This window comes from Brevibacillus sp. (assembly GCF_003521185.1).
GTDB lineage: Bacteria > Bacillota > Bacilli > Brevibacillales > Brevibacillaceae > Brevibacillus > Brevibacillus parabrevis.
The window spans coordinates 112,762-168,570 of sequence record NZ_DOTK01000034.1; the positions used below are offsets into that span (position 1 = coordinate 112,762).

Sequence of the window (55,809 nt, forward strand, 5' to 3'; positions counted from 1 at the left end):
GTTGCGCACGCCCAGATTGAAAATGAAATCGTTGGTAGTGGGCCGCGAGACAAACACGAACATCGTGGTGGCTTTTTTGGAAGGAATCGCAGACCCGCAAGTCGTGGATGAAGTTTCCCGGCGAATCAGCAATATCGACATAGATGCGGTTTTGGAGAGTGGCTATATCGAGGAGCTGATCCAGGACAACGTGTACTCGCCTTTTCCGCAGCTGATGTACTCGGAGCGGCCGGATACGGTAGCGGCTTCGCTGCTGGAGGGACGGGTCGCGATTTTTGTGGACGGCACGCCGATGGTCTTGCTCGCCCCGGCTACGTTCTGGATGATGCTGCAAGCGAGCGAGGATTACTTCGAGCGCTTCCAGATGACGACGCTGCTTCGCTGGCTGCGCTATTTGTTTATGGTGATTGCGCTCGTGACTCCTGCCTTGTACGTGGCGATTACGACCTACCACCAGCAAATGCTGCCGACCACGCTCTTGCTTAGCGTAGCCGCTGCGCGCGAAGCGATTCCTTTTCCGGCGATTGTCGAGGCGCTCATCATGGAGATCGCTTTCGAAGCATTGCGCGAAGCGGGGATTCGCCTCCCGAAAACGGTCGGGCAGGCCGTGAGTATTTTGGGCGCGCTGGTAGTTGGGCAAGCTGCCGTACAGGCGGGGATTGTTTCGGCGCCGATGGTGATTGTCGTTTCGCTTACGGGGATCGCGTCTTTTACGATTCCGCATTTCAATGTAGCGATTTCGCTGCGCATGCTTCGGTTTCCGCTGATGATCGCAGCCTCGATTCTCGGCATCTACGGGATTTTGGTGGGTGTCTTGCTGATTTTGGGTCATATGGCCAACCTGCGTTCGTTTGGAGTGCCTTATTTGTCTCCGCTTGCGCCTATGTCGATTGGAGACATGAAAGACGTCCTGGTACGAGTGCCCTGGTCATTCATGGAAAAACGCCCCAGCTTTCTAGGAATCCAAAATGCGCGAAAGATGAACGCGGGTTTTTCCAATAAAGTCCAGCAAAGAGGAGGGCAGGCAGGGACTACGAGCGGCGGGAAATCTGACGGGGAGGGAAAAGCGTGAGACGTCTTACTCCGATAGTCGTGTTGCTTTTATGCCTCTTGCCTGTGGCAGGCTGCTGGGATCGGCGTGAAGTCAACGACATGGCACTCGTGATTGCGATGGCTATGGACAAGGAGCCAAACGGGCAATACCGCTTGTCCGTCCAGGTGCCGCTTGTCAGCAGTCTCGGCTCGACGTCGGGGGGAGGCGGCGGGACGAGCGGTGACAAGTCTTACTATGTTGATTCCGCTGTGGGCAAGACGATCCGGGAAGCGAACAATATTATTCAGTCGCGGATGTCGCGTCAACTGTACTACTCCCACCATCGCATGATTGTCATCGGAGAACAGCTCGCCAAGGAGGGAATGAGCGACGTATTGGATATCGTAGCGCGATTTCCCGAGAATCGTTTAACGGCCTATTTGGTCATGACCAAAGGAAAAGGGATTGAGCTGTTGAACGCCCAGCCGCAGTTTGAGCGCTTTTCGGGAGAGGCGATGCGTGAACTGGTCAAGATGGAGGCGATTGCCGTATCGCTCAAGGATGTAGCCCAGATGCTGACGACACCGGGGGTCGATGCCTTTCTGCCCATCATTGATGCTGTTGATTCTCATCCGAAGGGCAAGTCAAAAGAAGTGGAGTTTATGGGGATTGGCTTGTTTCGCGGGGACAAGCTTGTTTATATGGCAAAATCTCAGGCGATCAAAGGTCTTCGCTGGTTCCAGCGAACGTTCACCCCTTTTTCGGTGGTCGTTTCCCTGAATGACAAAGAGCGGCTGACGGTCTACTTTTCCAAAGGGAAAGCGGACTTGAAGCCTGTCATTAAAAAAGGGCGCATTCATTACGATATTACGGTTTTTGCGACGAGTGTCGTGGTTGAAAACATGACGAGTCTTGATCTGGATCAGAAAAAAAATATTGCCTTAATCGAGAACAAGCTCAAAAAAGAAGTCGAGGTCAGCGTCAAGGACACGCTGAATTTGATGCAAAAGTATCGGACGGACACGATCGGACTCGGGATCATTTTAGCCAGACAGTTCCCGAAAGAATGGCGGGATACGTATCGAAAAAACTGGAATGATCACCTGCCGGACATAACGTTCCAAATTCACAGCAAAGTCGTCGTGCAAGACGTTGGGCAAACGACCAAAAACATAACGAAGGAAGAAGGCGGACGTGAATAGACTATTCCTGCTTTTGTTTGGGCTGATGCTAGTTTTTTCCTTTTGGGATTTTATACTGAAGCGCAAGCATATGGAGAGAAAACAGCAAATCGTCATCTACTCCATCTACGCGCTTTCCGTCATCGGGATATACGCTGTGCAATATCAGCACGACAAAATGCTCTCGACCGGATTTTTTCTGAACATCTTCACGCCTCAGGTGAAAACATGGATCGAACATATGTTGTAGAGGAGGGAGAGTATGATACATAAGCAAGTCGTCAATCACCGGCAAATTGCCTGGTTGGTCGGCAGTTTGTTGATGACAGGGATGATGATCAGCTTTTTGCGGACAGTCGTGCAGGTCGCCAAAATGGATGCATGGTTCTCGCAAATTCTCCCAGCCTGCTACGCTTTGTTGGTAGCGTATGTCTTGTCGGAGCTGGTGCGCGCCTACCCCGGCAAAAATTTGTTTGAGATAGTGTTCATCATCTGCGGCAAATGGATCGGTGGTTTCATCAATCTGTTGATCCTCTTTTACATTTGGATCATTCTCGCTCTCGATATAAAAGGCGCCGCGGACTTTTTGCACGTCTCCCTGCTGCCGCAGACGCCTTTGGAAATCATTCTGCTCGTGTTCGTTTTGCTGTTGATGTATTACGGCAAGACGAGTCTGGAGGTGGCAGCGCGGGTAAACGAGATTTACTTTCCCGCCTACTTTATCATGTGCCTGATGCTGTACTTTCTTTTAATGAACGAGTACAGCATCGAGCGGCTGGAACCGATCCTCAGTACGACTTTCGAACGGATTGCAGTGAGCAATCTGCTCCCGCTCGGCGTCTATGGGGATATATTGCTATTCGGGGCGTTCTTGCACGCCAGCAGCGAGCCAAGGCTTCTGTTTGCGGCGATGAAGCACGGGATCATGATTGTGTGCTTCACGACGACGATCATGATCTTGATTTTGCTTGGAGTGATGGGATACGTCATCGCGAGCAGGCTTAATTTTCCGATCTATATTCTCGTCCAGCAAATTCATCTGACCGATTTTCTTGACCGGGTGGAAATGATTTTGTTCAGCCTGTGGTTCCCGGCGTTCAGCATTAAAGTAATCGTCGCGTATTTGGCTTTTCTCGTAGGGGTTGGATCGTTTGGCGGACAGCTGCATTACAATACGTACAATGCGCCGTGCGGCTGTTTTCTGGTTGTGTCAACCTTGCTTGCTTTTCCGAAGGTCGCTGATATCGACCAGTTTATCAGCTACAGCTTTCCTTTTATCGTCATCTTGTTTCAGGTGCCGCTGCTTCTGTTTTTGTTTATCGTCGCCCGCAGGAAAAAGCGGGAGGAAGGCCAGACCTTGATCCCCAGAGGAACGAAGCTGCATCGGTTTTACCGCATGATGGTGTGGGGAGGAGCGATCAGCTTCGCAGGCTGTATTTTGACGATCTTGCTTGGAGACATGCTCAGCGACAAATCTCCCGCAGCCGGAATTGCCACCGCGATCGCCTACATTATTTTCATGGTCATTGCGCTCCTTGCCAGTTACGGAGAAATGCAGGCCCTTAATCACGGGAAACAAAGGCTGGGCCGTCCCAAACAACAAGGAAACTTTCGGCAGTAGCAGGCGGGGAGTCGGCGATCAATTGATTTGCTTCCACGTACAGTCAGCCAAACTGCCATCGACAAACGCCTGAATACTCGGCTGGCGCATCGTCAATCCGGAGGTCCATTCCATGAACTGGACTTTGGCGATCAGCTCCGGTTTCAGCCAGAGAGTGTCTTTTTTTCGTTCCGGTTGATTGGCAAAAGGCATGCTGTCTAGGCGCAGCGGTTTGATTCGTTCGGTCAGGTCGCGCCAATCGCGCTGGGTCAGCTTCCCGGTGCCTGCATGACCGATGTACACAAGTCTTCCGGCGTCGTCAAACAAGCCAAGCAGGACGGCATTCACGACGCCATCGCGCAGCGTGACACCGCCGATTGCGGCATACAGATCGTGAAAAATCTTGAGTTTTTGCCAACGCGCATCTTTTCCGCTCGGGAGGTAGGTGCTCGTCAAGTCTTTGCAGACGATTCCTTCCATGTGATGCTGCTTCATCACATCGTACAAGCTGTGCGGGTCACTGACATTTTGTACGATCTGCACATTTGGCTCGGGAAGCATGATCTGCGCTAGAATCTCTTGTCTCTCGCCGAGCGGTTTGTCGGTTACCCAGTTGCCATTCCAATACAGGACGTCAAACACCATGTAGGTGACGGGAGTTTGCTCGATGGCGAGCTGGATGCTCAGTTCCTTGCGCAGGCTGTCTCTTTTCATGATTTCGTGGAAAGACGGTTTTTGGCTGTCAAAAGCGATCATCTCTCCGTCGAGAATGACAGATGAGGCGGAACAGTAGCGTTCGAGCCGGGCAAATTCGGGGTATTGCCTCGTGCGATCATTCTTTTTGCGATTGATGAGCTGTGTCTTGTTGCCGTCGTGGTAGGTGAGCATTCTGACCCCGTCCCACTTCACCTGGGCAATCCAGTTGCTTCCGGCTGGTATCGTTTCGGTTTGGATCGGTTCAAAAGGGGTGATCGGTTCAAGTGGCATAGGGCCTCCGTAATTGCTTTGCTTGAAGTTCCGCTGGAGCGGTCGCTCGTATTCGTACAGTCCCACGATTGTTTGCGGTCTATGCAAAGAGTCTTGAACAGCAGTTGTGATCGAATTTTACGAAACTTCTTAGTTGATTAAGTATTGAATATAAGGTATACTAGAGAAAATTTCATATGAATCGACATTCATATGAAGAGAGCATGAACAAGTATGGATGGGCTATATCCGCCGGATGGCTTGAAACCTCCTAATCGTGGTACGTCCACCACAGTGCGTAAGGGGAGAGTCGTTCTTTGGATATAGCCCTTTTTTTCATTGATCTAGAAATAGACTGTAGTTTATAATTACTATGGTAATGATTTTGAGGAACAGCCTGGACTTGCTTGCTGGAAGCTGGCGAGCCGCATGTTTACGGAAAGAAGGAATTGACTTGCCATTTCTTCGGTTTAAAGGTTTTGAAAAAGCAAAGCTGCAATCGGTTGCGCCCCTTATTATAGAAGAGTTTGCCCGCATCGCTGAAGTGAGCGAGGAAAAAGTCAAGCTGGAGCTTCTGCTGGTCGAGCAGTTGACGAACAGCCCGTTGTCTCTGGAAATCATGATGTTCCCGCGAGAACAGAACAAGCACGATGAGATTGCCAGCACGATGAATCGCATCTTGCAGAAGCAAGGCTTCGAGAACGTCCACCTCTTTTTTATCCTGCTGTCGCCTGAGCTGTACTATAAGGAAGGGTTGCCGCTACAGGTCAAGGCTTCCCGCTGAATCCGGCAGGCAAAAAAGGTCGAAATCCCATGACGAGGGATTCCGACCTTTTTTATGTCATACGCGCTCTAATAATAGAGGCTTTCTGTTTGCAAGCATTTGGAGCAGGTGCGCGCCAGCGATGTTTCGACGAACTCGTGCGCGCATTCTTTTTGCAAATGGAACAGCTGGCGTCTCAGACTTTCCAAATCCACCTCCAGGCGAGCGATTTCAGCGCGCAAACGCAAGGCTTCATTCAATGTCTTGCCACCTCCAGGCGTTTATTGGTACAACTGGCTTCCTTGCTCGCGGAACTCGCGGGCTTTTTCCTGCATGCCTGCCGCGATGGCCGCAGGCTCGTTTTGTTCCTGCTCCTGCGCTTGCTGACGGATGTCGTGCGAGATTTTCATGCTGCAAAATTTCGGGCCGCACATCGAGCAAAAGTGCGCAGACTTGGCTGCTTCCGCAGGCAGTGTCTCATCGTGATATTCGCGGGCGCGCTCAGGATCGAGAGACAGGTTGAATTGATCGTTCCAGCGAAATTCGAAGCGGGCTTTGGACAGCGCGTCGTCACGCTGTTTGGCTCGCGGATGTCCTTTGGCCAGGTCGGCTGCATGAGCGGCGATTTTATAGGCGATCAGGCCGTTGCGCACATCTTCCTTGTTCGGCAGTCCCAGGTGCTCTTTGGGTGTCACGTAGCAGAGCATCGCTGTCCCGAACCAGCCAATCATCGCTGCGCCAATCGCAGAGGTAATGTGGTCGTAACCGGGAGCGATATCAGTGGTCAATGGCCCGAGCGTGTAAAAAGGAGCTTCGTGGCACATCTCCAGTTGTTTGTCCATGTTCTCGCGAATCAGGTGCATCGGAACGTGACCAGGCCCTTCAATCATCACCTGCACGTCGTGCTTCCAGGCGATTTTCGTCAGCTCCCCGAGTGTTTCCAGCTCGGCAAACTGCGCTTCGTCATTGGCATCCGCAATCGAGCCGGGGCGCAGACCGTCTCCAAGCGAGACGCTGATGTCGTACGCTTTGAGAATGTGGCAAATTTCTTCAAAGTGGGTGTACAAAAAGTTTTCTTCATGGTGGGCGAGACACCAAGCCGCCAAAATGGAGCCGCCACGCGAGACGATCCCGGTAACGCGTTTTGCCGTCAAAGGAATGTAGCGCAGCAGAACGCCAGCGTGGATGGTGAAGTAATCGACTCCTTGTTCCGCCTGTTCGATCAATGTATCCCGATACACTTCCCAAGTCAGGTCTTCCGCTTTGCCATTGACTTTTTCCAGCGCCTGGTAAATCGGCACGGTACCGATTGGCACGGGGCTGTTGCGGATGATCCATTCACGGGTCGTATGAATGTGCTTTCCGGTCGACAAATCCATGATCGTATCGGCGCCCCAGCGCACGGACCAAATCATTTTCTCCACTTCCTCTTCCATCGAGGAGCTTACGGCCGACGTGCCGATATTGGCGTTGACTTTGACGTGAAAATTCCGCCCGATAATCATCGGCTCCGCTTCCGGATGATTGATGTTGGCCGGAATAATCGCGCGCCCGGCAGCTACTTCGGCTCTGACAAATTCGGGGGTCACTCCTTCGCGAATCGCGATGTATTCCATCTCTGGCGTAATGATCTGCTGGCGGGCGTAGTGAAGCTGGGTGACATTTTTTCCTGGCAAAGCGCGTTTGGGCCGATAGCCTTCGCGCGGAAAAGCTGGCATCGTCACCGCTTTTTCGCTGCTTCTGATTCCGTCGTCAACAAGTTGTGGCTCCCGGCCGACATAGCTTTCCGTATCGCCGCGTTCCTCGATCCACGCTTTGCGCACTAGCGGCAAGCCTTTTTCGATGTCCGCGACATATCCGTCAGCGGTGTATTCGCCGCTCGTGTCGTAGACGCGCAAAGGCGGATTGGGGGTAGGGCCGAACAACCCTTCGCTTGCTTGAAGGGTGATTTCGCGCATCGGCACGCGGATGTCAGGGCGACTGCCGACCTCGTATACTTTGCGGCTTCCGGGAAAAGATGAAATGGATGACATGAAAAAACCTCCTTGGCGTGGTTGCACGAAGCGCGAACCTTGTAGGGAGGCGAAAGAGGCCCGTCGCGAAAAAAACGCCGCATGGGAGCATGCGACGCCAGACGCGAGAGTAGAGAAGCAACGGGTATTTTGCAAAAAGATACACGTCACTTGTCGTGTCATATGGACATTCCTCCGCTGGCATTACCCAGTTCAGGTTCAACGGTCGATGGCACAGTACCATCCTCTCAGCCTGGTGATTTCCAAGCTCCCGTGCTTGTTTGTGGTTGTGATTGCAAGATTAGGATACCGGAGAACGCCAATCGTTGGCAAGAAAAAGTTTCCAACAAAAATTGCCACAGGGCAACACATTTTCCCCCCCTCTATACTCATGAATCGGACTAAAACTGTTTCTGTAGACCCACACGAATCGCGTCTGTTACGATGTAATTCGATCAAAAAGAAACTGCTTTATGACGCTTCGTTCTTGTCTTTTGAGCGAACGGAGTGATTGAGATTTTTGAGGTGATGGAGTGTGGATGTATATTCGGATCTGAAGCAAGGGGAACGGGGCGCGTGGGTCAGTATTATTGCCTATATCTTTTGCTCGGCGTTAAAAATAGGAGTTGCTGTGCTGACGGGATCGGAAGCGTTGATGGCAGATGGCTTGAACAACTCGACAGACGTGGTGGCATCGATTGCGGTCCTGATCGGCCTGCGCATTGCCCGCAAGCCGCCTGACCACGATCACCCGTACGGCCATTTTCGCGCGGAGACGATTTCGGCCTTGGTCGCGTCATTCATCATGCTGTTTGTCGGCTTGCAAGTCGTGACGGAAGCGGTTCCTTCGCTGTTTGATCAAAAAACGACGGCACCGGATTTGCTCGCAGGCTGGACGGCATTGGCGACAGCAGCGATCATGCTGGGCGTGTACCGCTACAACCGTCAGCTCGCTTTGCGAACAAACAGTCAGGCGTTGCTGGCTGCGGCCGCAGACAATCGCTCGGACGCCTTCGTCAGCATCGGGACGTTTGTGGGCGTTGCGGGGGCGCAGTTCCAGCTTTACTGGCTTGACCCGCTGGCTGCGTTGGTAGTCGGAGTCATCATCCTGAAAACAGCGTGGGATATTTTCCGGGAAGCGACCCATCGCTTGACTGACGGCTTTGACGTAGAAGAGTTGGGGGAACTGAAAGAGACGATCTCGTCCATCGCCGGAGTAAAAGATATTAGCGATATTAAAGCGCGTTACCACGGCAGCAGCGTGCTGGTTGACGTCGTGATCCATGTGGAGCCGCACCTTAATGTGGTAGAAAGCCACACCATCACCGAACACATCGAAGAACGCATGAGACGTGTGCACAAAATCAATACCGTTCATATTCATATCGAGCCAGAGCAGCAACTGGTCGAAAAATAAGCAAAAAACCTGTCCGTATCGGGCAGGTTTTTTTGCATGGCGTTACACGGGAGTCGCTTTTTTGCGACGCAGCTTTTTGGTTGTGGTCATCGCCTCGCTTTGCGCTGGCATTTGCTTGGGAGCTGCTGCGGTCGGCTCTGCGGGAGTTGCGCGCTTGCGGCTAGGCTTCGGTTTCGCCGCTGCTGGCGTAGGCTCAGGCTCGATTTTTACCGGATTAGGCGAAGTGCCTGCGGTAGAAGCGAGACTTTCCTTCAACGCTTGCATCAGGTCGATGACATTCGTCCGGGCGACGGTCGGTGCCGTGGCAATCTCCTGGCCTTCCAGCTTTTTCTCGATCATTTTTTGCAGCTCGCTGCGGTATTCGTCCGTATATTTGGCTGGATCGAAAGGAACGGTCATATTGCCGATCAGCTCGGTTGCCATTTTCAGCTCGTTTTCCGCCAAAGCGATGGTCGCCTCTGGCAAGGCAGGCACTTGATTGACTGGCCGTACTTCGTCAGGATAAAAAATCGTTTCCAGCATCATGCAATGCTCATACAGCCGAATGACGGCGAGACTTTGCCGATTGCGCATCGTCACCTGGGCAATCGCGATTTTTCCGGTTTGGCCCATCGCGGCGCGAAGCAGGGCGTACGCTTTTTCCCCTGTGTCCTGAGGAGACAGAAAGTAGCTTTTGTCAAAGTAAACCGGATCGATCTCCGACAAGTCCACAAAATCGAGAATCTCAATAGCTCGGCGGGTTTCGGGGGTGATCGCCTCCAGGTCCTCGTCGTTGATCATGACGAAGTGGCCTTTTTCATACTCGTAGCCGCGAACGATCTCGCTGGCGTCCACTTCCCGCTGGCAGTGCGGGCACATTTTCGTGTATTTGATGGGGGTGTTGCATTCCTTGTGCAGCTGGCGGAAGCGAATATCCCGTTCTTCTGTCGCCGTAAACATGCGAACCGGGATGTTGACCAGGCCGAAGCTGATTGATCCTTTCCAGACGGTGTGCATACGATTCCTCCCGATTCGGTAGTGGCATAAGGCTGGGGCTGGATGCTGCTACGAGGTAAGTGATGAGATGGGTGCGGCCGTTTTGCTTATTGTTTGTAGGCAGCCAGACGAAGCCGCGAGGGAAATGCAGGCGGGAAACATTGACACAGACGAGCTTGCTTTCCATTCCATGAAAAAACCAGCCGATTGCATGGGACGGCTGGTTGCGTTCTTTTTGCCCGATTTTACTGCCCGTGTTTGACGATGTCGGACTGGTCCGCCCGCGATTGCATTTCGCGTGCCGCTTCGCTGCCAGTGCCTGTACGATCCGCGATGGACTGGGCTTTGGCTGCTTTCAGCTTTTGCTCGGACGGTTGTTTTGCTGCCATGTCAATTCCCCCTTTTGGAACATGTGCAAGTAGTATGCGCATGCCGGGAACAAAAAAATACCCCCTCGTCAAATGACGATGGGGCAGCTGTTCAACTCCTCCCGCGAAGGGAGCGATGGCACGGAATGCTCCTATCAGACACGCCGCGCGCCTAAGTGAACTGCCTTTCAATTATGGGAGAGGAGAAACCGGAGGAAGAGCTTATGGGGAAACGTAAGTCTTCTCCGCGGTTGTCAGCGACACCGTTGCGTCGCTATCCATCATGTTTTCCAAACTTTGCGTCTCGTATACCTGAAGCCGGCATAAATTTTCCAGTTGCCAATTTTACGGGGGTAGGCAGTTGTGATAGTATGATATCAGCCTGAAGGCAGAACGGCCTTGGTACAGGCGGCATTTATCTTCTACAAACTTCTTTGAACAGGTGAACAATTATGCGCGTCATCGCAGGAGAACACAGAGGTAGAAAACTCGCGGCCGTCCCTGGAATCGGAACGCGTCCGACGACCGACAAGGTGAAAGAATCGATTTTCAACATGATCGGCCCGTACTTTGATGGGGGCTGGGCATTGGATTTGTATGCCGGCACAGGCAGCTTGGGCATTGAGGCGTTAAGCAGGGGAGCGGACAAAGCTGTCTTCGTCGAGCGCGATGCCAAAGCGTTTTCTGTCGTCAAGCAAAATGTCAGCGCCTGCCGCCTTGATGCATACGCAGAAATGTACCGTATGGATGCGGATCGAGCCATCCGGCAATTGGCAAAGCGGGAGCAGCCGTTTGATCTCGTTTTTTTGGACCCGCCGTATGCGAAGCAAAACATCGTGGAAGAAATCACTCAGCTACAACAGCTTGGTCTGCTCGCAGCAGGTGCCTGGATCGTCGCCGAACACGACAGCAAGGACTCGTTTCCCGCTGCCATCGGCGATTGCGTCAAAGATCGCGAGGCTACGTACGGCGAGACAGCGGTCACTTTGTACTATTACGAGCCGCAGCAAGAAGCGTAGGAACGCCTCGCTTTTTGCGGTCGCATTCCATTTCATGAAAAACGTCGAGACGTTTTTCACAGAAAAAAGGGGGAGGCAACATGGCGATTGCCGTTTGCTCGGGAAGCTTTGATCCGGTTACATATGGACACCTCGACATTATCAGTCGGGGGGCAAAAGTGTTTGACAAAGTCATCGTGGCAGTTCTGATCAACTCCAAAAAAAATTCCCTGTTCAGCGTAGAGGAGCGCGTCGAGATGCTTCGTCAGGCGACAGCGGACATGAGCAATGTGGAGATCGACTCTTTTGACGGCTTGCTGATCGATTACATGAACAAGCGCGGAGCCAAAGTGATCATTCGCGGTCTTCGCGCTGTGTCCGACTTCGAGTACGAAATGCAGGTTGCTTCCATCAACAAAAAGCTCGACGATCAGATCGAGACCTTTTTCATGATGACCAACAATCAGTATTCGTATCTCAGCTCCAGCATCGTAAAAGAAGTGGCAAGGTACAAGGCGAGTGTCGCCGATCTGGTGCCGCCAGCGATTGAAGAAGCGCTCAAGCGCAAATTGGCCAGCGAGTAACCGAGTTTACCTCGGCTTGCTGCTGCGAAAGTAACGGGTGAGCAAGCTGATGCCGAAAAGCAGAACAGCCACCCCTGCCGCGAGCGTGCCAGAAAAAGCGATCGTCTCCCACCAGCTTGTGACGGGGATTCCGGAAGTGGTCGGCACGAAGACGGGAACGCTTTTTTCCAAAAACCAGTTGCTCGCTTTGACCAGCGGCTGCCAGAAAACAAAGGTCAAAATGGCCGCCAATAAAGCGTGGAGAGCACGCGCAATCAAATAAGGCGCTACCCGGATGTCTGTTTCGCTGAGAATGCTGGCGACTTGCGCATGGACGCTCAGTCCGCCCCAGGACAGTATGGCGCTGGCGATCGCAGCTTTCCAGACCATGGATACGGCATCGGGAACGACACTGGCTGCCTGCGCGCCCAACGTGACTTCAAACAGCCCGGCGACGATGGCTTTGGAAAAGGCGGGAGGAAAGCCAAAGGGACCGAGGAAAATAGCGAGAAACGTACTGATCAATTGGGTCAGGTGAATCGCTTGAAACAACTGAATCAACACAGAGAACACGATGATAAAGCCACCGATCATGAGCAAGGTGTTGAGCGCTGACTGCACGGCATCCCCCATGAGTTTGCCAAACGGCCGACCGTCGCGGATTCGCGCCCGGTGCATGGCTTGCAGCGCGCGGAGCGGGAGGGGCAAATTCGTTTTTTCCAAAGGCTTGGTTATGGCAGCAAACGGCGCGTGGAAACGGTAAATCAGCCCCATGATGACTGCCGACAAATAGTGGGTCAAGGCGAGGACGACTCCCATTTGCTCGCTGTGGAAAAAGCCGATTGCCACCGCGCCCATGACAAACAGCGGATCTCCCGTCGTCGTAAAAGATACGAGCCGTTCCCCTTCCGCTTTGGAGATATTGCCCTGCTGGCGCAAGCGGGTGGTCAGCTTGGCTGCCACCGGATATCCCGATGAAAAGCCCATGGCCAGCACAAATCCGCCTGTTCCCGGAACATTGAACAAAGGGCGCATCAACGGTTCCAACAGCACGCCAACAAAGTGAACGACTCCGAGTCCCATCAATATTTCCGAGAGGACGATAAACGGGAGCGTGGAGGGGAATACGACCTCCCACCAGATTTTGAGTCCACGGACGGCGGCTTCAAAAGAAATTTGCGAGTAAATGACAAGGGTCAAGACGAGCGCGACTGTCGAGAGGGCAAGCAACAAGGTGAAAAACGGTGAGTGGCGTGACATGGAATCCTCCTGTGTCGACGAAAAGATCATAGTACATGTCTACGTGACAGGCTGATGATCTATGCGTGAGGCTTGTATCTTTCAAGTGTGAAAGGAACAGGGAATGGTCACATAGGCTGTTTACAGGGGGTGTTTGCATGACGGCGAAGCGAAAGCCAACCGTGGGGGTAGCGCTAGGCTCAGGCGGGGCCCGCGGTTTTGCGCATATTGGTGTCTTGAAAGCATTGGAGGCGCAAGGAATCGAGATCGACATGCTTGCGGGCAGCAGTATGGGGAGTTTGATTGCGGCGGTGTATGCAAACGGAATCGAGCCGCACATGATGGCGAAGCTCGCGCTCAATCTGAAGCGCAAGCACTGGCTTGATCTGACCGTACCGAGCATGGGGTTTGTCGCGGGAGAGAAAATCAAGCAGTTGATCAAGCTGCTCACTCACGGGAAGCGGATGGAAGAACTGGGCAAGCCTTTGGCGATTGTAGCGACAGACATCGAATCCGGCGAACGGGTTGTATTCCGCGATGGACCGATTGATCAGGCAGTCAGGGCGAGCATTTCCATTCCAGGCATATTTGTCCCGGAAAAGGTTGGCGGGCGTCTGCTGGTCGATGGCGGTGTCATTGACCGCGTGCCTGTGACGGTGCTGAAAGACATGGGAGCGGATATCGTCATTGCAGTCGATGTGGCCCAGGTCGATACGCCAATGAAGGTGAACAGCATCTTCGACGTCATTGCCCAGACGATTGATGTGATGGAACGGGAAATTCTCCGCCACAGGATCATTGCTGCGGATATCGTAATCCGCCCGGATGTTGGACATTATAGCAGTATTGCCTACTCTGGCGTGGAGGAAATCATCGAACTCGGGGAACGCGAGGGTGCAGCACAAGCAGAGCGCATCCAGCAACTGATTGCGAACTGGGAGGAAAACGGATGAACGAGGACCAACTTTATAGACAAACGCGCAGATCGCGAGGAGCCAGAGGCTTTAGCTGGGTTTTGGCCTTGATTGTGCTTGTGGCTGGACTGTCTTTTTTTATCCCGACCAATTACTATGTGACAAGGCCAGGCTCGGCTATCGCGCTAGGCCCGATGATCGACGTAGAAGGCGGCAAAAAGGACGAAACAGGCGCGTTCATGCTTACGACTGTGCGCATGGGCGAGGCGAATCTCGCTTGGTACGTCTACGCGAACATGTCGCCTGATGCCGAGCTGATGCCGAAAGAGCTGGTGGTCAGCAAAGGGGAGGACAACGAAGACTTCGTCCGCCGCGAGCAAGCCGTGATGGACAATTCGCAAAAGATTGCCGAAGCGGTCGCTTTTCGCCTGGCTGGCTACGATGTCAAGATCGAAAAAGAAGGCGTCTGGGTCATGGGCACAATCGAAGGACTTCCCGCCAAAAAAGTGCTGAAAATCGGCGACGTCATCACCGCCGTCGATGGAGTGCGCACCGCCGAAGCCAAAGATTTGCTGCAAGCTCTCGCCAGCAAAAAGGCAGGCGATCAGGTCGAGATTACATATACAAGAGATGGACAAGAAGGGAAAACGATGGTAACCTTGGAACCACTGCCAGAGTCGAAGTCCGCCGGCATCGGGGTGCGTCCGGACAACAAGCAAGAGATCGTGATTCCGAAAAAAGTAACGATCGCGTCGCAAGGGATCGGTGGACCATCTGCCGGGCTGATGATGACGCTGGAGATTTTGGATCAGCTCGATGTGGCGAAGGATTTGACAAAAGGCTATAAAATCGCCGGTACAGGCACGATTTCACTGGATGGGACAGTCGGCCGGATCGGCGGGATCAACCACAAGGTCATCGCGGCTGACAAAGCAGGGGCGGAAATTTTCTTTGCACCCGAGGATACGCCTGATGCAACCTCCAATTATCAGGAAGCGCTGGCTACCGCAAAACGGATTGGAACTTCCATGCAGATCGTTCCCATCAAGACAGTAAAGGATGCGATTGCGTATCTGGATGGACAAAAACCGAAATCTTCCTGAGCAAACAAGCTGTCAAGGAAAAATGGTTGACAAAGCTTTTTGCACGGGCTATAATCATCCTTGTTGTGCATGAGGTGAAGTGCTATGAACATTAAGTTAGCAGAGTTGGAACACCGAAAAGGAGAGGCACTGCCGTTTCAGTTGACGCTCGATGCAGCAGAACTGAAAGGTCGCCATAACGAGATTCGCGGGATCACTCCTGTGAATGCCGAGGGCGAAGCTGTACAGCTCGGTAACCTCTACTATGTAAAAGGCAGCATGAAGGCCGATGTCGATTTCGTCTGCGCCCGATGCTTGAATCCTTTTACCCATCACGCGGCAATAGACTTCTCCGAGACCTTTGCTTTGGCAGATGATCCTATCATAAGCGAGGACGAAGACAGCGACATCCTTCCACTGGAAGGAGACGAGATCGAGCTTACTGCGCTGTTGCAAGAGGACTTTTTGCTCGCGATGCCAACCTTCCCGCTGTGCGAGGAAGATTGCAAAGGATTGTGCCCGAGTTGTGGCGTAAACCGCAACGAAGTGGCATGCAGCTGCAAGAATGAGCGGATTGACCCGCGCTTGGCCGGGTTGGCTGACTTTTTCAAGGACAGCAAGTAGTATTCTCTTGTTTTCAAGGTGAGGCGCCGATCTTCGGATGCAGCGTCTCATTTTTGAAGGACGGCATAAGCTTTTGGCCTATACTGTCCACCCAATAGAGCATCTTAGCATTTGTCAGTTGAAGGAGGTGTAAGGAAGATGGCAGTACCTCAACGGAGAACTTCCAAAACCCGTAAAAGAATGCGTCGTACGCACTTCAAATTAGAGATTCCAGGCATGATCAAATGCGATAATTGCAGCGAATACAAGCTTGCGCATCGTGTTTGCCCAAGCTGCGGTCACTACAAAGGTGTGAAAGTAGCAAAGTAAGCTTTGCTGCGTAAAAAGTGAGGTGAGCAATCACCTTGCTTTTTTTGTGCCTTCATTTTGCTTATTAATGCTTATGAATACTTAAATAATATTGCTTAAAATGCGTAAATGACTTACAATGAGGAAGAAAGGCAAGGATGGAGTGAAACCGTGATGTACCAGGAAGAGCGATTGACCGCGATCCTGCAATATTTGCAGCAGCACCACCGAATCAGTGTACAGGAAGTCGTGGAGCAATTCGGCGTCTCCCGTGATACGGCCCGGCGAGATATCGTCAAGCTGGAGGAGCAGGGAGAAATCTTGCGGACTCGCGGTGGAGCGATTTTGCCTAGCTTGAGCAAAAAAAGCTTTTCTCATCAGGAGCGCATGCAGCTCGATTTGACAGGGAAGCGGCGGATTGCGCAGGCTGCCGCGCGTTTGATCAAACACGGCGACTATTTGCTGCTTGACGCATCCACGACGGTTCAACTGACGGTAGAATCGTTGCAGACAAAAGACCATGTCATCATTACAAACTCCTTGGCTACAGCAGCCAGTGTTTCGCGCAAGGAAGGCGTGCTTGTGAAAATGCTCGGCGGGGATGTGAACCCGCAAGATCAGTGTGTGCACGGCACCCGAACCGTAGAAAATCTGGCGAATTACCACGTCGACAAGTTGCTGGTCGGAGCTTGCGGGCTGACGACGGGCGGGCTTGTTTCCCCGGATGAAGATCACGGCTATGTGATCAGGGAGATGATGAAGCGGGCGGATCAGGTGATTATTCTTGCTGACCACTCCAAATTCGGAAAAAGCATGTTGTACCGGGTAGCCAGTCTGGATCAGATCGACTTGATTGTGACGGACTGCGCACCAGGGCGGGAAATGGCCGAAGCCCTCGACAAGAGCGAGGTAGACGTATTGGTAGCCGCTGAAAACGGCAAAGACGCATGAAATAGCGGGTAGATTTCATCTGGCTGGCGTGAAGGGAGACCCCGCGTGACAGCAGATGGATTTATCAGAGAAGGTTCTTCTTTTTGAAGAGCCTTCTCTTTTTTTGCTTGCAATCATATAGGAGCCCTGCTATCCTGTTATTCCTGACTTTTCCACGAGGAGGTTCTTATGGTTTACTGGCGGATTATCCGCAAAAGCTATCGACGCAATCTTCAGTATCGTCTCTCTCATCTGATCAACAATGTGGCGAGCTCGATTTTTGGGCTTGTTTTTATTGCCATTTGGATGGGAGTCCTGCGAGGCAAAGCCGTTCACGGCCCGTACGACGCGGAAACGATGGCCTGCTACATCGCGATTTGCCAAAGCGTGCTTTGGGTGACGACGTTCATGTCGCCCGGGCTGAATGTGCAGGTCGGGGTGCGCAGCGGAGCGGTCAGCCTCGACATGATCAAGCCTGTCCATTACTTGTGGTACACCTTGAGCCAGGAGTTTGGCCGCCTGCTCTACAACGCCTGTTACCGCAGTCTGCCGATCGGCCTTTTGCTTGGGCTTGCGGTAGGCTTTTCTTTCCCCTCCGATCCGCTTGCGTACCTCTTGTTTTTGCTCTCGCTTCTGCTGGCTGCCTACGTAGGCATGCTCCTTTTTTATTTGGTCGGCATTTCTTCTTTCTGGACGACCGAGGTGCGCTGGCTGCACCTCATTTTGCTCTCGCTAGTTTTCGGCTTTGGCGGGCAGATGATCCCTGTCGATCTGATGCCGGGGGTACTCGGGCAGCTGGCTCCGTTTTTGCCTTTTGCCGCCATGATTTACTATCCGGTCATGAACTGGCTGGAGCTTGCTCCGGCCTACAGCATCGGGGTTCAGCTGCTGTGGGCTGTCATTTTGACAGCAGTCGCTCTCGCTGTGACGAAGCAAGCAAGAAGAAAGCTGGAAATACAAGGGGGGTAGCGACGTGCTCATGCTTTATCGAAAGCTGATCGCAGCCAGTCTCCGCTCGCAAATGCAGTACAAAATGAATTTCATTACGAGCGCGGCTACGACCGGCATGATTATGGTTCTCGATTTTGTGATTCTTTCCGCCATTTTGCACCGCTTCAACGATGTGGCTGGCTGGAATATTTACGAGGTCGGCATGCTTTACGGCATTTCTTCGGCATCTGTCTCCTTGTATCGGCTGTTTGCTCCGGAAGTGAACGATTTTGAGAAGTATGTCGTGCACGGAGAATTTGACCAGATGCTGATTCGCCCGGTATCGCCGCTCTTGCTTTTGCTTACGCGCAATCTCGACCTTTCGCGGATTGGCGGCATCGTGCAAGGCGTGGCAGTGCTGGTGCTCTCGCTTGCGGGACTTGCCCGGGAAGGGGCAGATTTGCTCTGGTTGATCGTCTTTTCCCCGATCGCGATTCTTTCGGGCGGGGTCATTTATTTTTCCATGGCGTTGTCTTCGGCGGCTCTCTCTTTTTGGACGCATCAAATGAGAGACATCCTGACTTTTACGATCTACGCGCCGGCGAATGCCTCCAACTATCCGATTTCGCTCTATCCAGGCTGGCTGAAATGGCTGTTTTTTACCGCCTTGCCGATCGCGTACATGAATTACTTGCCGATGCTGGCCTTGCTCGGAAAAGGGGGAGGCTGGTACTACCCGCTGCTGGCGCCTGTTGCGGCGGCGACCGCATTGTTTTTGGCACTCACCTTTTGGAAGGTAGGTATACGACATTATCACTCTACGGGAAGCTGAGGAGGTTTTTCATCATGATAGAAGCTGTACATATCGGCAAGTCGTTCTATTTGTCTCCGGAGAAAAAAGGCCGCTTCGCCTCGGTGCGCACCTTGTTTTCCCGGGAGCAGCGTGAGGTCAAGGCTGTAGACGACATCTCCTTTTCCGTCGGGGAAGGGGAGTTCGTCGGCTACATCGGCCCGAACGGAGCGGGGAAATCGACCACGATCAAGATGCTGTCCGGCATTTTGCACCCCAGTCGGGGAGAAATCCGCATCGGCGGCTACAGTCCGCAAAAAGACCGGATACAGGTCGCTTCGCGCATCGGCGTCGTCTTCGGGCAGCGAACGCAGTTGTGGTGGGACTTGCCCGTCAAAGATTCGTTCGAGATTTTGCAGGCGATGTACAAAATCGATTCGCGCACGTATCGGCACTCGATGGAGCTTTACCAGGAGCTTCTGGATATGCGCGAATTTCTGGATACACCTGTGCGCAAACTGTCGCTCGGACAGCGGATGAGAGCGGATTTGGCAGCAGCGCTTTTGCACGATCCGCCTGTGCTGTTTTTGGATGAGCCGACAATCGGGCTGGATGTGGTCGCCAAGACGCGCATCCGCGCCTTTTTAAAAGAAGTGAACGAGACGCAGAAAAAGACGATCCTGCTGACGACGCATGACATGGACGATATCGAGCAATTGTGCAAGCGGATTATCGTCATCAATCACGGCAAAAAGATGATGGACACGACATTGGATGACATGCGCCGCCAAATCGGTTTGCCCAGTCTGATTCAGGTTGAATATCGCCAGCCGCCAAACCTGGGTGCCGAGTTGGCAGGGATTGAACGGCTGGAGTTGTCCGGCAATGTTTTGTCCGTTCATTTTGACAAAGGAAAAATTTCTTCGCCGCGCATCCTGGCAGAAGTGGCTGGCTGGGGTGAGCCTTTGGACATCCAGATGAAAGAACCCGGGATTGAGGAGATCATTCGGCTAATGTACCGCTAGGGAGAGCTACCCATTTTCAAGAACTTTACTTGTAATTGCCAACGTTCTCCCTTATACTGTTTTGGTACCTGGTATTAAAAACAGCTCGCAATCATACATATCCGAAACAAGAATCTTGCTAGGGGGTGTTTCGCATCGCCCGCTTGCCAAAAAAAGACCGCCAGACCCGCTTGGTGCAGTCGCTGGCGGATAATCCATTTGCGACGGACGAAGATCTGGCTGAGTTATTTCATGTCAGCATTCAAACAATACGACTAGATCGATTGGAGCTTGGGATTCCGGAGCTTCGGGAGCGGATCAAATCGGTTGCGGAGAAAAGCCTTGATCCCGTGAAGTCGTTGGGGATTGAGGAAGTAATCGGGGAGATCATCGACTTGCAGCTCGATTCCCAAGCTATTTCCGTATTGGAAATAAAAGAAGAGCACGTTTTTTCCAAAACACAAATTGCCCGGGGCCATTATATTTTTGCCCAGGCTAACTCTTTGGCAGTAGCAGTCATTAATGCCGATGTGGCGCTGACAGCTACAGCCCGGATTCGCTTTGTGCGCCCCGTGCGCATTGGCGAAAAGCTGGTCGCGAAGGCAGTAGTACGCAGCCGAGACGGCGACGAGTGCAAAGTGCGCGTGGAGACGAAAGTTCAAGGTGAATTGGTCTTTACAGCGACATTCCGGGTTGTGGAAATGACTGTCGCACAAAATCGGCATGAATGAGAGGTAAGGAGGAGACACGGTTGCGAATTGCAGTTGATGCGATGGGCGGCGACAACGCACCAAAAAGTACAGTATTAGGAGCACTTGCTGCCATCAAGGAAAACCCGGCCATTACGGTTGTACTGGTGGGAGATGAACAAGCCATTCGGAACCACTTGCCGCAAGACGCGCCGGCAAACATCGAGATTGTTCCTACGACAGAAGTGATTTTGCCAGATGATGAGCCGGTTCGAGCTGTACGTCGCAAGAAAAATTCCTCGCTGGTTGTTGCAGTTGAGATGGCACGTGAAAAGATCGTGGATGCAGCGATTTCGGCGGGAAACACGGGCGCGCTCATGACGGCAGGTCTGCTGTACGCAGGCCGCATGGAAGGCATCGAGCGCCCGGCGCTGGCCGCTTATATCCCGAATAAAAAAGGCCGCGTAACACTCACACTTGATGTGGGGGCCAATATGGATGCGAAGCCGCATCACCTGCTGCAATACGCGGTGATGGGCAGCCTGTACGTAGAAAAAGTGCTTGGATTTGAAAATCCAAAAGTAGGACTGCTCAACGTAGGGACAGAAGAAGGCAAAGGGAATGAGCTGACCAAAGCGGTGTTCCCGCTGCTGTCCCAGGCAGACCTGAATTTCGTCGGCAATGTGGAAGCGCGCGACGTCATGGAAGGGGCATGTGACGTGCTGGTTTGTGACGGCTTCGTCGGCAACGTGCTGCTGAAAGCGGTAGAGGGCGCTGCTTCCACAATCTTTTCGCAGTTGAAGCAGGAGTTTACTTCGAGTCTGATTAATAAAGTAGGAGCGGCCATCTTAAAGCCGGGACTCATGCGCTTCAAGAAGAAAATGGACTACGCGGAATACGGGGGAGCGCCGTTATTGGGCTTGAAAAGCCCTGTGATCAAGGCTCATGGCTCCTCTGACGAGAGAGCGATGAAAAACGCGATTGCCAGCGCAGCTCGCTTTGTGCGGCAAGATGTCAATGAAGTCATTGCGCAGGCACTACAGAAAAATATAACGGGAGAAAGCGAGTGAGGCAGATGGATAAAAAGCGTTCAGTAGGCATTTTGGCTACAGGTTCTTACACCCCTGACAGGGTGCTTAGCAACTTCGATCTGGAAAAAATGGTGGAAACATCTGATGAGTGGATTGTTTCCCGTACTGGAATCCGGGAACGCCGGATCTGCTCGACTGAGCAAGCATCTTCTGATCTCGCTTACGAAGCTGCGAAAAAAGCGTTGGCAAAAGCCAACATCAGCGCAGAGCAACTGGACATGATTATCGTCGCTACGGTGACGCCGGACACGATGTTCCCATCCACTGCCTGCATTTTGCAGGAAAAGCTGGGAGCAAAGCGTGCGGCTGCGGTAGATTTGTCTGCTGCCTGCACCGGCTTTTTGTACGGCATTACGACAGCGACCCAGTTCATCGCCAATGGGTTTTACAAGCACATTTTGGTAGTAGGGGTTGAAACGCTGTCCAAAATTACGAACTATAAAGACCGCAATACTTGCGTGCTGTTTGGCGACGGCGCGGGTGCTGCTGTCATCGGCGAAGTGAAAGAAGGCTTCGGCTTCCAGTCGTTTGAATTGGGTGCAGACGGATCGGGCGGACCTTTGCTGTGTCTGCCAGCGGGCGGCTCGCGCATCCCTGCTTCCAGCGAATCGGTGGAAAACGATCTGCACTATTTGGCCATGGCGGGCGGAGAGGTGTTCAAATTCGCTGTGCGCGTGATGAACTCTGCCACAGAAGCGGTTCTTGCCAAAGCGGGCGTAGACCGCGAAAATATCGATCTGCTCGTGCCGCACCAGGCGAACAAGCGAATTATCGATTCGGCTGTGCAACGCTTCGGCTTGTCCGAAGAAAAGGTGGCGATCAACCTCGACCGTTACGGCAACATGTCTTCTGCATCGATTCCGGTTGCACTCGATGAAGCGGTCGAAGCTGGACGCATCAAAGAAGGCGACAATGTGATTCTCGTAGGCTTTGGCGGCGGATTGACTTGGGGAGCGACACTCTTGAAATGGTCGACCACGCCAGCAGAAGGGAGCGGACAGTAGTGGGGAAAGTAGCATTTGTTTTTCCGGGGCAGGGCTCGCAATTCGTAGGAATGGGCCAAGCGCTCAGTGAACAGTCGGAGGCAGCCCGCCACATTTTTCAGCAGGCAGATGAAGCGCTCGGCTTTTCGCTGTCCGGCTTGTGCTTCAACGGCCCGGAAGAAGAACTGAAGCTGACGGCTAACACGCAGCCGGCGATTTTGACGGCGAGCGTCGCGGTATTGGCAGCTTTGAAAGAAAAACTTCCCGAATACACGCCTGCTTTCGTGGCTGGACACAGTCTGGGCGAATATTCGGCACTGGTTGCAGCAGGAGCGCTGTCTTTTGCTGACGCGGTAAAAACGGTCCGTGCACGCGGTCAATTCATGGAAGAAGCGGTTCCGGCAGGGCAGGGCGCGATGGCAGCTGTCCTGAACATGGAGCGCTCCGCTTTGCAAGCGATTTGCGAAGACGTGACTGCTTCCGGACACCCGGTACAACCGGCGAACATGAACTGTCCGGGCCAAATTGTCATCTCCGGTTCCGCCGAAGGTGTCAAACTGGCTGGCGAGCAGGCGAAGGCAGCGGGGGCGAAGCGTGTTCTGCCGCTGAACGTAAGCGGACCGTTCCACTCCAGCCTCATGCAGCCTGCTGCGGATAAATTGCAGGCCGTGCTTGCAGGCGTATCTGTCCGGGAAGCAACCGTTCCGGTCGTGGCAAACGTAACGGCGCGACCTGTTACCGAAGCGGCGGCGATTGTGGAACAACTGGTTTCGCAAGTATCGGCTCCAGTTCTGTGGGAGGATTCCGTACAGTGGATGGTGGAAGCGGGCGTGACCACTTTTGTGGAGATCGGGCCAGGAAAAGTGCTTGCTGGACTGATCAAAAAAATCGCTCCGGCAGACACGACGATTATTTCTGTACAGGATATGGAGTCCTTGACTGAGCTTTTGAACGGAGGGGTATTATGCTAACAGGAAAAACAGCACTCGTCACAGGCGCTTCCCGCGGAATCGGCCGCGCGATCGCACTCAAGCTGGCCGCAGCAGGAGCGAATGTGGTCGTTAACTACGCAGGAAGCGAAGCGGCAGCCAGTGAAACAGTCGCGATGATCAAGGAGCTCGGCCGCGACGCCATCATGGTTCGCGCCAATGTGTCCTCGACAGAAGAAGTGGGCGACATGTTCAAAGCGGCGCTCGACCACTTCGGGACCATCGACATTCTCGTCAACAACGCAGGGATTACCCGCGACAACTTGTTGATGCGCATGAAAGAAGAAGAGTGGGATGACGTCATCGCCACGAATCTCAAAGGCGTGTTCAACTGCCTGAAAGCAGCTACTCGTCCGATGATGAAGCAGCGTTCGGGAAAAATCATCAACATCACGTCCGTTGTAGGTGTACTCGGCAATGCGGGACAAGCAAACTACGTAGCGGCCAAAGCAGGCGTCATCGGTCTGACCAAGACTGCTGCACGCGAGCTGGCGAGCCGTGGCATCACCGTGAACGCGGTAGCGCCAGGTTTCATCGCTACAGAAATGACAGACGTCCTGCCGGAAGACATCAAAGCGGGCCTGATCAGCCAGATTCCGCTCGCCCGTCTCGGTCAAACCGAAGACATCGCGTCTGTTGTTTTGTTCCTTGCTTCTGATGCAGCCAACTACATGACAGGCCAAACCTTGCATGTAGACGGCGGCATGTATATGTAAACTGGTTTTTTGAAAGCTCATCCACTATAATACGGGAGAGGGGGTGAAGCAAGATGGCAGATACATTGGAACGCGTGAAGAAAATCATCGTCGATCGTCTGGGTGTAGATGAGTCCAAGATTACTTTGGAAGCTTCTTTCAAAGAAGACCTGGGCGCTGACTCCCTGGATGTAGTGGAACTCGTAATGGAACTCGAAGACGAGTTTGATTTAGAGATTTCTGACGAAGATGCTGAAAAGATCACTTCTGTTGGTGAGGTTGTTAAATACATAGAATCTCACAAGTAGATCCATCAGTTGGAAGTCCCGTACCATACGGGACTTCTCCTTCAATTGCAGAGAATACATACGGGGAAGCTATGTTGGGCATGAAGTGTAAGTAACAGGCTGACTGCTGACTTTCATATAGAGGTGATCGCAATGAAACGAAGAGTGGTGATTACGGGCGTCGGTGTTATTTCTCCGGTGGGAAATGACGCGCAGACCTTCTGGAACAGTTTGCTGGAAGGAAAATCAGGCATTGACCGCCTGACTGCTTTTGACGCTACTGATTATCCGACACAGATTGCGGGAGAAGTAAAAGACTTCAATCCCGAGCTGTATATGGACAAAAAAGAAATACGACGTACAGACCGATTCGTTCAGTTTGGATTGGCTGCTGCCAAAATGGCGGTAGAGGATGCGAAACTGGAAATCACGCCAGAAAATGCGGAACGAGTGGGTGTATACATCGGGTCCGGTATTGGCGGGCTGTCTACATGGGAAGAGCAGCATTCCGTGCTGTTGGAAAAAGGACCGCGCCGCGTGAGTCCGTTCTTTATTCCGATGCTGATTGCGAACATGGCGTCTGGAGCAGTATCGATCCAATACGGTGCAAAAGGGCCAACATCCAGTGCGATTACCGCATGTGCAACGGGGACGAACGCAATCGGCGACGCTCTGCGTTTGATCCAGTTTGATCATGCCGATGTGATGATCGCAGGTGGAGCGGAAGCGACCGTTCGCCCGATGGCGTTTGCCGGCTTTTGTTCCGCCAAAGCGATGTCCACGCGCAACGACGAGCCGCAAAAAGCATCCCGTCCTTTTGACAAGGATCGCGATGGTTTTGTCATGGGAGAAGGGGCAGGCGTCCTGATCCTGGAAGAACTCGAGCATGCGAAAAAGCGCGGCGCGAACATCATCGCCGAAGTGATCGGCTATGGCATGAGTGCTGACGCCCATCACATCACTTCTCCATCTCCAGGGGGAGAAGGGGCTGCGCGCTGCATGAAAAACGCCCTGCGTGACGCGGGAATCGACCCGACAGAAGTAGGCTATATCAACGCACACGGAACTTCCACTGACCAAGGGGATATCGCAGAAACGCAGGCGATCAAAGACGTCTTTGGCGAACACGCTTACAAGCTGGCTGTCAGCTCCACCAAGTCGATGACAGGCCATTTGCTCGGCGCCACAGGCGGTATTGAAGCGATCGCGACTGCTTTCGCTCTGCGCGATCAGGTGCTTCCTCCTACCATCAACCTGGAAAATCCTGATCCGGAATGTGATCTCGACTATGTTCCTAACCATGCGCGCAAGGCGACCGTCCATGTGGCTGTGTCCAATACATTTGGATTCGGCGGTCATAATGCTACGGTGATCCTGAAGCGATACGAAGCATAAATGAGCCCTACTGAGAGAAAAAGTAGGCAGTCTCCTGGAATGGTGGTGAGGGTGATGAATTTTGCGCAGCTGCAAGAGAAGATCGGCTTTCGCTTTCATGATGAAAGCGTTCTGCGGCAGGCATTCACCCATTCTTCCTACGTGAACGAGCAACGCGGCAAACGGATATCAGACAATGAACGGCTGGAATTTTTGGGAGATGCGGTGCTCGAATTGACGGTTTCCCAGTTTTTGTACAAAACTTTTCCCAAGATGAGCGAGGGAGAGATGACAAAACTGCGGGCAGCGATTGTCTGTGAGCCTTCTCTGGTTAAATTTGCTGAGCTACTGAATTTTGGCGATCTCGTTTTGCTGGGAAAAGGGGAAGAGCTGACGGGCGGCCGTCAGCGACCTGCCTTGCTAGCGGACGTATTTGAAGCTTTTGTTGGCGCCCTCTATTTGGATCAGGGCCTGGATGCCGTGTTTTCTTTTATGGAAAAATACGTTTATCCGAGAATCGACAAGGGAGAGTTTGCCCAGGTTACAGACTTCAAGAGCCAGTTGCAGGAATTTGTTCAACAGGACAATCTGGGAGACATCCAGTATCGCATTGTAGAAGAAAAAGGACCAGCTCACAATCGAGAGTTCGTATCTGAGGTGCTTTTGAACAATCGTTCGCTTGGCATCGGCTCGGGCCGCTCCAAAAAGGAAGCGGAACAGCAGGCCGCCGCGCGGGCATTGGTAAAGCTGGGGGATAAATAAAAGCTCGGAAAAGGGAGCTGCACCATCTGCGAAAGGCAGGTGGTGTAGCTTTCTTTGTTCCGACTTGGAAAAGCTGGGAAAATACTGCGTGATGACGGCTTTCTATGATACACTTAACGGGGAAAGACCCAAGAAACCTCGCAGTGGAGTAGCTCCTGTCTCATGCAGGAGCTCTTTTCGGGTACCCATCCAATCTGGGCCGCGTGTTTTGCTGGATTCGGCGGATAACAGCAGGTGGCGAGCAAACAGGGTGGGGTTTGGTAAGGAGGATCGTACGTATGTATTTGAAACGTCTGGAGCTGGCAGGATTCAAATCTTTTGCCGACAGGACGGAATTGGAGTTCGTACCGGGAGTGACAGCAGTAGTCGGCCCGAACGGAAGCGGCAAAAGCAACGTTTCCGACTCGATTCGCTGGGTGCTCGGGGAACAAAGCGCCAAATCGCTGCGCGGGGCGAAGATGGAAGATATCATTTTCGCGGGCAGCGACAAGCGCAAGCCAGTGAATTTTGCTGAAGTGACATTAACCTTGGATAATACCGATCGCTCGCTTGATGTGGAATATTCGGAGGTTTCCGTTACGCGCAGAGTGTACCGCTCTGGCGACAGTGAGTATTACATAAACAACCGATCGTGCCGCTTGAAAGATATTATGGAGCTGTTTATGGATACGGGTCTGGGAAAAGAAGCGTATTCCATTATCGGTCAGGGAAAAATCGAAGAAATCCTCAGTACCAAATCGGAAGATCGCCGGGGAATTTTTGAAGAGGCAGCGGGAATCGTCAAGTACAAGACCCGCAAGCGAGAGGCCGAGAAGAAGCTGGACGACACGGAGCAAAACCTGATTCGCATCCACGATATCGTCAGCGAGATCACGGAGCAGATTGGACCGTTGCAGGAGCAGGCCGAGACGGCGAAAACCTACAAGGAGCTGCACCGCAAGCTGGTCGAGCATGAAGTGGCTCTGTACGTGCAACAAATCGAGGCGGCCCATACGAAGTGGGAGGCTGCCTCGCAGCGTGTGCAGGAACTGCGCGAGCAACTGATTACGCAAACGACGGAAGCGAGCAAGCACGAAGCGGATTTGGAGCAAGCCCGCTTTTCTGTCACGCAAATCGACCAGTCGATTGAGGAGTTGCAGCAAGTTCTTTTGACCGTGAGCGAGGAAACCGAAAAAGTAGAAGGCCAGCGCGAAGTATTGCGCGAGCGGATGCGCAACTTGAGTGCCAATCGCCAGCAGACGATGGAGCAAATGCACAAGCTGACGGAAAAGCAGCATGCGCTCGAAGCAGAGCTTGCAGAAGAAAAGCAGCGCGTGCAGGAAGCGGAGCAGCGAATGACAGAGGCCCATGCCTCCTTGCAGGAAGCCGAAGGCCAGTTTTTCGCCATGGTGCAATCGTTGACGGATGACGTGGAGCGCTTGAAAGGCGACTATTTTGAAAAGCTCAACGAAATGGCGAACCTGCGCAACGAAATTCGTCACCAGCAGCAATTGGTGCAAACTTCTCAGGCGCGTGTCGACCGTCAGCTGTCTGGAAAAGAGCAGCTCGATCTCGAAGAAGTGCAGCGTCAGGTCAAAATCGCCGAACTGCAAGAGCGGTTGGCCAAAATCGAGCAAACGATACAAGATACGGTGGCGAGGTACAAGCAATTGCTGGACGGTCTGCGCGACGGACAAGCCCGGATGGAGCAGGTTCGCCGGGAGCTTCGCCAGTCCGAACAGCGCAGGGAAGCGGCCAAGTCGCGACTCGATCTGATCAAGGAAATGCAGTCCGAATTTGCCGGATTCCAGCAAGGGGTAAAAGAAATTCTCAAAGCCCGTGAGCGAGGCTTCAAAGGAATCCACGGTGCGGTAGCCGAGCTGGTCGTCGTGCCGCAGCAATACGAGACAGCCATTGAAGTTGCGCTCGGCGGGGCATTGCAAAATGTCGTCGTGGACGACGAGGCAGCCGGGCGCGCAGCGATTGCTTATTTGAAGCAGCACAATGCAGGCCGCGCTACCTTTTTGCCGCTGGATGTCATTCGGCCGCGCACCTTGCAGGCACAAGACAAGCAGCAGCTGGCAAAAGAAGGCGGCGTTGTCGGGATCGCCAGCGAGCTTGTTTCGTTTGAGGAAACGTACCGCCCGATTTTGGAGAGCATGCTCGGCAATGTCATCATTACGGAAAAATTGGAGCAGGCCAACCGTGTCGCGCGTACACTCGGCTATCGGTATCGCGTCGTTACGCTCGAAGGGGATATTGTCAACGCAGGCGGTTCGATGACAGGGGGAGCGCTGAAGAAAAACAGCACCAACCTTCTCGGCCGCAATCGGCAGGCAGATGAGCTGGAAGCGCAGATGCGTGAAATCGAAGAGGCAATTTCTGGACATACTACGCTAATGGAGCAACTGACCAGTGAGCTTGGCCGTATGGAAGAAGAGCAAGAAACGCTTCGCTCGGAAGGGGAAGCCTTGCGGTTGAAGGAGCAGGAAGTCAAGGGCCTGTTGCAGCAGGCGGAAGCAGAAGGGCGTTCGCTGGGCGAGCGGGCCAAGCTGGTTGAGCAGGACATCGCCGCTTACCAGCGGGAAAGAGAAGAAGCTTCCGAGAAGCAGGAACAATTGCAAGCCTCCCTCGTTGTGCTGGAACAAGAGGAACAGCAGCTGAATGCGCTGATTGCCGAGGCGGAAGCCAAGCGTCAGGAGCAGCTGGAATCAAAAGAAGAGATGAATCAGAAAATTACCAGCCTCAAAGTATTGAACGCCCAGGTGAAGCAGGAGCATCAATCCCGACTGGAGCAAACGGAGCGCTTGTTGGAACAAAAAAGCTTGCTTCAGCGCGAGTGGGAGGAGCAAAATGCGAATCTGGCTGCTCTCGACGAGCTGGAACAGACGAATGAATCGTCAGGACTGGAACTGGACCAGCGCATCGCGGAGTTGCGCCAGGACAAAGAGCGGGTAGCCGGGCTGATTTCCGAGCGGCGCAACGAGCGGGCGACCCTTTTCCACAAACAAGAGCAGGTTGAAGTACATGTAAAAGAAATTCGCAGAGAAGTCAAAAGTCTGGAAGAGAAGCTTCACCAGGAAGAAGTGAAAGTCAACCGGGGTGAGGTGGAACTCGACCATCTGTTGAATAAACTCTCCGAAGAATACGAAATGAGCTACGATCTGGCGAAGCAGAAATACCCGCCACGCGGAGACTTGCAAGAGGAAACGCAAATCGTCGCCAAAATCAAAAAGCAAATCGCTGCGCTCGGCACCGTAAACCTCGGAGCCATCGAGGAGTACGAGCGTCTCTCGGAGCGCCAGCAGTTTTTGAGCGCCCAGGAAGCCGATTTGAATGAAGCAAAAGATATGCTCTACCAGGTGATTCAGGAGATGGACGCGGAGATGTCGCGCCGCTTCAAGGAGACGTTTGAAGCGATTTCCGAGCAGTTCCGCGATGTGTTCGTGCAATTGTTCGGCGGAGGTCGCGCCGACTTGCTTCTGTCCAACCCGGACAACCTGCTCGAAACGGGGATCGACATCGTAGCGCAGCCGCCGGGCAAAAAGCTGCAAAATCTGGCTCTGCTCTCCGGGGGCGAGCGCGCGCTGACGGCGATGGCTCTGTTGTTTGCCATCCTGCGTGTCAAACCTGTGCCATTTTGCGTACTGGACGAGGTGGAAGCCGCGCTGGATGAAGCCAATGTCAACCGATTTGCCGAGTACATGCAGCATTTCAGCCGCCAGACGCAGTTTATTTGCGTGACACACCGCAAAGGCACGATGGAGAGCGCTGACGTCCTGTACGGAATCACGATGCAGGAAGGCGGCGTGTCCAAGCTGGTTTCCGTCAAGCTGGAGGACAGCGACAAATTCGTGGAGTCGGCCTCGTAACGGGGCGTGACATTTCTTGCGCCCAAGCGCAATATGGATGAGAAAACAATAGCCGCAAAGGAAGATGATCATGAGTTTTTTCAAGCGCCTTCGTGACGCGATCGTGCAAAAATCCGAAGAGGTAACGCAAAAGTTTACCGACGGATTGGCGAAAACGAGAGATTTGCTGGTGGAAAAAGTGGAGGACCTCGTCCGCCGCTACAAAAAAATCGACGACGACTTCTTTGATGAACTGGAAGAAATCTTGATCACGTCCGATGTCGGGGTCAACACCGTAATGGAGCTGATCGACGATTTGCGGTCGGAAGTGCGTAAACAAAAAATCGAAAACGCCCTGGACCTGCAACCGATCCTTTCCGAGAAGCTCGTCAACTTGTTGAAAAACGACGAAGCAGCAGACAGCTCTCTCAACATCGAGGACGGACGTCTGAACGTTGTGCTGTTTGTCGGCGTTAACGGCGTGGGCAAAACCACGACCATCGGAAAAATGGCGCACATGTTCAAGCAGCAAGGGAAAAACGTGCTGCTCGCAGCAGGCGATACGTTCCGGGCGGCAGCGATCGAGCAACTGGAAGTATGGGGAGAGCGCGTCGGTGTCGACGTCATCAAGCAACAGCAAGGCTCCGATCCGGCTGCCGTCATCTACGATGCGATCCAGGCTGCCAAATCGCGCAAAGTCGATGTGCTTTTGTGCGATACGGCTGGACGTCTGCAAAACAAAGTCAATCTTATGGAAGAACTGGCGAAGGTGCACCGCGTTTTGCAGCGCGAACTGCCAGGCGCTCCGCACGAAGTCTTGCTCGTCCTCGACGCGACGACAGGCCAAAACGCGCTGTCCCAGGCGAAAACATTCGGGCAGTCTGCCGGAGTGACCGGACTCGTTCTGACCAAGCTTGACGGAACGGCGAAGGGCGGTATCGTCATCGCGATCCGCAATGAGCTGAACATCCCGGTCAAATACGTCGGTCTGGGCGAGAAGATGGATGACTTGCAAGCATTCGATCCGGAACAGTTTGTACACGCCTTGTTTGCCGGATTGATTCAAAAAGATGAAGCCGAAGAGCAAGAAAACGCGTAATATCATAATGTCTGGAACGTCAAAAAAAGATGTCAACAAAAATGCTTGACACTAGGTGTGGAATTAGGTACTATAATCTACGTGCTGTAAAGAAAAAGCCTTTACAGTTTCGAAACGAGTACCTCACAGCAAAGGATTGGTTTCATGTTAGAAAAGACCAATCAAGTCAATCTCTTGTTTGACTTTTATGCACCGTTACTCAAAGGCAAGCAGCGAGAATATCTGGAGCTGTATTATCTGGATGACTTGTCGCTCGGAGAAATCGCGGAAATGCACGAGGTCAGTCGACAAGCTGTTTACGACCACATCAAGCGGGCGGAAAAGCAGTTGTTCGAATACGACCAGAAGCTTAATCTGGCACATCGCCACGAGAAGCGGATGGAAGTGCTGGCACGAATGAATGAGCTTGTAAATGGGCTTGCAGAGAGCGAGACAAGAGACGAGCTGAATACTTTGCTCCACCAACTGTCAGAGATGGATTAGGAGGGCTCGCATGGCGTTTGAAAGCTTGGCCAATCGGCTGCAAAACGCATTTGACAAACTGCGCGGCAGAGGAAAAATTGACGAAACAGTCGTCAACGAAGCAATGCGGGAAGTTCGCCTTGCCCTGCTGGAAGCAGATGTTAACTTCAAAGTAGTAAAAGACTTCGTCGCTCGCGTCAAAGAGCGCGCAGTCGGCCAGGAAGTCATGAAAAGCCTGACACCAGGTCAAATGGTTATCAAAATCGTGAATGAAGAGCTGGTCGCCCTGATGGGTGGCAATGTCGCTCAATTGACGATGGCGCACCGCCCGCCGACTGTCATCATGATGGCAGGTTTGCAAGGGGCAGGGAAAACGACCACAACTGGTAAGCTGGCCAAGTATTTGCAAAAGCAAAACAAGAAGCCGCTTCTGGTGGCAGCGGACATTTACCGTCCGGCTGCGATCAAGCAGCTGCAAGTTTTGGGGGAGCAGTTGAATGTTCCCGTCTTCTCTCTCGGAGATCAAGTCAGTCCTGTTGATATCGCCCGGCAAGCGATCGAACATGCGAAAACAAACCATCTGGATGTCGTGATTCTCGATACGGCAGGTCGCCTGCACATCGATGAAGCGCTGATGGATGAGTTGAAGCAAATTCGCGAAGTTGCCAAGCCCGATGAGATTTTGCTCGTCGTGGACTCGATGACAGGTCAAGATGCCGTCAATGTAGCGGAGAGCTTCAACAGCCAGCTCGAACTGACTGGCGTGGTTCTCACCAAGCTCGACGGTGATACCCGAGGCGGTGCGGCACTGTCCGTCAAAGCTGTCACTGGAAAGCCGATCAAGTTTGCGGCGATGGGTGAAAAGCTGGATGCGCTCGAACCGTTCCATCCGGATCGCATGGCTTCCCGCATTTTGGGAATGGGCGATGTGCTCAGCCTGATCGAAAAGGCGCAAGCATCTGTGGATGAAGAGAAAGCGCGCGACATGGAGCGCCAGATGCGTCAAGGGGAATTTACCTTCGACATGTTCTTGGATTCCATGCAGCAGTTACGCAACTTGGGGCCTTTCGAAGACATTCTCGGCATGTTGCCAGGAATGAACAAGATGAAAGGCAAAATGAACGTGGACGAGAAGCAGATTGCCCGCGTGGAAGCAATCGCCAAATCCATGACCAAAGCGGAGCGCGCCAATCCTGATCTGTTGAACGCCAACCGCCGCAAGCGCATTGCAAACGGCAGCGGCACAAGCATTCAGGAAGTGAATCGGTTCATCAAACAATTCGAGGAAATGAAGAAGATGATGAAGCAATTCTCTGGTGCCGCAGACAAAATGGTCAAGAAGTCGAAGAAAAAAGGCGGCTTCGGACTACCGTTCATGGGCAAGGGCGGAGGAAACAACCAAGGCGGCATGAACTTCCCCTTCAATTTCAAACCACCGTTCAAGTAAGCATTGCATGATCTCTTCGCGCCGCTGACTTGTCAGACAGCGCGATGGTTCAGATATAGTAGCACCAACGCAGATGTTCATCTTGCGTTGATCCATACAGGAGGTGACACAACATGGCAGTTAAAATTCGTCTGAAACGCATGGGTTCCAAGAAAGCTCCTTTCTACCGTGTAGTAGTAGCTGACTCCCGTTCCCCTCGCGATGGCCGTTTCATTGAAGAAATCGGTTACTACAACCCGGTTGCTCAACCGGCAGTGGTGAAAATTGATACCGAAAAAGCGGTACAATGGATCCTGAATGGTGCAGCTCCAACTGATACCGTTCGTAACCTTCTCTCCAAAGAAGGCGTGCTCGCAAAAGTACACGAAACCAAATACGGCAAATAAGTCGGTCATCTGGAGGTCTGATGATGAAAGCGCTGGTCGAAACGATCGCTAAAGCTCTCGTCGATCATCCGAATGAGGTTCGTGTGAATGCAGTGGACAAAGAGCGCACTCTCGTCTTTGAATTGTCGGTGCACCCGGATGATATGGGGAAGATTATCGGCAAGCAAGGACGGATCGCTAAAGCCCTGCGCACTGTCGTGATGGCGGCATCCGTGGAAACGGACAAGCGTGTCACGGTTGAGATTGTCTGAGAAAAAGGCTGGGAGCTTTCCCAGTCTTTTTTGGTTGAATAAGAATAGCCAGATGTTTGAATCGAGATGGTGGACTGATACGTCGAAAGGAGTGGCAGGGCATGCTCACGATTTTTCGGTCGGTACAAGTCAAACTCATTATGACAGAAGCTTCCCGCGCTGTGCTGATCGACAAGTACAGCAGACAACTGCGCAAGCAGCGAGACGAATGGGAGCAATGGCAATTTCAATCGAAAAAAATATTGGCCGAGGCGAAGAAAAAGTCTGCGGATACATATGCGCTCGCGCAACAAAAGATCGCCCAGGAAGAGCGGCGACGCAAGGAAAAAATCGCCCAAATCTCTTTTTCCCTGCAACAGGCAGAGAGCCTTCCCGAGGGAAGCGAGATGGACTATCAGACCGTGGAAAGTCCTGTTACCATTCAGGAAGGCGATATTTGGGATGAAATCATGGCAGGAACGGAAATCATGATAAAAGACGGACGTGTGCATGAAATTCGGCGGACGCCAGGCCATCGGGCTGAAGAATAGAAGGAGTGGATACGGTGAGCAACCAAAAGTTTTATACGGTGGGCAAGCTGGTCAATACGCACGGGCTCAAGGGAGAAGTACGTGTCACCTCAACAACTGATTTCCCTGATCAACGGTTTCGCAAAGGAAACGAGCTGTTTTTGTTCCATGCCTCTCTCTCTGCGCCGTTGAAACTGAAAATCGAGACTCGTCGCGCCCATAAAGACTTTGAGATTTTGAGTTTCCAAGGCTATTCCCACATTAACGATATCGAAAAATACAAGGGCGGAGAGCTGAAGATCCCGGAAGAAGCTTTGATGGAGCTGGAAGATGACGAGTTTTACATCCATCAGCTGATCGGTTGCGAGGTTGTCACGGACGAAGGGGAAGCGCTCGGCAAAATCGTCGATGTGATGCAGCCGGGAGCCAACGATGTGTGGGTCGTAAAAGGGCAGCGTGGCGAGATTTTGCTGCCGTTTATCGATGAGTGCATCAAAGAAGTGGACATTGCAAACAAACGCGTGGTCTGCCATCTGATGGAAGGCTTGTTGTAGGAGGTACTTCGGATGCGGATCGACATTTTTACGCTGTTTCCCGAAATGTTTGCGGGCGTCTTGTCCAGCAGCATTTTGGGAAAAGCTCGCGAGAAGGAACTGGTTGACTTTCAGGTCACCAACTTTCGCGATTTTTCCGAGAGCAAGCACGGTACAGTCGACGATACGCCGTACGGCGGCGGCGGGGGAATGGTGCTCAAGCCTGAGCCGTTGTTTCGGGCGGTAGAGGCTCTGCCAGGGGGCAAGAAGCCGCGCGTCATCCTCATGTGCCCGCAAGGTGTGACGTACAACCAGAGCCTCGCTGAGGAGCTGGCGCAGGAGGAGCATCTTGTGTTCATTTGCGGTCATTACGAAGGATATGATGAACGCATTCGCGAGCATCTGGTCACGGATGAGATTTCGATTGGCGATTATGTGCTGACAGGCGGCGAGCTGGCAGCAATGGTGGTGATCGACAGTGTCGTTCGCTTGCAGCCGGGCGCTCTCGGCAACCAGACGTCTGCTGTCGAGGATTCGTTTTCCACCGGGCTGCTCGAATATCCGCACTACACGCGGCCAGCCGAGTTTCGCGGCTGGAAGGTGCCAGATATATTGCTGTCCGGTCATCACGCCAACATCGAGCGCTGGCGCTTGAAGGAATCACTGCGCAGAACGAAGGCGCGCCGACCCGACTTGCTTTCGAAGCTTGAGCTGACTGGTGAAATGAAAAAGCTTTTAGCCGAGCTGGAGCGGGAACAGGGGCAGGAGAAAAGCGCAGAGGAAAAAAGTTAGAACGGGCCTTGTAGTTTAGCGCCTACTGTGTTAATATACTTCTTGTGGCAATTTTGCCCGCTGACTAAGGCGGTCCGCTACTCGTGACTCGGCTCCACTGGATGACCGAGACCATTTGGCAAGACGAGTAAGAACGTCTATCGGAAGGAGGGAATTTAAATGAACCAAGTTATCCGTGAATTGGAAAAAGAGCAATTGAAACAGGATATTCCTGCGTTCCGACCTGGTGACACTGTTCGTGTACACGTTAAGGTTATCGAGGGTCAGCGTGAGCGTATTCAGCTGTTCGAAGGCGTAGTTATTCGCCGTCGCGGTACAGGTGTCAGCGAAACATTTACTGCTCGTAAGATTTCTTACGGCGTAGGTGTTGAGCGTACGTTCCCAGTACACACGCCTAAGATCGACAAGATCGAAATCGTGCGTCATGGTAAAGTACGTCGTGCGAAACTGTACTATCTGCGCGATCGCGTAGGTAAAGCAGCTCGTATTAAAGAAATTCGTCGATAAGCGAAACGCTTAAAAAGGGGACTGGTCTGCTTGCCAGGCCTCTTTTTTCCATTTACAGGGTTGGACGAGCTATCTTGGGAGGGCGTAAGTGATGAGCGAAGAAGTAGCCTCCAGTCGCACGAAGAAAAATGAGCTATGGGAATGGACGAAGGCGCTCGGGATTGCCTTGATTCTCGCCTTTCTCATTCGTACCTTTTTGTTCGCTCCGTTTATTGTCGAGGGCGAGTCCATGGAAACGACGTTACATAACAGCGAGAAACTGGTCGTAAACAAGGCCATCTACTATTTGCAAGAGCCGAAGCCGGGAGATATTATCGTGTTTCATGCAGAGAAGACGCGCGATTACATCAAACGCGTCATCGCTGTAGCGGGCGATACCGTCGAAGTGAAAGGCGATCAGCTGTACATAAACGGCAAATTGGTTGAAGAACCATATCTTGCACAACATAAAGAACAAGCGAAACAACAGGGCGAGCCGTTTTTCACAAACGATTTTTCCCCTGTAGCGATACCTGCGGGTCACATTTTTGTGATGGGCGACAATCGGCTCAACAGCCATGACAGCAGGGCGATTGGTCCTGTCGCTGTCAGCACGGTAGTGGGCAGAGCGGAGTTTACGTTTTGGCCGTTCGCAAGTATTCGCATGACGAGATAAAAGCATAGCTTCAAGGTAGGTGAGACAACATGACGATCCAATGGTTTCCCGGGCATATGGCGAAGGCTCGCCGGCAAGTTACGGAAAAGCTGAAATTGATTGATGTGGTTATCGAGCTTCTGGATGCGCGGCTGCCTCTTTCCAGTCGGAATCCGATGATTGATGAGATTGTCAGTGACAAGCCGCGATTGATTTTGCTGAACAAGGCCGATTTGGCGGATGAAAAAGCTACAGACGAATGGATTTCTTACTTCCGCAAGCAAGGCATCCGCACGTTGCCGATCGACGCTTTGAGCGGAAAAGGCGTGAACAAGCTGCCAGAGCTGTGCAAGGAGCTGGCGGCCGAGATGCTGGCGAAGCGCAGTGAACGCGGCATGCAGGGACGCGCGATTCGCATCATGATTTTAGGAATCCCCAACGTAGGAAAATCTTCGTTGATCAACCGACTGTCCAAGCGTTCTGTAGCGGCGACCGGCGATCGTCCGGCTGTCACGAAGGCGCAGCAGTGGGTGAAGATGGGCGACACGCTGGAACTTCTCGATACACCGGGAATTTTGTGGCCCAAGTTCGAAGATCAGATGGTCGGACTGCGGTTGGCAGCAAGTGGCGCGATCAAGGACGAGCTGATCGACTTCACAGAAGTAGCTCTGTTCGTCATCGCCTATATGATGCATTATTATCCAGAGCGTTTGCTTGAGCGCTTCAAGCTGAAGGAACTGCCGGAAGACCGCGTCTCCATGCTGGAGGAAGTCGGAAAAAAACGCGGTTGCCTTATCTCTGGCGGCAACATCGACTACGATAAAGCAGCCGAAATCTTTTTGCGAGAGCTGCGCTCAGGGAAGCTCGGCCCGATTTCCGTGGAACGTCCGATCGATTGGGAGATGGACGAGCCGATCGGAAAGCCGCTGTCACTGACGGATCACGATTGACGTACACGAAAACCTGTCTATCCATAGATGATAGACGGTTTTTTTCGTAAGAAGGAGAAATGAGTCAATGAACCTGGCAGATATGTCGATAAAAGAAATACGAATGGCGATCGAAAAGTTGGACGAGATATCCAATGATTTTTTACAATGTTTACAAGCAGATAAACGGGCAGGTGTTCAGGCGCTGGCCAAGCAGGCAGAAGCGGCGATGGCGCGTCGGGCCAAGCTCGCGCAAATGTGGACAGAGATGACGGCATACGAGCGTGCGCTGCACGAAAAAGGATATTCACACGTGTTTGGAGTGGATGAGGTGGGCAGAGGGCCGCTGGCAGGACCTGTCGTCGCAAGCTGCGTTTGCTTGCCGCCCGATTTTTATTTGCCAGGCTTGAACGATTCCAAAAAAGTTCCGGTAGCTACGCGCGAAGCTTTTTACGAAGTGATCATGCGGGATGCCGTGGCGGTCGGAATCGGTATTGTCGATGCCGCCCGCATTGATGCCATCAATATTTTGGCCGCTACGAAGGAAGCGATGAAGGCCGCAATCGAGGATGCCGGAGTACCTGCTGACGTGCTGTTGATCGATGCTGTACAACTGAATGATGTCGCGTGCAAGCAAATTCCGATCATTGGCGGAGATGCGAAAAGCGTCTCGATTGCAGCAGCCTCCATCGTGGCGAAAGTGACCAGAGACAGAATGATGGCGGAATACGCCAAACAGTATCCGCAGTATGGCTTCGACAAAAATGCCGGCTACGGCACAGCGGAGCATTTGGCTGCGATTGCTACATACGGGCCAACCCCTCTTCACCGCGTGACATTTACCGGGGTGAAAGAGCACGCCTAACGACTACCGAGCGCTTTCCAGAGGAGGAGAAGTGTATGTTTTCCCCGTCGCAACTTATATCATCCCTTGTGCAAAAGACTCCTTCCGCCACAGTCAAGCCGGTGGAGCTGACGCCAGGACAAGTATTCAAAGGAACCGTCGTTAAGCATTATCCCGATCAAATGGCGCTGGTTCAGATCGGTGGAATGCAGGTCCAGGCAAAGCTGGAAGCGAATCTCGAAGCGGGTCAAAAGGCATGGCTGCAAGTACAGCCTTCGACAGGAGTCGTAACCTTGAAGGTACTGGATACGCCTGTCGAGGCACCTGGCAAGGAAGCTTCTCTGGAGAACTTGATGCGGTCGCTCGGGATTACGGAGACAAAAGAGAGCAAAGCGATTGTCCAAGCGCTGGTAAATGCCAATTTGCCTGTCACCAAGGAAGTCGTTCAGGCATTTTCGCAAGTGACGCAGCGCATCGGGATGGATGACAGTACAGTAGATGCGTTTCTTTTGGCAATGAAACGAAATTTGCCGCTCACACCAGATTCGGTTGCGGGTTTGAAGGCTTTTATGTCCGGCAAACCGCTGGGGCAGACGATCCAAAATTTCTTGCAGCAAGCCGCGATGTTTTTGGGCGAGGAGGCAAGTGGCGAGCACAAACTGCCGGGCCAGACGGCTCCTATGGGGCAGGCTCACTCAGCAGGAGTGACGAGTGCGGATATTCGTCAAGTGGTCAGCCAGTTGAAGGAAAAGCTGACGGCGCTGCCTTTGCTGGTAGCAGCTGGAGAGAACGGAGAGGCTGGGACTGGCTCCAAACCAGTGACGCAGGGTGGAGTAGCAAGTCAGGGCGGACAGCAGGCTGCCGGAAGCAATGCCAGTCAAAATGCGCCACAGACCATTATCGCGAATCCGCAGACAAAAGCGCCCACTGGCGGCTCTGCTCCAGCTGCAGGCGCACTGAATACAGCGACAGGACAAGCTTTGACAGGGCAAGGGGCTGATCGTGCCGTTGCCCAAACCAATTTGCCCGGCGCTACGCAAGCTCTCGTGGCAGGGGAGAAGACGGTTGCTCCCGACGGTTCTCCTGCTGTTCGACAAACGACTGCTGCTGTAGCCCCATCCGTACAGCCGGGAACGCCGAACAATGGAGGCACGGCACTGGCTGGAGCGACTGGCAACAGTCAGATGTCTGGTGTGCCACATGTACAAGCCGCGAATCCGGGACAAACGGCCGGACTTTCTCCTGTTGACAAGCAAGCCGTTGCGACGGCAAGCGGTCAGTCGACCTCTGCGCTTGTCCAGCCAGCCGTGGCGGCAAATGCATCCGGTGCAGCATCCTCCAATCCGCTCGTGGAACTGTTCCGACACCTCGGGATTAACCACGAACGCGGGCTGATGGGTCAGGCACTGGGCCAACAGCAGGCAGATGCAGGGACGCACAAGCAGATCGAGACAGTGAAATCGTTGCTTTTGCAGATCAACCAGGCTCCCGCACAGTCAGTGCCCGCTGCGCTTCGCGAGGCAGTTGATCAATTGTTGCAACAAGTAACCGGACAACAACTGATGATGGTTCAGCCAAGCAACCAGGCACTGTCCCAGATCGTGCTGCAAATTCCGATTCGCCAGGCAGAAGGGGAAGAGACCGCTTTTGTCCAAATCGAATCGAAGAAGCAGGGAAGTGGAAAGCTGGACCCGGAAAATTGCCGACTGTTTTTCCACCTGGAGCTGAAAGGCATGGGAACGACGATGATTGACGTCGGGATCGTCAATCGGATTGTGAACCTGCAAATCTTCAATGACTCCCCTTGGCTGGAGGCACTGGCTCAAGGCACAAAGGATCGGTTTGCCCAACAGTTGAACGATGTAGGCTATCATCTGTCCGCCATGCGAATCCAGCCTGTTCCTGACAGGCAAAGCAAGCCAGCAGGAAGCAGTCAGGCGCAAGGGGCCCTATTTGCCGACTACAGAGGGATGGATGTGCGCGTATGAACCAATCCCCCAACCATGAAAACAAGCGGAAACAGGCTGTCGCTCTCAAATACCAGGCAGGTGTAATGGAAGCGCCTAAAGTAGTGGCAAAAGGAAAGGGCTTCGTTGCCGAAAACATCCTGAAAACAGCCAAAGAGAACGATATCCCGATCCAGGAGGACCCTTCCCTGGTAGAAGTGCTGGGAAAGCTTGATCTCGATCAGCAAATCCCTCCCGAGCTGTATCAGGTTGTAGCGGAGATTCTAGCCTTTGTGTATCGGCTTGACAAGGGAGGCGCAAAAGGATGAGCGATCGCCGCAGGCTTCTCGGACAAAAAGGCGAGCAGCTGGCGATGCGTTATCTGGCGCAAAAAGGGTATCGGATCGTCGAGCAAAATACCCGGACGAAACAAGGCGAGATCGACCTGATTGTCCAAGACGACAAGACGCTCGTCTTTGTAGAGGTGCGCACGCGGAGCAGCTGGGCCTTTGGAACTGCGGCTGAGTCCGTGACGTGGAAAAAGAAGCAAAAGCTGCGACAGCTGGCGATGGCGTACATACAGGCCCAGCAGCAGCCGATCGCTTCTTTCCGCTTTGATGTCGTCGCCATTTTTCACCCTGGCGGCAACGACCGAAGCGAGCCGTCAGAGCCGGTAATTGAGCATTTTATGAATGCCTTTTAAAAAACGGGCTCCGGGCCACCCTGTTTTATGGGGATATGTCTACAGCAACCGTTGCATTGCCAGCGTACTATGTACTGTACTCGACGCGATGAAACTCCTCCAAGCATCATCATTCGCCTTCCAGGCATAGGCTGGAAGGCATTTTTTCTTTTCGCGGGCAAATGGCTCATCGAAAATGTGCCGATACATATAGGGAGCAACGACTTCTCCACAGACCCCTCGTCAAATAAAAGTTTTTTTGAAAAACAAATGTTTTTCTAAAAAACGTATGATTTTGATGTGACATTTTTCCAACTCGTGCGTCTTATTTGATGAAGGAAACAAAGTGGAGGGTAAAAAGATGAAAATGAAAACAATGAAAAACATTTCTCTCGCTGTAGCGACCATTTTTACGGTTCAGCTGTCTGTGACAGGCATCGCTTCCGCACAAGTATCGGCTCCGCAAGCTGTGAACAACAGTAGCTATGTGGCAAAAGCATCGGAAAAAGGCTTTGAGGCAAGCTCGTATTATGCAGAAGTGACTATCGGTCAACCATACAAGCTGAAGCTGACTTACAATGGACAACCACTGGACGGAGCGCTTGTTGCTTGGACAACTTCGAACAGCAAGCTTGCGACAGTCCATAATGGCATCGTGTCCGGCTACAAAGAAGGAACGGTTATCATTACAGGACGATACAATGGCGAATCCATTCGTATCCGTGCGTCGGTATCCAAAGAGCCAACATTGGATGCTTCCAGCTCATCTGTCAGCATTCGTAAAGGACAACAACAAACCATCACTTTAAAATACAACAACAAAACCATTGACGGAATCGATGCAAGCTGGTCTTCTTCCAACGAATCTGTGGCAACCGTAAAAAGAGGCGTTGTTACCGCAAAAGCAAGCGGAACGACAGTCATCACTGCCACCTATAAAGGAAAAAGCGTCGACATTAGCGTAAAAGTAACGGCGAATCAATCTGGCAAGCTGGAAGCCAGCGAGTCCAAAATTTCATTGAAAAAAGGCGAGCGTCAATCGATCAAGCTTACTTATGAGGATGAAAAGCTGGCTGGCTCCAAAGCGGAATGGAAGTCTTCCAAGACCTCTGTAGCTACGGTTGACGACGATGGCGTAATCACAGCCAAAGGCAAAGGAACAGCAACCGTTACAGCAGAATACAAGGGCTATAAAATCGAGATTGAAGTAAAAGTTGACAGTGGCGACGAGTCTGGCGACCTGGAAGCTAGCGAAACCAAGCTCAAAATGAAAAAAGGCGAAGAGGAAACCATTACTCTCCGCTATGACGGCGAAAAAATCAAAGGAAACAAAGCTGAGTGGAAATCTTCCAAATCCTCTGTAGCTTCTGTTGATGATGATGGCACGATCACTGCTAAAAACAAAGGAACAGCGACTATCACTGCGAGCTACAAAGGCGAAGAAGTGAAAATCGAGGTTACCGTTGGCACAAAAAGCGGCAGCGATTTGCTGGAGGCAGACGACACCAGCTTGAGCCTGAAAAAAGGCGACAAAGAAACGATTACGCTGAAATATGACGGCAAAAAGCTCGTTGGTTCGAAAGCTAGCTGGAGCACTTCCAAGTCTTCGGTAGCTACTGTATCCAATAGCGGAAAAGTAACAGCGAAAGCAAAAGGAACAGCAACGATTACTGCTTCGTACAAAGGCGAAGAAGTTGAAATTAAAGTAACTGTAAAATAACAGCCAAAAAAAGCTCGCTGGATCAAAGCTTGACGATTCAGCGGGCTTTTTGCATCATCATATCTAAATGAAGAGCAGTAGGGGGGAAGGACGATGAAGGAAGTCATCCAGCAAAAGCTGGCGGAGATGGAAAGAGAACATGCGCTGAAAATATTGTTTGCTGTCGAGTCCGGGAGCCGGGCCTGGGGTTTCCCGTCGCAGGATAGCGACTATGACGTGCGCTTTGTCCATATTCACAGGCCGGAGTGGTATTTATCGATCGACGACAAGCGAGATGTTCTGGAGCTGCCGATTGATGAAGTCTTGGATATAAACGGCTGGGACATTCGAAAAGCGCTCAAGCTGTTTCGCAAATCGAATCCGGCGCTGCAAGAATGGCTCGCTTCCGAAATCGTTTATCAGGATGACCTCGGTTTCCGTGATGAGCTTATTCGTCTGAGCAGCGATTTGTTTTCACCGAAGACAGCCATGCACCATTACTTGAGCATGGCAAGCGGGAATTACCGAAAAGATTTGCAAGGCGATCATGTAAAAAGTAAAAAATATTTTTATGTGCTGCGTCCGCTCCTCGCTTGCGAATGGATCAAACAAAACAAAACGAATCCGCCGCTCCTGTTTCAACAGTTGGTATCCGAGATGGTGAGCGATTCGGCCTTGAAGCGGGAAATCGATGAGTTATTGCGCAGAAAAATGGCGGGAGATGAGCTTCGGATGGAACCGCGAATCGACGTCATTCACGAGTATATTGAGGGCAGCTTGGAGAGACTGACGAAAGATGCCAAGGAGTTTACAGACCGTCAGCAAGACTGTACGCCTGTGCTCGATAGTGTGTTTCGGCGCTATTTGCAAACAGCTTGGCACACGTAGTGAGAACGTCCAATGACGTCAGGGGAGAAGCACGTTCCATCCATTGTCGCTGTCGATACTCCGCCATTTATTTGGTATAATGCCGTTGTATATACGTTCTTGGCGCTACTATCATTTTTATCGTAAAGTGAGGATTTTCACATGAAGAAAAAGCTTGTACTTGTATTGGACGTGGAGAAAGCGGAAAAAATCGATATGCAACAGCTTGCCGACTCGATGTCGCAAGCGATTCAAAACGTGGACGGCATCGTGCTGCACGATCTCGTGATGTTTGACAACGACGAGAACAACGCGGACAAGCTGATTGCCAACATGAAAAAAGAGCTTTCCTGAGAGGCGCGGTCAACTCTCACAACGCAATGCGTTCCAACGATAATGAATCGAATTTGCAATTATGGGTTAGCCAAAAAGACTTGCCGATCAGGGGCAGGTCTTTTTTGGGTCTGTTTCAAGTTTCCTCATGTGAGTGCGCTCCTCGTGCCTTCCTATAAATTGGTTCGCCTTCGGTGTTTTTATCAGGTAGTGAAGCAGCCATTTGTACACTGATTTCCGTGTCAGCCATCCAATAGACTTGCATACCTTCAGAGGCTCTTCTAAGCAGTGAGGCAGCCATTTTTGCTCTGATCTCCATGCCCATCGATAAACTTGCTCCCCTTGGGTGTCTTTACCAAGGTAGTGAGGTAGCCGTTCATACACTGATCTCCGTGTCTATCAATAGACATGTCCACCTTCACTGTCTCTTCTAAGTAGTGAAACAACCATTTTGCACTAATCTGCGTGCCCACCAATAAGCTTGCTCGCCTTCGCTTTCTATTCCAAGCAGTGAAACAGCCATTTTGCACTAATCTGCGTGCCCACCAATAAGCTTGCTCATCTTCGCTTTCTATTCCAAGCAGTAAAACAGCCATTATGCACTAATCTCCATGCCCCACCAATAAACTTGCCCACCCCCACTTTCTTTTCCTACTCTTAAAAGGGAAGGGGGAGAGAAACATGTACGCATGCAGTTATTCTGGAACGGTTTTCGGAATTGATGGAATGGTGGTAACGGTAGAAACGGATATCGCCAACGGATTGCCGCAGTTCGATCTGGTCGGGCTTGGCGGATCAGCGGTTAAGGAAGCGCGCGATCGTGTGCGCGCTGCTTTGCGAAATGCAGGCTATGAGTATCCGATGCAGCGAATTACCGTCAATCTGGCACCAGCGGATCAGCGCAAGGAAGGCTCAGGCTTCGATCTTGCCATTGCGCTGGGAATTTTGCTTGCATCGAAACAATTGGCAACCAGACCAGAACGTATTCTCGTCCTCGGAGAGCTGGCACTCGACGGCTCTTTGCGCCCTGTCTCCGGCGTTCTTCCTATCCTGCTGGAAGCGAAAAAGACAGGCTTTACCCACGTCATCCTGCCGCAGACCAACGCGGCAGAAGCACGGCTTGTCGATATGATCGTCTTGCCAGCTGGCAATTTAACGGAAGCCGTCCATTACTGGAAAGAAGGACTCCAGCCGCAAAATCGGCAAGAAACAGCAGAACAACCAGCAACCTTCCGCAACATTTCCCATTCCAATCACGCTCCCGATTTATCCCATGTTTATGGTCAGCATTTCGTCAAACGCGGCTTGGAAATTGCGGCAGCAGGCTTTCATAACGTGATTTTGGTCGGCCCACCTGGCTGTGGCAAGACACTTCTCGCTAACTGCTTGCCGGGCATCATGCCCAAGATGACGATGGATGAATCGTACGAGGTGACGAAAATATACAGTATCGCAGGCCATCTTACGCGCGAGGGCGGACTGATCGAAGAACGGCCGTTTCGCGCTCCCCACCATACGATTACCGCAACAGCTTTGATTGGCGGCGGGGCGCAAATCCCCCGACCCGGTGAATGCAGCCTGTCTCACGGCGGAATCTTGTTTCTGGATGAAATGCCGGAGTTCTCCCGGCATGTCCTCGAAGTGCTGCGCCAGCCATTGGAAGCGGGCAAGGTTACGATTGGACGAGCCAAGCAGGTGTTTACGTTTCCGGCCCAATTTTTGTTGATCGGCTCATGCAATCCTTGTCCATGCGGATTTTTTGCTGTCAGGGAAAAACAAGTATGCTCTTGTTCGCCCCAGCAAATACACAAGTACCGTTCCAAGCTGTCAGGGCCGTTGCTCGACCGGATTGATTTGCACATAGAGGTGCCGCGTGTACCTGTTCAACTGCTGCACAATCGAAAAGCCGAAGAAACGTCGAAAGATATTCGGGCCAGAGTTGAACAGGCGCGCGCCATTCAGTGCGAAAGGTATCGGCACCGACCGGGAAATCCTTTTAACAGCATGATGAATGCGGAAGAACTGCGGAATTTTGCCAGGCTGGACAAAGAAGGCCAAGAGATGTTGCAGCTCGCTTTTGAGACATTGGGATTAAGTGCGAGAGCCTACGACAGAATCGTCAAAGTAGCGCGAACGATCGCTGACCTGGATGGTTCCTCACACATTGATGCAGCGCATGTCGCGGAGGCGATCCGGTACAGGGCGCTGGACAGGGGAGTGCCGCTTTAACCTGCTAGAGCGGGTTGTTTGGCTGGCATGGCTGCTTTTAAAAAAAGAGGCAAGAGCAGAAACCGAAGCTGAAACTGTAACCCTAACTCTAACTGTAACGCAGGAAGCAGGAAGCGAGACTATTCAAAATGCTAATAACACCAGTCCTATAGAACGCGCGTGCGTGTTTATCAAGTGTCAGTTTCGGCCCCAGTGCCCAGCCCTAGCCCCAGCCCCAGACACTCTAAACAATCGTTACGATATAAAAGACAAAGCTCGCGCAATCTGACTGATCCCAAGGCCGGCAATATTTAAAGGAAAGAGTAGTCACGCCGCGGTTGATTGCCCGAAACGCAAAGCGTTGATGACCGCCTTGCCCGATTCGTGCCGCTTGGGCAGGAGGGACAAATTCAGTGGATTGGAAAACGAGAAAACGCTCGTCTACAGGATTGGATAGCGTCCACTGGTAACCAGTCGTAGGATTCGCCTCAAGCGCTATGGGAAACACATGCCCACTTTGGACTTGCAAAGTGAAGGTAGAGCTTAATGCCATGATCCATCGTCCTTTCCGGAAGAAAAAGTCTCCTGATACTGTATGTAAAAAGGAAGCAAATGCCCACATGTGCAAAGCATAGTATGAGTGAAAAATAATTGATACATATAGAAAAAAACGAAGGAAAGCATTGTGAAAAAAGGAACACGTCATACCGGAGCACATTTTTTTCGGCCGAATTAGTATGATTTGGAAAGGGATTTGCAAAATAATGGCGAATGTATAGGAATAAAGACACATAATGTCGAATGTTTTAGGGATTTTGTAATCTCTTTTGCCTGGTTTTTTCGTCAAAGGATTTCCAGAGTGTCGAGAGGCATTTTTACGGTCCAGACTGTTTGTTGAACTTCCCAGCACTTCCAAATGGTTTGGGCGTACATCCTATGCACCTCACACTTGGAAAGCTTTTCTCTGTGTACATATTTGCTAGGAAAGGGAAAGGAAAATTGATGGAGAGCATTGCGGAACTATTTGAGAAAAGAGAGTATTACCACGCCTTTCAACCGATATGCCAATTTCCGGAAAAAAACCGGATAGGGTATGAAGTGCTCTTGCGCAGCAAAGCGGGGCAGAACCCGGAGTTGTTGTTTTCTACGGCAAAGGAAAAACGAAAGCTGCCGGAATTGGACACCCAATCATTTCGGCATGCGCTCTCGACTTTTTTTCGTGCTTCCATGGAACACAATCATGAACTCCTGTTTGTGAACATTTTTCCCACCACAATTGTGGAGGACTCGTTTCCAGCGTTCATCGAGGAGATCAGACAAGCTTTTTTTCCGTATTTGACGCGAATCGTGCTGGAGATCAACGAGTCCATCATGGAGGGAGAATGCTGGCACGAACCTGTTTTTACGCGGCGCATCAGTGAATTGAAAGCAATGGGTTTTTTGATCGCTTTGGATGATGTAGGCGATGCAGCAAATATTTTTCACAAGATTACCGATCTTTCGCCGGATTTCATCAAAATCGATCGCTTTTATTCCAAGGAGCTTTCGACTTCGCAAGAAAAACAAAAAGTCGTAAAGCTGTTTGTCGAATTTTGCAAGCATGAACCTCAACTCATTCTCGAAGGAGTTGAAGAAGAAGATTTTGCTTGCGCCTCTTCATTGGGAATTGCAATGGGTCAGGGATACCTTTTTGGCAAGCCCGGCCGTTTGCAGGAGGATTAAGAGGGGGGAGCAGAATTGGAGGAATTACTAATGTTTGGTGATAGTAGTGTATATTCGAGGAAAGCGACCCTTTCCTTAAAAATATCTGAATTTGAAGTCCCTCCCATGCAGGATTTGCTGATTATCGGGAGGAAAGCGCCAATCGGGCCGGAAGCAGTGCGGAGAATGGCAGAAGCCTTGTCGCCGGAGCAGTTTACTTTGCTGAAGATCGATCATCCCAAGATCGAAGCTGTCTTGTTGAGAAACTCGCTCTTGCAAATGATGGACGAAAAATTGCTAATGAAAATTATTTTGGAAGAATCAGAGCGGATGATCAGTGAATCCATGGTTTTGCGATCTGAGCTGAAAATTGCATTGTCGGTACAACGCGAGGTGGATTTGCTATGAACATCTCAGAGATCATGATTCCAACGATTCATTCCATTTCTTCTGACAAATCCGTCTCCCACGCAGCAAGGCTTATGAGCCAGTACCAGATGGATTCGCTCGTCGTCATTGACCATGGAGAGCTCGTAGGATTAGTGACTTCCAGAGATGTCCTCACTGCTCATCCGAATCGAATTGTCGCTGATGCTATGTGTAATCAAATGCATTATTTGCTGGCAGACCAAAATATTTGGGAAGCCCATCATTATTTTCTCAATGAAAATGTCAAATTGGCGATTGTCCTCGACGAAGAGCAGGTAAGCGGGATGATTACCAAGGAAACAGTAGAAATGAAAATAGCGGAATACAAGGACCCGCTCTCTGGCTTGTATCGGGCACCTTATATCCAGTTTATCGGGGAAAGTTATTTGCGTAAGCAGATTCCGTTTCATTTGCTGTTTATCGATTTGAACGACTTTGGCAGAATCAATAAGCAATACGGTCATCCGTTCGGTGATGATGTCATCCGGACCTATTCCGCTGTGCTTTCCTCGATTGCCGAGGATCAGGGAGACCATTTGTGCCGTTACGCAGGGGATGAATTTGTCCTGATCTCCACTGCACCAATCGCGCTGATCGAGCAGTATATCGATTTGATCTCCCGGCCGACAAACGTGCTGGACATCACGGTTTCCGCAGCCGTTGGGCATGTGAATGGATGTGAAGATCCTGAGTTTTTCAAACGATCCTGGAGAGAACTGATCGCCCAGGCAAGCCTTGAGTCTTCTGCTATCAAAGCACAGAAGACTGCTTCGGCGCTTCCTTCGTAACAGAAGCGCCGGATAAGAGAACAGGATTGTGCATACACTTGGTGAAACCAACTCTGTTTTTATTCGTATTTCTTAATGACATAACGAGACGAGTTCGGTCAGGGGAGGCTATTTACATGATTGTTACTACAACCAACACTGTGCAAGGAAGAGAAATCGAAGCGTATCTGGACATTGTCAGCGGAGAGGTCATTATGGGAGCGAACGTAGTCCGCGACTTTTTGGCAGGGATTACGGACATCATCGGTGGCAGAAGCGGATCGTACGAGAGCAAGCTGGCGGAAGGCCGGGAAATGGCTTTGAAAGAAATGAAGGACAAAGCTCGCGCACTGGGCGCAAACGCAGTAGTAGGCGTCGATCTCGATTTTGAAACACTCCGTGAAGGCATGATGATGGTCATAGCGACCGGAACAGCAGTACGTGTAAAATAAGCCGGCAGATGCCCGGCTTTCTTTTTTTGCGTTGTATGTGGTAAAAAGGCAGAAGCTGCTGGCCTGAGCCATGCTACGGACTGTTTAAAATGGCAGAGATGAGGTAAGCTGGACTAAGAGACTGAGGTGATAAATGTGTCTGTAGAAGCGATACTGGTCGAGCTTGCGCAAAAAATCAAGGCGAATCCCAAACCGATTCGCGGCTTTTTCGCCGTGTATCATTTTGTGCTTGGCGGGGAAGAGAACGGGACGTATGAAATCAAATTCGGCAACGATGAAGCGACCTATCGGCTAGGGATTACCGAGCAGGCAGGCTGCACGCTGGAGTTGTCCGACGAAAATTTCATCAAGCTGGTACAGGGAACGCTTAATCCGGCTGCGGCCCTCGTCACGGGCAAATTGAAAATCAAAGGGGACATGGGGCTGTCTTTAAAGCTGCAGACTTTGCTGTACAGCTACCAGACATCCTCTCTAAGAGCAGGAAACGAGTGAACAGACAACCGATCCGGCGGTGCTGTTAGCCGCCCGTCACAAGTCAGTCACGGAAAAAAACTGGTCAAATTCCGAATAGTTGCGTTAAAATATGACCAAACAATGACAAGTATTCCAAAGAAAAGAACGAGGGAAACCATGCGCCATATTTGTTCCTTAATTGCAATCGTACACGGACTGGATGGACAATCTGTGCGTTTTGACTTGTACCAGGAGATGAGAAGAGGGACAACCGAACGAGAGCTGCTCAGACAGCATGCCAAGCTCCCTCGGCACTATTTCGACTATTTGTTTCACTCCGGTGTGCTCGAGGTCGAGAACGATCCTCCTTACCAGCCCGGCGTGACAAAGCCTGCTTCCATCGGAATGAACATACGATCTTTGGGTGGAAATGTATTGTTTGACATGTGCTTCGCTCCCCAGACGTATAAATTATGGCAGAATACAGATGCGAGTCTGGAAGACCTGTCTTTGCCTGCTGATATCTTCGAAGAATACGTATACCGTTTGGGAGCGATCAGCCGATTTCGTTATCTTGGACGCATCGATGATCCGGTTGTAGCAACTTCTCTTGGCGAAAACGACATGATCGAGTTCAAGCGCGACTTTTTGCTGTCCAAAGGCGGAATTATTAAAACAGTTGTGGCCTTTGCCAATTCGAACAACGGCAATCTTTTTTTGGGAATTACCGATGAAGGCAGCATTTGCGGCATTGATCACGAGATTGAGCAATACGGAGACCCGGATAAATACCTTTTGGCCATTACTCAGTACATTCAGGACAAGACGTCGCCATTTTTAACACCTTTCCCTAAAATCTCCCTGAAAAAAGTCGACGGAAAGCATGTTGTCGCTATTTTTGTGGAGGTTTCCTCCGAGCTGATTTGCGGGCTGGACAAAAACAGCGAGAAATACGTTGTGATCCGCACGAACAATCGCTCGGTTGTGGTAAAAGACCCGCATCAGATTGGCGAAATTTACGTCAAACGAAAACTTGGCAGTGAGATCAGCCGACGACTGGGACTTCTCTAGATTCATCGGGCAGGGCTGATACTCGAAGGAGGTTGCTGATGGTATCGTCTTTGCGTGCTTATTTGTTAGTCGTGATGGTTGCAAGCATGTTTGTTTCCGGTTGTGCGCAGTCTGACAAAGTTCCAGCTGACATGAACGATCGCATCGAGACGGAGCTAGGCGCCGTAGAAAAGGCGACAGTCATGTCCACAGACGGCCAGGAAGTCATGCTGGATTTGCCTACCTTCATGAAAGAACTGTCTAATCAAGGCAAGGATTTGCAGCTCTCAGAAGAAGCTTTGAAGCAGGAAGACGTGCGTTTTACGCTTGTATTGTACCGGAAGCAGTTAGCTCCGCTAGTGGTGGCGGTAGGAGAAGGAGCCAGCCAGTTTGGCGAAAATACATATCGGGGAGCAGGCGCTGTCGCTTTTTATCAATGGATTCAGAAGCTGACAGGAAAAGGCTTGCTGTCGCAAAAAATTGATACCGTGTTGCTCTCGGCTGACGATTTGGGCAAGACGAGGGCGCTTGGCGAAGCAGAAGCGGACCTGATCCGCAAGGTGCTGGCAACGGCCACGCCTGAGCCGGGGGCAGCGAACAAGCAATACGCGCTCTATCCGAATTACCAGATGCGAATCAACGCAACAGACAGGCCGCTCGAAGTGACGGTGCTCACGCCGACATTGATCAGTGTGCCTTTTGGAAAAGAAACCCATACGTTTCGCGTGGATGGAGGACTTTTCTCCAAGCTGACGGAGTGGATTCCTCCTGCGGATACAGGCGACAAAACGTTTGAGCAGCTGTTCAAGGCCAGCCAAATCCGAATTTCGGCTACGGGTGCTGCCGCCGCGGAAAACATCGAAGTGGAAGTAAGAAAAACGACAGTGGAGCAAGGGATCGCACACCAGGCCGTGCGGCTTTTACAAGCAGCCGATTTGTTAAAAGAAGCACCGAAAGATCCGGGGCACGAACAGTATCGCCTCTCCTTTTTTGTGAATGGAAAAGAGCGCGAAGTCGTCCTGTACGCCAATTATTTTCAACTGGACGCAAAATGGTATATTCACAGTGAAATCGCGGAAAATCAGTGGAAATTGTTTCAAAGTCTTAGAAAATGATGGTTGTTCCTCATGAAGTTTCGAAGTTATGGTCACGATAAGGACAACATATTACTACCACTTTTGCATTTTTTGTCGTAGAATAGTTACGTTGCACTGATAGTGGAGGCTTCGACCGGAGGAAGACGCAGATGTCTTTAGCCGGTCTAAAAGCCTGCCGATCTTTATCTGCCATAGGAGGATGGAGAATGAACATTCATGAGTATCAAGGTAAAGAGATACTTAAGCAGTACGGTGTAAAAGTTCCTGAAGGTCGCGTAGCGTTCACAGTGGATGAAGCTGTTGAAGCAGCGAAAGAACTGGGCACCCAAGTAGTTGTGGTAAAAGCGCAAATCCACGCTGGTGGCCGCGGTAAAGCTGGCGGTGTAAAAGTGGCGAAAAACCTGGATGAAGTTCGTACATATGCCAACGAAATTCTTGGCAAAGTGTTGGTAACTCATCAAACAGGACCAGAAGGCAAAGAAGTAAAACGCCTTTTGATCGAGCAAGGCTGCGATATCAAAAAAGAATACTACGTTGGTGTCGTTGTTGACCGTGCGACTGGCAGCGTTGTTATGATGGCTTCCGAAGAGGGCGGTACGGAGATCGAGGAAGTAGCTGCTCACTCTCCAGAAAAAATCTTCAAAGAAGTAATCGATCCGGTAACAGGTCTGAATGCGTTCCAAGCACGTCGCCTGGCTTACGCAATCAACATTCCAAAAGAACTGATCAACAAAGCAGCGAAGTTCATGCTGAGCTTGTACCAAGCATTTGTTGACAAAGATTGCTCTATCGCTGAAATCAACCCGCTCGTTGTTACTGGCGACGGTGAAGTAATGGCACTCGATGCCAAACTGAACTTCGACAGCAACGCTCTCTATCGTCATGCTGACATCGTAGCTCTGCGCGATCTGGATGAAGAAGACGAGAAAGAAATCGAAGCGTCCAAATTCGATCTGTCCTACATCGCTCTCGATGGTAACATCGGTTGCATGGTAAACGGTGCAGGTCTGGCAATGGCAACGATGGACATCGTGAAATTTTACGGTGGAGACCCTGCCAACTTCCTCGATGTAGGCGGCGGTGCTACAGAAGAGAAAGTAACCGAAGCGTTCAAAATCATTCTGCGCGATGAAAAAGTTAAAGGTATTTTCGTTAACATTTTCGGTGGCATCATGAAATGTGATGTCATTGCAAACGGCGTAGTAAATGCAGCAAAACAAATTCAACTGGACAAACCGCTCGTTGTGCGCCTCGAAGGTACCAACGTGGATCTCGGTAAGAAAATCCTCAATGAGTCCGGTCTGAACATCGTTGCAGCTGAATCCATGGCTGATGGCGCTGAGAAAATCGTATCCTTGGTAAAGTAAGCAATTGCGAGTAGATACGTTAAAAAAGGTGGGAAAAATACGCGATGAGTATTCTCGTTAACAAAAATACAAAAGTAATTACACAAGGGATTACCGGTGCAACAGGTTTGTTCCACACTCGCGGAGCCGTTGAGTACGGTACACAAATGGTTGGCGGTGTAACACCTGGTAAAGGCGGCACTGAAGTTGACGGTATTCCAATTTTCAACACAGTAGCAGAAGCAGTAGAAAAAACTGGTGCAAACGCATCCGTTATTTACGTTGCTCCTCCATTCGCTGCTGACGCGATCATGGAAGCGGTTGACGCTGAGCTGGATCTCGTAATCTGCATCACCGAAGGTATTCCTGTCCTCGACATGGTAAAAGTAAAACGTTACATGGAAGGCAAGAAAACCAAGCTGATCGGACCTAACTGCCCTGGCGTTATCACTCCAGGCGAGTGCAAAATCGGTATCATGCCTGGCTACATCCATACTCCTGGTAAAGTGGGTATCGTATCCCGCTCCGGTACCTTGACGTATGAAGCGGTTCACCAAACATCTACTCGCGGCATTGGTCAATCCACTGCTGTTGGTATCGGTGGAGACCCTGTAAAAGGTATGGAATTTATCGATGTACTGAAAATGTTCAACGAAGATCCAGACACAGAAGCAGTAATCATGATTGGTGAAATCGGTGGTACTGCGGAAGAAGAAGCAGCTGAATGGATCGCTGCGAACATGAAAAAACCAGTTGTAGGTTTCATTGGCGGACAAACTGCGCCTCCAGGAAAACGCATGGGCCACGCTGGTGCGATCATTTCCGGCGGTAAAGGTACTGCGGCTGAGAAAATCGCCAAGCTCGAAGAGTGCGGTGTTCGCGTAGCGAAAACGCCAGCAGTTATCGGTGAAACACTGGTAGAACTATTGACAGAGCGCGGTATGCTCGACAAAGTTCTCAACAAATAAGAACGAAGATAGCAGAAGTGGACAGGCACAGGCTTGTCCGCTTTTTCTTTTTTTGAAGGAGGCCGCTGTCTTTCGGTACAATGACTCTCGAAACCGTTACACCAAACGGCGTTCCGCGGGAGGGAGTTTTGCATGCGTAAACCGAAAATCAGTGAGCGAGACTGGTTGTTCATCCTGACGATGATCTCTGGCCTGGGTCGCAAAAAAATTAGACAAATTCTTGAGCTGGCAGGCTCTTTGCAGAATGCTGTCGATGAATGGCGTTTGGTCGGAGAAAAATTGCGGCTGTCGATCGAGCTAATTCAACAAGTTGATGCGCAAACCAATCCAGCTGTAGTCGAGCGGATGCTTGGCGAACGGGAAGCGAAAAAAGTCGGTTTCTTGTGCGTGTGGGACGAAGCGTATCCTGCTTCGCTCCGCCATATTCCTGATCAGCCATTGACCTTGTTTTACCGTGGGGATAGCAAGCTGCTTGAAGTGCCGTCTATCGGCGTTGTGGGCTCGCGGAAGCCTACGCCATACGGGCGGGCCAGCAGTGCGTTTTTGGTGAAGGAGCTGGTGCGTGCAGGTCTTGCCGTTGTCTCCGGCTTGGCGCACGGGATCGATGGGGAAGCGCATCAGGCTGCTCTTGCGGCAGGAGGAAAAACGATTGCCGTGCTCGGATGTGGACTCGATCATGTTTATCCGCCGAGACATCAAGCGCTCTATCAAAAAATTGAATCTTTCGGACTACTTTTGTCTGAGTATCCGCCGCATACGCCTCCTTTTCCCGGGTTGTTTCCGGAAAGAAACCGAATGATTAGCGGACTTAGTTTGGGTGTTTTGGTTGTAGAAGCGGCAGAGAAAAGCGGATCGCTGATTACAGCTGACTGTGCTTTGGAGCAAGGACGCGACGTTTTTGCCGTTCCCGGACCTATTTTTTCATCGTTGAGCGCTGGCCCGCATAACTTGATCAAACAAGGTGCAAAGCTAGTAACAAGTGCAAGCGACATTTTGGAGGAATTGCCGATTGTATTGCCACCAGATGTGCCGTCTGGAACA

The 55,809-nt window shown here is 51.6% G+C and carries 62 protein-coding genes and 1 riboswitch (2 of these 63 cut by a window edge); of the genes, 54 read left to right on the top strand and 8 right to left on the bottom strand.

The window, feature by feature from the left end; translation table 11 throughout:
- The 4 genes in view from DEP07_RS08680 to DEP07_RS08695 are tightly spaced (at most 12 nt apart) and all read left to right on the top strand, a layout consistent with a single transcriptional unit that may run on beyond the window.
- Positions 1 to 1,072: the 3' portion of a spore germination protein gene (locus DEP07_RS08680; RefSeq protein ID WP_122965144.1), read on the top strand. It extends 533 nt beyond the left edge of the window; the window shows 1,072 of its 1,605 coding nt (coding positions 534–1,605); its start codon lies beyond the left edge, outside the window; its stop codon occupies positions 1,070 to 1,072.
- Positions 1,069 to 2,235 carry a Ger(x)C family spore germination protein gene (locus tag DEP07_RS08685; RefSeq protein WP_122965145.1) on the top strand — a complete coding sequence of 389 codons (1,167 nt, stop codon included), beginning with the start codon at positions 1,069 to 1,071 and terminating at the stop codon, positions 2,233 to 2,235. Before DEP07_RS08680 ends, DEP07_RS08685 begins: the two co-directional genes overlap by 4 nt.
- Entirely contained in the window at positions 2,228 to 2,464 is a 237-nt protein-coding gene (locus tag DEP07_RS08690; protein ID WP_122965146.1) for a hypothetical protein, read from the top strand. Before DEP07_RS08685 ends, DEP07_RS08690 begins: the two co-directional genes overlap by 8 nt.
- A 12-nt stretch (positions 2,465 to 2,476) precedes the next feature.
- A complete protein-coding gene (locus DEP07_RS08695) occupies positions 2,477 to 3,835 on the top strand; it encodes a GerAB/ArcD/ProY family transporter (protein WP_122965147.1) in 1,359 nt (452 codons plus the stop codon).
- An 18-nt stretch (positions 3,836 to 3,853) separates the two neighbouring features.
- Here DEP07_RS08695 and DEP07_RS08700 read toward each other — a convergent pair whose 3' ends face one another.
- Positions 3,854 to 4,801: an ATP-dependent DNA ligase gene (locus DEP07_RS08700; RefSeq protein WP_122965148.1), complete on the bottom strand. Its 948-nt coding sequence runs from the start codon at positions 4,799 to 4,801 to the stop codon at positions 3,854 to 3,856.
- A gap of 433 nt (positions 4,802 to 5,234) precedes the next feature.
- Between DEP07_RS08700 and DEP07_RS08705 the strand changes: the two genes are divergently transcribed.
- A complete protein-coding gene (locus DEP07_RS08705) occupies positions 5,235 to 5,564 on the top strand; it encodes a DUF1904 family protein (RefSeq protein WP_122965149.1) in 330 nt (109 codons plus the stop codon).
- Between the two features lie 68 nt (positions 5,565 to 5,632).
- Here DEP07_RS08705 and DEP07_RS08710 read toward each other — a convergent pair whose 3' ends face one another.
- Both DEP07_RS08710 and thiC read right to left on the bottom strand, forming a co-directional pair.
- Positions 5,633 to 5,803 carry a hypothetical protein gene (locus tag DEP07_RS08710; protein ID WP_167470327.1) on the bottom strand — a complete coding sequence of 57 codons (171 nt, stop codon included), beginning with the start codon at positions 5,801 to 5,803 and terminating at the stop codon, positions 5,633 to 5,635.
- Between the two features lie 21 nt (positions 5,804 to 5,824).
- Entirely contained in the window at positions 5,825 to 7,576 is a 1,752-nt protein-coding gene (thiC, locus tag DEP07_RS08715; protein WP_287102381.1) for a phosphomethylpyrimidine synthase ThiC, read from the bottom strand.
- Between the two features lie 152 nt (positions 7,577 to 7,728).
- A riboswitch (TPP riboswitch) is annotated at positions 7,729 to 7,840 on the bottom strand.
- Positions 7,841 to 8,090: 250 nt separating this feature from the next.
- Between thiC and DEP07_RS08720 the strand changes: the two genes are divergently transcribed.
- Positions 8,091 to 8,972: a cation diffusion facilitator family transporter gene (locus DEP07_RS08720; RefSeq protein ID WP_122965151.1), complete on the top strand. Its 882-nt coding sequence runs from the start codon at positions 8,091 to 8,093 to the stop codon at positions 8,970 to 8,972.
- Between the two features lie 42 nt (positions 8,973 to 9,014).
- Here DEP07_RS08720 and ku read toward each other — a convergent pair whose 3' ends face one another.
- A complete protein-coding gene (gene ku / locus DEP07_RS08725; RefSeq protein ID WP_287102382.1) occupies positions 9,015 to 9,968 on the bottom strand; it encodes a non-homologous end joining protein Ku in 954 nt (317 codons plus the stop codon).
- 224 nt (positions 9,969 to 10,192) lie between these two features.
- Positions 10,193 to 10,336: a hypothetical protein gene (locus DEP07_RS08730; RefSeq protein WP_173596475.1), complete on the bottom strand. Its 144-nt coding sequence runs from the start codon at positions 10,334 to 10,336 to the stop codon at positions 10,193 to 10,195.
- Between the two features lie 431 nt (positions 10,337 to 10,767).
- On the opposite strand from DEP07_RS08730, the gene rsmD reads away from it, so the two are divergent.
- Positions 10,768 to 11,334, top strand: coding sequence for a 16S rRNA (guanine(966)-N(2))-methyltransferase RsmD (gene rsmD / locus DEP07_RS08735; protein WP_217021384.1), 567 nt, complete (start codon positions 10,768 to 10,770; stop codon positions 11,332 to 11,334).
- Positions 11,335 to 11,414: 80 nt separating this feature from the next.
- Entirely contained in the window at positions 11,415 to 11,897 is a 483-nt protein-coding gene (gene coaD, locus DEP07_RS08740; protein ID WP_063227686.1) for a pantetheine-phosphate adenylyltransferase, read from the top strand.
- A 6-nt stretch (positions 11,898 to 11,903) separates the two neighbouring features.
- Here the strand turns inward: coaD and ylbJ are convergent, their stop codons facing one another.
- Positions 11,904 to 13,136 (bottom strand): sporulation integral membrane protein YlbJ, encoded by a 1,233-nt coding sequence (gene ylbJ / locus DEP07_RS08745; protein WP_173596476.1) that lies wholly within the window; start codon positions 13,134 to 13,136, stop codon positions 11,904 to 11,906.
- A 137-nt stretch (positions 13,137 to 13,273) separates the two neighbouring features.
- Between ylbJ and DEP07_RS08750 the strand changes: the two genes are divergently transcribed.
- From DEP07_RS08750 to DEP07_RS08920, 35 genes are all read left to right on the top strand, one after another.
- Positions 13,274 to 14,068 carry a patatin-like phospholipase family protein gene (locus DEP07_RS08750; protein ID WP_122965156.1) on the top strand — a complete coding sequence of 265 codons (795 nt, stop codon included), beginning with the start codon at positions 13,274 to 13,276 and terminating at the stop codon, positions 14,066 to 14,068.
- Complete coding sequence (locus DEP07_RS08755) at positions 14,065 to 15,132, top strand: SepM family pheromone-processing serine protease (protein WP_173596477.1); 1,068 nt, start codon at positions 14,065 to 14,067, stop codon at positions 15,130 to 15,132. Before DEP07_RS08750 ends, DEP07_RS08755 begins: the two co-directional genes overlap by 4 nt.
- Positions 15,133 to 15,216: 84 nt before the next feature.
- A complete protein-coding gene (locus DEP07_RS08760; RefSeq protein WP_063227682.1) occupies positions 15,217 to 15,735 on the top strand; it encodes a YceD family protein in 519 nt (172 codons plus the stop codon).
- Positions 15,736 to 15,873: 138 nt separating this feature from the next.
- Positions 15,874 to 16,044, top strand: a complete 171-nt coding sequence (rpmF, locus tag DEP07_RS08765) for a 50S ribosomal protein L32 (RefSeq protein WP_005834357.1) — start codon at positions 15,874 to 15,876, stop codon at positions 16,042 to 16,044.
- Between the two features lie 153 nt (positions 16,045 to 16,197).
- Entirely contained in the window at positions 16,198 to 16,974 is a 777-nt protein-coding gene (locus tag DEP07_RS08770; RefSeq protein ID WP_173596604.1) for a DeoR/GlpR family DNA-binding transcription regulator, read from the top strand.
- Between the two features lie 168 nt (positions 16,975 to 17,142).
- Positions 17,143 to 17,922 carry an ABC transporter permease gene (locus DEP07_RS08775; protein ID WP_122965159.1) on the top strand — a complete coding sequence of 260 codons (780 nt, stop codon included), beginning with the start codon at positions 17,143 to 17,145 and terminating at the stop codon, positions 17,920 to 17,922.
- A gap of 10 nt (positions 17,923 to 17,932) precedes the next feature.
- Positions 17,933 to 18,715 (top strand): ABC transporter permease, encoded by a 783-nt coding sequence (locus tag DEP07_RS08780; protein WP_217365054.1) that lies wholly within the window; start codon positions 17,933 to 17,935, stop codon positions 18,713 to 18,715.
- Positions 18,716 to 18,729: 14 nt separating this feature from the next.
- Positions 18,730 to 19,698, top strand: a complete 969-nt coding sequence (locus tag DEP07_RS08785; protein ID WP_173596479.1) for an ABC transporter ATP-binding protein — start codon at positions 18,730 to 18,732, stop codon at positions 19,696 to 19,698.
- A gap of 125 nt (positions 19,699 to 19,823) precedes the next feature.
- On the top strand, positions 19,824 to 20,408 hold the full coding sequence (gene fapR / locus DEP07_RS08790) for a transcription factor FapR (protein ID WP_122965162.1): 585 nt from the start codon (positions 19,824 to 19,826) through the stop codon (positions 20,406 to 20,408).
- Positions 20,409 to 20,428: 20 nt separating this feature from the next.
- Entirely contained in the window at positions 20,429 to 21,436 is a 1,008-nt protein-coding gene (plsX, locus tag DEP07_RS08795) for a phosphate acyltransferase PlsX (protein ID WP_287102384.1), read from the top strand.
- A gap of 5 nt (positions 21,437 to 21,441) precedes the next feature.
- On the top strand, positions 21,442 to 22,461 hold the full coding sequence (locus DEP07_RS08800; protein ID WP_122965479.1) for a beta-ketoacyl-ACP synthase III: 1,020 nt from the start codon (positions 21,442 to 21,444) through the stop codon (positions 22,459 to 22,461).
- Positions 22,461 to 23,411, top strand: a complete 951-nt coding sequence (gene fabD / locus DEP07_RS08805) for an ACP S-malonyltransferase (RefSeq protein ID WP_122965164.1) — start codon at positions 22,461 to 22,463, stop codon at positions 23,409 to 23,411. Before DEP07_RS08800 ends, fabD begins: the two co-directional genes overlap by 1 nt.
- The gene (gene fabG / locus DEP07_RS08810) at positions 23,405 to 24,145 is read left to right on the top strand and encodes a 3-oxoacyl-[acyl-carrier-protein] reductase (protein ID WP_122965165.1); all 741 of its coding nucleotides are present in this window, start codon (positions 23,405 to 23,407) and stop codon (positions 24,143 to 24,145) included. Before fabD ends, fabG begins: the two co-directional genes overlap by 7 nt.
- A gap of 53 nt (positions 24,146 to 24,198) precedes the next feature.
- Positions 24,199 to 24,432 (top strand): acyl carrier protein, encoded by a 234-nt coding sequence (acpP, locus tag DEP07_RS08815; RefSeq protein WP_005834336.1) that lies wholly within the window; start codon positions 24,199 to 24,201, stop codon positions 24,430 to 24,432.
- A gap of 132 nt (positions 24,433 to 24,564) precedes the next feature.
- The gene (gene fabF, locus DEP07_RS08820; RefSeq protein WP_063227674.1) at positions 24,565 to 25,806 is read left to right on the top strand and encodes a beta-ketoacyl-ACP synthase II; all 1,242 of its coding nucleotides are present in this window, start codon (positions 24,565 to 24,567) and stop codon (positions 25,804 to 25,806) included.
- Between the two features lie 54 nt (positions 25,807 to 25,860).
- On the top strand, positions 25,861 to 26,547 hold the full coding sequence (gene rnc / locus DEP07_RS08825) for a ribonuclease III (RefSeq protein WP_269747568.1): 687 nt from the start codon (positions 25,861 to 25,863) through the stop codon (positions 26,545 to 26,547).
- A gap of 278 nt (positions 26,548 to 26,825) precedes the next feature.
- The gene (smc, locus tag DEP07_RS08830; RefSeq protein WP_173598889.1) at positions 26,826 to 30,398 is read left to right on the top strand and encodes a chromosome segregation protein SMC; all 3,573 of its coding nucleotides are present in this window, start codon (positions 26,826 to 26,828) and stop codon (positions 30,396 to 30,398) included.
- Positions 30,399 to 30,468: 70 nt separating this feature from the next.
- Entirely contained in the window at positions 30,469 to 31,476 is a 1,008-nt protein-coding gene (ftsY, locus tag DEP07_RS08835) for a signal recognition particle-docking protein FtsY (protein ID WP_122965167.1), read from the top strand.
- 144 nt (positions 31,477 to 31,620) lie between these two features.
- Positions 31,621 to 31,959 (top strand): putative DNA-binding protein, encoded by a 339-nt coding sequence (locus DEP07_RS08840; protein WP_063227670.1) that lies wholly within the window; start codon positions 31,621 to 31,623, stop codon positions 31,957 to 31,959.
- Between the two features lie 10 nt (positions 31,960 to 31,969).
- A complete protein-coding gene (ffh, locus tag DEP07_RS08845) occupies positions 31,970 to 33,385 on the top strand; it encodes a signal recognition particle protein (protein ID WP_063227669.1) in 1,416 nt (471 codons plus the stop codon).
- Between the two features lie 113 nt (positions 33,386 to 33,498).
- The gene (gene rpsP / locus DEP07_RS08850; protein ID WP_005834322.1) at positions 33,499 to 33,771 is read left to right on the top strand and encodes a 30S ribosomal protein S16; all 273 of its coding nucleotides are present in this window, start codon (positions 33,499 to 33,501) and stop codon (positions 33,769 to 33,771) included.
- A 23-nt stretch (positions 33,772 to 33,794) separates the two neighbouring features.
- Positions 33,795 to 34,022 carry a KH domain-containing protein gene (locus DEP07_RS08855; protein ID WP_005834320.1) on the top strand — a complete coding sequence of 76 codons (228 nt, stop codon included), beginning with the start codon at positions 33,795 to 33,797 and terminating at the stop codon, positions 34,020 to 34,022.
- 101 nt (positions 34,023 to 34,123) lie between these two features.
- A complete protein-coding gene (locus tag DEP07_RS08860; RefSeq protein WP_063227668.1) occupies positions 34,124 to 34,552 on the top strand; it encodes a YlqD family protein in 429 nt (142 codons plus the stop codon).
- Positions 34,553 to 34,566: 14 nt separating this feature from the next.
- The gene (gene rimM, locus DEP07_RS08865; RefSeq protein ID WP_063227667.1) at positions 34,567 to 35,085 is read left to right on the top strand and encodes a ribosome maturation factor RimM; all 519 of its coding nucleotides are present in this window, start codon (positions 34,567 to 34,569) and stop codon (positions 35,083 to 35,085) included.
- A gap of 12 nt (positions 35,086 to 35,097) precedes the next feature.
- Entirely contained in the window at positions 35,098 to 35,856 is a 759-nt protein-coding gene (trmD, locus tag DEP07_RS08870) for a tRNA (guanosine(37)-N1)-methyltransferase TrmD (protein WP_122965168.1), read from the top strand.
- A 159-nt stretch (positions 35,857 to 36,015) separates the two neighbouring features.
- The gene (gene rplS, locus DEP07_RS08875; protein WP_049738740.1) at positions 36,016 to 36,363 is read left to right on the top strand and encodes a 50S ribosomal protein L19; all 348 of its coding nucleotides are present in this window, start codon (positions 36,016 to 36,018) and stop codon (positions 36,361 to 36,363) included.
- Positions 36,364 to 36,454: 91 nt separating this feature from the next.
- Entirely contained in the window at positions 36,455 to 37,018 is a 564-nt protein-coding gene (gene lepB / locus DEP07_RS08880) for a signal peptidase I (RefSeq protein WP_122965169.1), read from the top strand.
- A gap of 29 nt (positions 37,019 to 37,047) precedes the next feature.
- Entirely contained in the window at positions 37,048 to 37,947 is a 900-nt protein-coding gene (gene ylqF, locus DEP07_RS08885) for a ribosome biogenesis GTPase YlqF (RefSeq protein ID WP_063227664.1), read from the top strand.
- A gap of 67 nt (positions 37,948 to 38,014) precedes the next feature.
- Positions 38,015 to 38,791 carry a ribonuclease HII gene (locus DEP07_RS08890; RefSeq protein WP_122965170.1) on the top strand — a complete coding sequence of 259 codons (777 nt, stop codon included), beginning with the start codon at positions 38,015 to 38,017 and terminating at the stop codon, positions 38,789 to 38,791.
- Positions 38,792 to 38,826: 35 nt separating this feature from the next.
- Positions 38,827 to 40,758: a hypothetical protein gene (locus DEP07_RS08895; protein ID WP_287102389.1), complete on the top strand. Its 1,932-nt coding sequence runs from the start codon at positions 38,827 to 38,829 to the stop codon at positions 40,756 to 40,758.
- Entirely contained in the window at positions 40,755 to 41,045 is a 291-nt protein-coding gene (locus DEP07_RS08900; protein ID WP_122965172.1) for an EscU/YscU/HrcU family type III secretion system export apparatus switch protein, read from the top strand. The genes DEP07_RS08895 and DEP07_RS08900 overlap by 4 nt, the downstream gene beginning before the upstream one ends.
- Positions 41,042 to 41,419, top strand: coding sequence for a YraN family protein (locus DEP07_RS08905; RefSeq protein WP_122965173.1), 378 nt, complete (start codon positions 41,042 to 41,044; stop codon positions 41,417 to 41,419). Before DEP07_RS08900 ends, DEP07_RS08905 begins: the two co-directional genes overlap by 4 nt.
- 340 nt (positions 41,420 to 41,759) lie before the next feature.
- Complete coding sequence (locus DEP07_RS08910) at positions 41,760 to 43,118, top strand: Ig-like domain-containing protein (RefSeq protein WP_122965174.1); 1,359 nt, start codon at positions 41,760 to 41,762, stop codon at positions 43,116 to 43,118.
- A 93-nt stretch (positions 43,119 to 43,211) separates the two neighbouring features.
- Positions 43,212 to 43,985 carry a nucleotidyltransferase domain-containing protein gene (locus tag DEP07_RS08915; RefSeq protein WP_287102390.1) on the top strand — a complete coding sequence of 258 codons (774 nt, stop codon included), beginning with the start codon at positions 43,212 to 43,214 and terminating at the stop codon, positions 43,983 to 43,985.
- A 141-nt stretch (positions 43,986 to 44,126) separates the two neighbouring features.
- Positions 44,127 to 44,318 (top strand): hypothetical protein, encoded by a 192-nt coding sequence (locus tag DEP07_RS08920; RefSeq protein WP_122965176.1) that lies wholly within the window; start codon positions 44,127 to 44,129, stop codon positions 44,316 to 44,318.
- A gap of 260 nt (positions 44,319 to 44,578) precedes the next feature.
- Here DEP07_RS08920 and DEP07_RS08925 read toward each other — a convergent pair whose 3' ends face one another.
- Positions 44,579 to 44,893, bottom strand: a complete 315-nt coding sequence (locus tag DEP07_RS08925; RefSeq protein ID WP_122965177.1) for a hypothetical protein — start codon at positions 44,891 to 44,893, stop codon at positions 44,579 to 44,581.
- Positions 44,894 to 44,978: 85 nt separating this feature from the next.
- Here DEP07_RS08925 and DEP07_RS08930 point away from each other — a divergent pair, with 85 nt between their 5' ends.
- Complete coding sequence (locus DEP07_RS08930; protein WP_242771091.1) at positions 44,979 to 46,526, top strand: YifB family Mg chelatase-like AAA ATPase; 1,548 nt, start codon at positions 44,979 to 44,981, stop codon at positions 46,524 to 46,526.
- 223 nt (positions 46,527 to 46,749) lie between these two features.
- Here the strand turns inward: DEP07_RS08930 and DEP07_RS08935 are convergent, their stop codons facing one another.
- Positions 46,750 to 47,058: a protease inhibitor I42 family protein gene (locus DEP07_RS08935; protein WP_173598883.1), complete on the bottom strand. Its 309-nt coding sequence runs from the start codon at positions 47,056 to 47,058 to the stop codon at positions 46,750 to 46,752.
- Between the two features lie 449 nt (positions 47,059 to 47,507).
- Between DEP07_RS08935 and DEP07_RS08940 the strand changes: the two genes are divergently transcribed.
- The 10 genes from DEP07_RS08940 to dprA all read left to right on the top strand — a co-directional run.
- On the top strand, positions 47,508 to 48,227 hold the full coding sequence (locus DEP07_RS08940; RefSeq protein ID WP_287102392.1) for an EAL domain-containing protein: 720 nt from the start codon (positions 47,508 to 47,510) through the stop codon (positions 48,225 to 48,227).
- A gap of 15 nt (positions 48,228 to 48,242) precedes the next feature.
- A complete protein-coding gene (locus DEP07_RS08945; RefSeq protein WP_229049700.1) occupies positions 48,243 to 48,614 on the top strand; it encodes a hypothetical protein in 372 nt (123 codons plus the stop codon).
- Positions 48,611 to 49,423, top strand: a complete 813-nt coding sequence (locus tag DEP07_RS08950; RefSeq protein WP_280648460.1) for a GGDEF domain-containing protein — start codon at positions 48,611 to 48,613, stop codon at positions 49,421 to 49,423. Before DEP07_RS08945 ends, DEP07_RS08950 begins: the two co-directional genes overlap by 4 nt.
- Positions 49,424 to 49,539: 116 nt before the next feature.
- Positions 49,540 to 49,854, top strand: a complete 315-nt coding sequence (locus DEP07_RS08955) for a YbjQ family protein (protein ID WP_063227651.1) — start codon at positions 49,540 to 49,542, stop codon at positions 49,852 to 49,854.
- A gap of 135 nt (positions 49,855 to 49,989) precedes the next feature.
- Entirely contained in the window at positions 49,990 to 50,346 is a 357-nt protein-coding gene (locus tag DEP07_RS08960) for an SCP2 sterol-binding domain-containing protein (RefSeq protein ID WP_173596485.1), read from the top strand.
- Positions 50,347 to 50,484: 138 nt separating this feature from the next.
- On the top strand, positions 50,485 to 51,378 hold the full coding sequence (locus DEP07_RS08965) for an AlbA family DNA-binding domain-containing protein (protein WP_063227649.1): 894 nt from the start codon (positions 50,485 to 50,487) through the stop codon (positions 51,376 to 51,378).
- Between the two features lie 38 nt (positions 51,379 to 51,416).
- Entirely contained in the window at positions 51,417 to 52,472 is a 1,056-nt protein-coding gene (locus tag DEP07_RS08970; protein ID WP_287102394.1) for a hypothetical protein, read from the top strand.
- A gap of 188 nt (positions 52,473 to 52,660) precedes the next feature.
- Positions 52,661 to 53,821 carry an ADP-forming succinate--CoA ligase subunit beta gene (gene sucC, locus DEP07_RS08975; RefSeq protein ID WP_063227647.1) on the top strand — a complete coding sequence of 387 codons (1,161 nt, stop codon included), beginning with the start codon at positions 52,661 to 52,663 and terminating at the stop codon, positions 53,819 to 53,821.
- 44 nt (positions 53,822 to 53,865) lie between these two features.
- Positions 53,866 to 54,768, top strand: coding sequence for a succinate--CoA ligase subunit alpha (gene sucD, locus DEP07_RS08980; protein ID WP_122965185.1), 903 nt, complete (start codon positions 53,866 to 53,868; stop codon positions 54,766 to 54,768).
- A gap of 132 nt (positions 54,769 to 54,900) precedes the next feature.
- Positions 54,901 to 55,809, top strand: partial view of a DNA-processing protein DprA gene (dprA, locus tag DEP07_RS08985; protein WP_173598880.1) — the 5' portion only. The gene runs 207 nt beyond the window's last position; the window shows 909 of its 1,116 coding nt (coding positions 1–909); it begins with the start codon at positions 54,901 to 54,903; the stop codon falls past the right edge of the window.

What these genes read in the sequence shown, in the direction of transcription:
- DEP07_RS08780 (WP_217365054.1), top strand. Translation starts at nt 17,933, where the DNA reads ATGCTTTATCGAAAGCTGATCGCAGCCAGTCTCCGCTCGCAAATGCAG.
- DEP07_RS08890 (WP_122965170.1), top strand. Translation starts at nt 38,015, where the DNA reads ATGAACCTGGCAGATATGTCGATAAAAGAAATACGAATGGCGATCGAA.
- rpmF (WP_005834357.1), top strand. Translation starts at nt 15,874, where the DNA reads ATGGCAGTACCTCAACGGAGAACTTCCAAAACCCGTAAAAGAATGCGT.
- DEP07_RS08965 (WP_063227649.1), top strand. Translation starts at nt 50,485, where the DNA reads ATGCGCCATATTTGTTCCTTAATTGCAATCGTACACGGACTGGATGGA.
- DEP07_RS08930 (WP_242771091.1), top strand. Translation starts at nt 44,979, where the DNA reads ATGTACGCATGCAGTTATTCTGGAACGGTTTTCGGAATTGATGGAATG.
- smc (WP_173598889.1), top strand. Translation starts at nt 26,826, where the DNA reads ATGTATTTGAAACGTCTGGAGCTGGCAGGATTCAAATCTTTTGCCGAC.
- DEP07_RS08775 (WP_122965159.1), top strand. Translation starts at nt 17,143, where the DNA reads ATGGTTTACTGGCGGATTATCCGCAAAAGCTATCGACGCAATCTTCAG.
- DEP07_RS08760 (WP_063227682.1), top strand. Translation starts at nt 15,217, where the DNA reads ATGAACATTAAGTTAGCAGAGTTGGAACACCGAAAAGGAGAGGCACTG.
- rpsP (WP_005834322.1), top strand. Translation starts at nt 33,499, where the DNA reads ATGGCAGTTAAAATTCGTCTGAAACGCATGGGTTCCAAGAAAGCTCCT.
- ylbJ (WP_173596476.1), bottom strand. Translation starts at nt 13,136, where the DNA reads ATGTCACGCCACTCACCGTTTTTCACCTTGTTGCTTGCCCTCTCGACA.
- ffh (WP_063227669.1), top strand. Translation starts at nt 31,970, where the DNA reads ATGGCGTTTGAAAGCTTGGCCAATCGGCTGCAAAACGCATTTGACAAA.
- rsmD (WP_217021384.1), top strand. Translation starts at nt 10,768, where the DNA reads ATGCGCGTCATCGCAGGAGAACACAGAGGTAGAAAACTCGCGGCCGTC.
- DEP07_RS08700 (WP_122965148.1), bottom strand. Translation starts at nt 4,801, where the DNA reads ATGCCACTTGAACCGATCACCCCTTTTGAACCGATCCAAACCGAAACG.
- DEP07_RS08920 (WP_122965176.1), top strand. Translation starts at nt 44,127, where the DNA reads ATGAAGAAAAAGCTTGTACTTGTATTGGACGTGGAGAAAGCGGAAAAA.
- sucC (WP_063227647.1), top strand. Translation starts at nt 52,661, where the DNA reads ATGAACATTCATGAGTATCAAGGTAAAGAGATACTTAAGCAGTACGGT.
- DEP07_RS08750 (WP_122965156.1), top strand. Translation starts at nt 13,274, where the DNA reads ATGACGGCGAAGCGAAAGCCAACCGTGGGGGTAGCGCTAGGCTCAGGC.
- DEP07_RS08905 (WP_122965173.1), top strand. Translation starts at nt 41,042, where the DNA reads ATGAGCGATCGCCGCAGGCTTCTCGGACAAAAAGGCGAGCAGCTGGCG.
- DEP07_RS08970 (WP_287102394.1), top strand. Translation starts at nt 51,417, where the DNA reads ATGGTATCGTCTTTGCGTGCTTATTTGTTAGTCGTGATGGTTGCAAGC.
- DEP07_RS08695 (WP_122965147.1), top strand. Translation starts at nt 2,477, where the DNA reads ATGATACATAAGCAAGTCGTCAATCACCGGCAAATTGCCTGGTTGGTC.
- DEP07_RS08770 (WP_173596604.1), top strand. Translation starts at nt 16,198, where the DNA reads ATGTACCAGGAAGAGCGATTGACCGCGATCCTGCAATATTTGCAGCAG.
- ftsY (WP_122965167.1), top strand. Translation starts at nt 30,469, where the DNA reads ATGAGTTTTTTCAAGCGCCTTCGTGACGCGATCGTGCAAAAATCCGAA.
- DEP07_RS08940 (WP_287102392.1), top strand. Translation starts at nt 47,508, where the DNA reads ATGGAGAGCATTGCGGAACTATTTGAGAAAAGAGAGTATTACCACGCC.
- DEP07_RS08915 (WP_287102390.1), top strand. Translation starts at nt 43,212, where the DNA reads ATGAAGGAAGTCATCCAGCAAAAGCTGGCGGAGATGGAAAGAGAACAT.
- DEP07_RS08955 (WP_063227651.1), top strand. Translation starts at nt 49,540, where the DNA reads ATGATTGTTACTACAACCAACACTGTGCAAGGAAGAGAAATCGAAGCG.
- rplS (WP_049738740.1), top strand. Translation starts at nt 36,016, where the DNA reads ATGAACCAAGTTATCCGTGAATTGGAAAAAGAGCAATTGAAACAGGAT.
- DEP07_RS08900 (WP_122965172.1), top strand. Translation starts at nt 40,755, where the DNA reads ATGAACCAATCCCCCAACCATGAAAACAAGCGGAAACAGGCTGTCGCT.
- trmD (WP_122965168.1), top strand. Translation starts at nt 35,098, where the DNA reads ATGCGGATCGACATTTTTACGCTGTTTCCCGAAATGTTTGCGGGCGTC.
- DEP07_RS08755 (WP_173596477.1), top strand. Translation starts at nt 14,065, where the DNA reads ATGAACGAGGACCAACTTTATAGACAAACGCGCAGATCGCGAGGAGCC.
- DEP07_RS08895 (WP_287102389.1), top strand. Translation starts at nt 38,827, where the DNA reads ATGTTTTCCCCGTCGCAACTTATATCATCCCTTGTGCAAAAGACTCCT.
- DEP07_RS08860 (WP_063227668.1), top strand. Translation starts at nt 34,124, where the DNA reads ATGCTCACGATTTTTCGGTCGGTACAAGTCAAACTCATTATGACAGAA.
- sucD (WP_122965185.1), top strand. Translation starts at nt 53,866, where the DNA reads ATGAGTATTCTCGTTAACAAAAATACAAAAGTAATTACACAAGGGATT.
- DEP07_RS08840 (WP_063227670.1), top strand. Translation starts at nt 31,621, where the DNA reads ATGTTAGAAAAGACCAATCAAGTCAATCTCTTGTTTGACTTTTATGCA.
- coaD (WP_063227686.1), top strand. Translation starts at nt 11,415, where the DNA reads ATGGCGATTGCCGTTTGCTCGGGAAGCTTTGATCCGGTTACATATGGA.
- lepB (WP_122965169.1), top strand. Translation starts at nt 36,455, where the DNA reads ATGAGCGAAGAAGTAGCCTCCAGTCGCACGAAGAAAAATGAGCTATGG.
- ku (WP_287102382.1), bottom strand. Translation starts at nt 9,968, where the DNA reads ATGCACACCGTCTGGAAAGGATCAATCAGCTTCGGCCTGGTCAACATC.
- DEP07_RS08800 (WP_122965479.1), top strand. Translation starts at nt 21,442, where the DNA reads ATGGATAAAAAGCGTTCAGTAGGCATTTTGGCTACAGGTTCTTACACC.
- DEP07_RS08785 (WP_173596479.1), top strand. Translation starts at nt 18,730, where the DNA reads ATGATAGAAGCTGTACATATCGGCAAGTCGTTCTATTTGTCTCCGGAG.
- DEP07_RS08910 (WP_122965174.1), top strand. Translation starts at nt 41,760, where the DNA reads ATGAAAATGAAAACAATGAAAAACATTTCTCTCGCTGTAGCGACCATT.
- fabF (WP_063227674.1), top strand. Translation starts at nt 24,565, where the DNA reads ATGAAACGAAGAGTGGTGATTACGGGCGTCGGTGTTATTTCTCCGGTG.
- fabG (WP_122965165.1), top strand. Translation starts at nt 23,405, where the DNA reads ATGCTAACAGGAAAAACAGCACTCGTCACAGGCGCTTCCCGCGGAATC.
- ylqF (WP_063227664.1), top strand. Translation starts at nt 37,048, where the DNA reads ATGACGATCCAATGGTTTCCCGGGCATATGGCGAAGGCTCGCCGGCAA.
- acpP (WP_005834336.1), top strand. Translation starts at nt 24,199, where the DNA reads ATGGCAGATACATTGGAACGCGTGAAGAAAATCATCGTCGATCGTCTG.
- DEP07_RS08935 (WP_173598883.1), bottom strand. Translation starts at nt 47,058, where the DNA reads ATGGCATTAAGCTCTACCTTCACTTTGCAAGTCCAAAGTGGGCATGTG.
- rnc (WP_269747568.1), top strand. Translation starts at nt 25,861, where the DNA reads ATGAATTTTGCGCAGCTGCAAGAGAAGATCGGCTTTCGCTTTCATGAT.
- DEP07_RS08925 (WP_122965177.1), bottom strand. Translation starts at nt 44,893, where the DNA reads ATGGCTGTTTTACTGCTTGGAATAGAAAGCGAAGATGAGCAAGCTTAT.
- DEP07_RS08950 (WP_280648460.1), top strand. Translation starts at nt 48,611, where the DNA reads ATGAACATCTCAGAGATCATGATTCCAACGATTCATTCCATTTCTTCT.
- DEP07_RS08855 (WP_005834320.1), top strand. Translation starts at nt 33,795, where the DNA reads ATGAAAGCGCTGGTCGAAACGATCGCTAAAGCTCTCGTCGATCATCCG.
- DEP07_RS08730 (WP_173596475.1), bottom strand. Translation starts at nt 10,336, where the DNA reads ATGGCAGCAAAACAACCGTCCGAGCAAAAGCTGAAAGCAGCCAAAGCC.
- thiC (WP_287102381.1), bottom strand. Translation starts at nt 7,576, where the DNA reads ATGTCATCCATTTCATCTTTTCCCGGAAGCCGCAAAGTATACGAGGTC.